This window comes from Microbulbifer sp. ABM4_008, from assembly GCF_056311705.1.
This window is the reverse complement of the sequence record NZ_CM149970.1, coordinates 1,195,001-1,252,671: the sequence shown is the minus strand read 5'-3', so window position 1 is coordinate 1,252,671 and position 57,671 is coordinate 1,195,001. Positions and strand designations below refer to the sequence as shown.

The window sequence follows — 57,671 nt, the reverse complement described above, 5'->3', positions numbered from 1 at the left end:
CAACCTGACACAACCCAATTCACGCCAGGGCTGCTCCGGCTGGTGAAAATCGCTGCCAAGAGAGCAATATGGCATCGACTTGCCCGCTGCTTCCGCAGCCGAGAGTAACAATTTCTTTAACTCTCGGGTCTGTGTCGGGTTTTGCCGACCGCACAGCAGCTCTACCGCATCCCCATTTTCTTCAAGAAAAGCTCCCAGCAGTCGCAATAACTGGGTGCGCGTCAATCCGTACTTAAGCGGGTGGGCTAATACCGCATAACCACCAGCACTGTGAATAGTGGCGATGGTCTCACTCAACTGGGGCCACTCAACTCTCACATCTCCTACTTTGCCAGCCCCCAGGTAACGCTTAAACGCCTTACCGGTATCGTCTATATGCCCAGCTTCCACCAGCCATCGTGCGAAATGGGGCCTACCCAGTACCGAGTCGCCCGCCAGGGCACGCCCACCCTCCAAGGCACCGCTAAAACCACGCTTTTCCAGCTTCTCCGCGATACGCTCTGCCCGTTCCTCGCGCAACTGCTCACGCAGCTGAATGGCTTCTTGCAGAGGCCCCGATTCGGGATTGATGTTCAGGCCTACAATATGTACGGGTCTGCGCCCCCAAAGACTGGAGAACTCAATCCCCGCAACTACATCTACGCCCAAACAGTCACCTTCCTGTTGAGCCTCAGGCACACCATCCACCGTATCGTGGTCGGTCAGGGCGAGCATCGTCACACCTTGGGATTTCGCTCTCGACACCAGCTGCGCAGGACTTAAAATACCGTCAGACGCGGTACTGTGGCAGTGCAGATCTACCAGGTCTGTATTCAAATCGGCTGAAAGGGTCTTCAACAACAGGCTCTCACTCAGTTCGACGATGAAAAAGATCGCCATATCCGTCTTTTCAGGAACAATCGCCCTATTGCGCTGTCTATGCGGCACTCGGCGTTTTCAGGGATAAGGCCCGAACTAGCAGTCACTCACAGGTGACTCGCCAGGGCCGAAGTCTGACAGTAGTTTTGTCAGCGGGGAAATTGAACGGGCTATCAGCCCCATCAGTTTCCAGCGGGCATTATCACCGGAATTGAGTATGACCGAAACGAATTCGACCACGACATCTCCCGAGAAGCCTAAAAAGGAAGGGTTTCTCAGCAATATCGCCTTCAATGTCATTATTCCGACATTGATACTGACCAAACTTTCCGGGGATGACTGGTTGGGCCCAACCTGGGCATTGATAGTGGCCCTGGCCTTCCCACTGGGTTATGGCCTTCGCGACCTGCTGCGCCTAGGCAAGGTCAATTTCTTCTCAGCCCTCGGGTTTATTGGCATCCTGCTCACTGGCGGCATCAGCTTGCTCAAGCTGGACCCGCAGTATATTGCGATTAAGGAAGCTGCAATCCCTGGCCTACTGGGTGTTGCAACGGCACTATCCGTTTATACCCGCTGGCCGCTGGTCAAAACCCTGCTTTACAACGATCAAATCCTGAATACGACAAAGATCGCCGAGTCATTACAGGCCAATGGTAACCAGCCAGCCTTCGACCGCACCTTGCGCCAGACTTCATGGATCGTTGCCGGGTCATTCTTTTTCTCCTCGGCACTGAATTACATTCTCGCCAAAATGATCGTCACCAGCCCGCCGGGCACCGAGGCCTATAACACCGAACTTGGCGAAATGACCGCCTATGGATATCTGGTTATTGCGATCCCATCAACCCTGATTCTGATGGGTGCACTCTTTTTCCTGTTCTCCCGTATCGGCAAGCTGACCGGGTTGAAACTGGAAGAAGTGATGGTTGCGCAATAACACCTTAAAAAAACTAACAAGAGCATTAAAAACAATGTGGTACGCAATCATCAGTGAAGATGTTAGCGATAGTCTCCCTTTACGCAAAAAAGCCCGCGCCGGTCATTTGGCCCGACTCAACCTTCTAAAAGATGAAGGCCGTCTCCTGGCCGCCGGCCCAAATCCCAGCATCGACAGTGAAGAGCCCGGTGAAGCCGGCTTTACCGGTAGCCTGGTAATTGCTGAGTTCCCCTCTTTGGAAGAGGCCAAAGCCTGGGCTGACAGTGACCCCTATATCGAAGCAGGCGTCTATGCATCGGTTACAGTCAAGCCCTACAAGCTTGTACTGCCCTGATAAAAACTCTAACTAACAAGCTGCATCACAATGAAGAAATTACTGTCCGGTGTGCTCGCTGTAGCGCTGTTGAACTCAGCACCAGCGGCACTTGCAGCGGAGACCCGCTATATTACCGACCAACTTCACGTGCCCATGCGCTCCGGCAAAGGCAATGAATTCCGGATTCTGCACCGCGGCCTGGCCAGCGGTACCGAACTGGCCCTGCTCGAAGATGCCGCCTCGGACGGCTGGGCAAAAGTGCGCACCCCCAACGGCACTGAGGGCTGGATCAGACGCCAATACCTTGTCAGTGAGCCCGTGGCAAAACTAAAGCTGGCAACCGCAGAAGCCAACTTGGCCCGCTTTGAAAAAATGGAAGGCAACCTGGGGGGAGAAGTTCGCCGGTTGGAGACAGAAAACGGCGAATTGAATAGCGCCCTGACTTCTGCCCAGCAGCAGAGCCAGGAATTGGCCGCCGAACTCAAGAGCCTGAAGTCCCTTTCTGCCGACGCAATTTCGCTCAACGATCGCCACCAAAAGCTCCTGCATCAGTACGAGTTGCTGAAACAGGAAAAAAGCATGGCGGAGGCGGAAATTCAGCGCCTGTCCGGTAGCGATGCCCGCAAGTGGCAAGTGTACGGTGCCCTATCCGTTGTATTAGGCGCTATTCTGGCGATGATTGCCCCCCATGTGCGCCCGCGCAAACGCAATTCCGAATGGGCCAACTGATCTCCCTCGCTACAACCAAAATCGCTTACTATACGCCTGTGGGAATGCTGAAAAGCATCCCTCAGGCAGCGATATTCAAATACTTTCTCTCTACCTATAACCATTCGCTGGCACAGTAGTAAACCGATTACCCCCGGACACTCAAAGGACACGGATGATGCGTAAATTAGTTATTTTTCTTTTCTGTACTCTATTCAGCCTTCCGCTATTTGCCCAAAACCCTCAGGTGAAACTAGAAACTGATCTTGGGGTTATTCGTATCGAGCTATATGCCAAGCAAGCACCAGTCACCGTAGAGAACTTCCTCGCTTATACCGATAGCGGCTTCTACGATGGAATTATCTTTCACCGTGTTGTGCCTGGATTTGTCGTCCAAGCCGGTGGTTTCACTTTTGATTTCCAAAGAAAAGAAACTCGCGAGGCTATCGCCAACGAGTCAGCTAACGGACTCCAAAACCTGCGTGGCACTCTCTCCATGGCACGCACAAATGATCCCGATAGTGCCACGTCCCAGTTTTTTATTAACTTGGTCGATAACACCCGCCTGGATGCCAGCGAGGATAAGCCTGGCTACGCAGTTTTTGGCAAGGTTATCGAGGGAATGGATATCATAGAAAAAATTGAGCGGGAACCCCGAGGCCTTTATCGCAGGCACCCAGAGGCTCCCAATACTCCGATTCGGATTCTTTCCGCAAAACGAATTACAGCCAGCGACAACACAGTCGCTGAACACAGCAAGGGAGAATAAGCATTGATCGCTCTCAGCGTAAACCTCAATAAAATTGCCTTAATCCGCAACTCCCGCGAGGGCAACTTTCCCGACGTAATCGCCCACGGGCGCACTTGCCTCGACGCCGGGGCCCAAGGTTTGACCGTACACCCCCGTCCAGACCAACGACATATTCGCCCCGGCGACGTGCGCGACCTGGCAGAACTCTGCGCCAGCCGCAAAAACATAGAGTTCAACGTTGAAGGCAACCCCTTCGCCGCTCCCCTGGGGGACTACCCCGGCCTAATACCACTGGTTTTGGAAACCAAACCAGACCAATGCACTTTGGTTCCCGACACCAGTGATCAGCTCACGTCTGATCACGGCTTTGACCTCAAACAAGATGGAGATCGATTAGTTCCGATAATTGATCAACTTAAAAATGCCGGAATACGTGTCAGCCTGTTTATGGATCCAGACCTGGACCAAATCAGCCTGGCCAAACAGGTCGGGGCTGACCGTATTGAGCTCTACACCGGCCCCTATGCCGAAGCCGTAACCAAACAGAGCCCAGAGCTGGAAACAATTTTCTCTGCCCACTGTGCCGCCGCTGAGCACGCACATCAGCTGGGACTGGGGATTAATGCCGGCCATGACCTCAACCTGGTTAACCTACCGCGCTATCGCACATTACCGGGCTTGCAGGAAGTCTCCATAGGCCACGCCTTTACTGTCGATGCTATCAGCATGGGCCTGGAGAATGCCGTTAACGCCTACGTCGACTGCCTCGCTGGTAGCTGATGCAAAGCCTCAATATTATTGGCGCGGGCCGCCTTGGAAAAACCCTGGGGCGGCTGTGGCAGGAGAGCGGTGTATTTGGGATACAGTCAATTTATAACCGCAGCCTCGAAAGTGGACAAAGTGCCTGTCGATTTATCGGTGCAGGCAATGCTGTCGATTCCCTCTCGGCAATGCCTTCAGCAGACCTATGGCTGATTGGCTGTATCGATAGTGAAATCGCTATATTTGCGCAGAAACTTGCCGATAGCGGGCTGGTCGACGAGCGCACTATTATATTCCACTGCAGTGGCGCTCTCAGCTCTAAAGAACTAGCCCCCTTGAGACCCGCCCTGATTGCCAGCGCTCACCCGGTTCACAGTTTTGCCGAACCGGAAACCTCGCTGCAAACATTTGCCAAAACCAGTGTCGCTGTCGAAGGGGATAGCCATGCAGTAGAGGTTATTTCTGTGGCTTTTGCAGCCATTGGCTGTGAAACACTGGCTATTGATCCCCTTAACAAGTCTCTGTACCACGCTGGGTCAGTGATCGCCTCCAACTACCTCACCACCCTAATGGACCTGAGTTTACAAAGCTTTTCAGCCGCCGGCATAGAGCGGGACAGTGCCCTTCGCCTGTTGGCGCCGATTGTTTCACAGACTCTGCAAAACAATTTGGAGCTGGGACCAGAGAGGTCGCTGACAGGTCCCATTGCCAGGGGGGATGTGGAAACCGTTGGCGCCCAGGTGGAAAGCCTAGCTTCAGTAGATAGCCAACTGGCACTTTGCTATCGCCATCTGGGCCTCGCCTGTGTAGAGTTGGCGCGGCGCGGCTCGCTCTCACCTGAGAGCGCAGCCAGATTGATCGAACTGCTGAGTGAGCCAACGCGGTGAAAGACTCCTCCGAATACCTGGAAAAAAAAGCCTTCTTCGATAGCCTCCTTACAATTTATGGGCGCAAGCCTGTACTCGAGGCTCTCGAGGATTTATCTGTACCCGTCCATAAATTACATCTGGCCAGCAGCAACCGGCGCGACCAGCTAATCCAGCGAATGGAAACCCTGGCCGAAGAGCGTCAGATTGAAATTGCTTACTGGGATCGCAAGGGCCTGTCCCGGATTTCGAAGAATTCCCGTCAGGACCAAGGTGTAGCCCTCGACCTGGCCCTGCCGCACTACGGCAGAGCGGAGGACTTTTTACAGAAGGTTGCAGCCCCAGAGCACAAAAACACCTATGAACTTCTGGCCCTGGATGGCATAACCAACCCTCAAAACCTGGGCATGATTATTCGCTCAGCCTGTGCCGGCGGCATTGATGGAATCATCCTGCCAAAGAAAGGCTGTGCACAGATAGACCCCCTCGTTATCAAAGCCAGCACAGGCACCCTGTTTAAAACCCGGGTTTTGCGCTGTGACAAATTGGCAGCCACCCTGGGGGAGTTCCGCGAAGCGGGGGCTCAGGTTTGCGGGCTGTCATCCCACGCCCGGACGACCCTGAAAGAGGTCTCCAGTAACGTCTCCACAATTTTTGTGCTGGGCAATGAAACCCACGGTGTTAGCGATGCCGTCGCAGCTCAGTGCAATGAACTGGTGCGTATCCCCATGCAAAACGATGTGGAAAGCTTGAATGTGGCGGTCACGGCCGCACTAATTAGCTTCCGTCGAGAAATCTAACTCTGCCCCTCTGGGAGGTGCCCGCCTCCCACTCCCTCAACTTATCCCACGAGTTCAACCCCAATCTAACCAGGATTATCCACTACCCACAGATTCTGTGGATATCTCTGTGACTAACTTAGAGTAGTATGCCGCAAAGGCCCGCCATTTGGTCTTTGTGACAATATGAAGAAAAAATAAACAACCCGGGAAACGCTCAAAAAATCAACGAGTTAGCGAAGTCTTAGCCAAGCGTTTAGCGACAATCCGTACCAATTAAAGATCGAATAGAGAGAAGGGGCCGCTGTGGAAAATGAGACGCGAAGCCCAAAACAAAAAAAGAAAGGGGTGCTAAGCACCCCCTCTCGATTCGGCAGTTACTCCCACTCAATTGTCGCGGGAGGCTTGCTGGAAACGTCGTAGACCACACGAGAGATGTGCTCTATCTCATTGATAATGCGGTTGGAAACCTTCTCAATCAGCTCATAGGGGAGATGCGCCCAGCGCGCTGTCATAAAGTCCACAGTCTCTACCGCGCGAAGAGCAACCACGTATTCATATCGACGGCCATCACCAACAACACCCACAGATTTTACCGGAAGGAATACGGCAAAGGCCTGGCTGGTCTTGTGATACCAATCGGCGTTGTGCAGCTCCTCGATAAAGATCGCATCTGCCTCTCGCAGAATATCGGCATACTCCCGCTTTACCTCACCGAGAATCCGCACGCCCAGACCCGGTCCCGGGAAGGGGTGGCGGTAAACCATGTCGTAAGGCAGGCCCAGCTCCAGGCCGATCTTACGAACCTCGTCTTTGAACAGTTCACGCAGGGGCTCTACCAGCTCAAACTGCATATCCTCCGGTAAGCCGCCCACATTGTGATGAGACTTAATCACATGTGCCTTGCCGGTTTTTGCGGCGGCGGACTCAATAACGTCTGGGTAGATAGTGCCCTGGGCCAGGAATTTCACGTCCTGTAACTTGGAAGCTTCGCGATCAAAAATCTCAATAAAGGTATTACCAATGATTTTGCGCTTGGCCTCAGGGTCTTTTTCACCTTGGAGGCGCCCAAGGAAATCCTCTTCCGCATCAGAACGGATAACGCGGACGCCCATATTGTCGGCGAACATCTGCATTACCTGGTCGCCTTCGTTTTTACGCAGAAGGCCATTATCTACAAATACGCAGGTCAGCTGATCGCCAATAGCCTTGTGCAGCAAAGCGGCGACCACAGAGCTGTCGACACCACCGGATAAACCGAGCAGCACCTTGCCCTCGCCCACTTGATCGCGGACTTTAGCAATAGAGTCTTCAATAATGTTCGCGGGAGTCCAGAGTTTCTCACACCCGCAAATATCAATCACAAAGTGCTCATAAATACGCATGCCTTGCAGGGTATGAGTCACTTCCGGGTGGAACTGTACACCGAAGAAATTCTTCTCGGCGTGGTACATACCGGCAATTGGGCAGGAATCAGTGGAAGCCAACAGCTCAAAGCCCTCTGGCATCGCCACTACCTTGTCGCCGTGACTCATCCAAACATCCAGTAGGGAACTGCCATCATCAGCGATATGATCTTTGATATCGCTCAACAAGTTGGATTGGCCTTCAACTTTTACCTGGGCATAGCCAAATTCGCGAATATCGCTGCCCTGTACGGTGCCTCCAAGCTGATGAGCCATGGTCTGCATGCCATAGCAAATGCCCAGTACCGGCACGCCCAGGTTATAAACCGCTTCCGGCGCGCGCGGGGAGCCCTCTTCCGGTACCGACTCGGGGCCACCGGCGAGAATAATGCCCTTGGGCTGATACTCACGAATTTCCTCTTCGGTCATATCGAAAGCGCGAATTTCAGAAAATACGCCCAGCTCGCGGACACGGCGGGCAATCAATTGTGTGTACTGGGACCCGAAGTCGAGAATGAGTATTCGGCTGGAATGGATATCTTGGCTCATGACTTACTCGATAACTGGATTAAATAACGGCAAACGGACCTTGAAGGTCCGTTTGCTGCTTGTTCCGTCTAAATTTTTTCACCTGGAGAAGGTCGAAGGCTTAGCGTCGGCCCACCGGGTAGTTGGGGGCTTCTTTAGTAATTTGAACGTCGTGGACATGGGACTCACCCATACCGGCTGCCGTGACCCGCACAAACTCAGGACGAGTGCGCATGGTCTCGACATCGACACTGCCGGTGTAACCCATAGCTGAACGCAAACCACCCATCATCTGATGAACAATGGCTGACAGCGGGCCTTTATAAGGCACTCGACCTTCGATACCTTCCGGTACCAGTTTTTCAGCGCCCTTGCTCGCATCCTGGAAATAGCGATCGGAAGAACCCTGGGTGCGGGACATAGCACCGAGAGAACCCATCCCACGATAGGACTTGTAAGTACGGCCCTGATAGAGCTCAACTTCGCCCGGCGCCTCTTCGGTACCGGCGAACATGGAACCCATCATGACTGATGAGGCGCCGGCAACAATTGCCTTGGAGATATCTCCGGAGTAACGGATACCACCGTCGGCGATCATGGGCACACCAAATTCTTTAAGGGCTGTGGCAACCTCTGCAATTGCCGTCACCTGGGGTACGCCGATACCTGTTACGATGCGGGTGGTACAGATAGAACCGGGGCCGATACCCACTTTAACCGCATCCGCACCGGCCTCAACCAGTGCACGCGCTGCGTCAGCCGTAGCGATGTTGCCACCGATCACATCCACCTGGGGGTGCATTTCCTTAATGCGGCGCACTCGCTCAATCACGTTGCGGGAGTGGCCGTGAGCGGTATCCACAACCAGTACATCAACGCCGGCTTCTACCAATGCGGCTACACGATCATCGGTGTCCGGGCTGGTGCCCACCGACGCGCCCACACGCAGGCGACCGTCGGAATCCTTACAGGAGTTCGGGTACTGCTCTGCTTTGTTAAAGTCTTTAACAGTGATCAGGCCGCGCAACTCAAAGTTGTCGTTAACCACCAGTACCTTTTCGATACGGTGTTTATGCAGCAGTTCGCGTACTTCGTCGGGGCTCGCATCTTCGTGGGCCGTCACCAGACGCTCTTTCGGCGTCATGATGCTGGCGACACTGACGTCGAGATCAGTTAAGAAGCGAACGTCGCGGCTGGTAACGATACCTACCAAATCGCCACGATCCATTACCGGCACACCGGAAATATTGTGGTGACTGGTCAGCGCGATCAACTCGCGCACAGTGGCATCGGACTCAATAGTAATAGGATCTTTTACAACACCGGCTTCAAACTTCTTCACCGCGCGAACGGCAAGAGCTTGCTCTTCTATCGACATACTCTTGTGAATAATGCCGATACCCCCTTCCTGGGCCAACGCAATGGCCAGGCGAGCTTCCGTCACCGTATCCATAGCAGCGGACACAATGGGGATGTTCAGGGTAATGTTGCGGGAGAGTTGGGTTTTTAAACTCACATCCTTGGCCGTGACCTCGGAATATCCGGGCACAAGTAGGACGTCGTCAAAAGTGAGGGCTTCGCGCGCGATGCGCAGATTGGATTCAGACATTGTTGACACTCAAACCTCGAATAGGCGGGATTGGGTATCGGCGCGATTATACCTCTACGCGCCCAAAGCGCAAACATCAATTTGCAGAAAAACGGATTTGTACAGTAAAGCTCTTTACCTATAAGGGCGATACTGCAATATTGCTCCGCCCAATACGCCCGACGAGATTCACCGATGCAGACAATTCCCCCTAGTCAAAATGCCAAGCGCAGCGTGCTGTCGGTCAGTGACCTGAATCGGGAAGTTAAACATCTTCTGGAAAGCAGTGTACCCCTTCTATGGATCAGTGGAGAGATTTCCAATTTTTCCATACCCAGCTCCGGGCACTGGTATTTTAGCCTTAAAGATGCGCGGGCCCAGGTGCGCTGCGCCATGTTTCGCGGTCGCAATCGCAGTGTCACCTTTCGGCCGCAAAATGGTCGCGAGGTTTTAATCCGGGCCAGGGTGAGCCTGTACGAAGGGCGCGGAGAATTTCAGCTAATCGTTGAGCATATGGAGGAGGCCGGCTTTGGCGCCCTGATGCGCCAGCTGGAACAGCTCAAAGCAAAACTGAATGCTGAGGGCCTGTTCGAAACAAGCAGAAAACGCTCTCTTCCGTTTTTGCCAACCAATATCGGCATTGTCACTTCGCCGACAGGCGCGGCAATACGGGATATGATTCACGTATTGGGCAGGAGACACCCTTCTGCACAAATTGAAATCTGGCCCGTAGCCGTTCAAGGTCAGGGTGCCGCTCAGCAAATCGCGGCAGCGATTGAAAAAGCGGGCCGCAGTGGTCGCCACGATTTATTAATTGTCGGTCGCGGCGGAGGCTCCCTGGAAGACCTGTGGTCTTTTAATGAAGAAATTGTCGCCCGCGCACTGGCCGCAAGCCCTATTCCCACTATTTCTGCAGTCGGCCACGAAACCGATACGACTATTGCAGATTTAGCCGCAGACCTGCGCGCACCCACCCCTTCTGCCGCGGCGGAAATAGCCAGCGCCAATGCTGCAGAAATTTTACAGCGGCTTGACCAGGTCCAGCGCAGATTGCACCGCGCCATGGACAACCAGCTAAAGCATTTATCTCAACAGGTTCAATTGCGACGCAACCGTTTGCGCCATCCCAAGGAGCAGCTCCTCAACCAAGCCCAGCGCCTGGATCATTTGGAGATGCGCCTGGTGGCAGCTTGCCAACAACAAATCCAAAGTCGCAAATCCCAATTGGATTCCGCCTCCAGAGCTTTTGCCCACAACCTGCCGACACGCCGACTCGACAACAGTCGAAAGCAGTTAATCCAACTCAAGGGAAACCTGGAGCGTGCGATGCAACTGATATTACAGCGCGGCAGTGACAAACTCTCCCACGGGGCCCAATTACTACAAAACATCAGTCCCCTGGCAGTATTGCAGCGAGGCTACGCCATTGTTCTGGATTCAGAAAATCGCGCAATTCGCGATAGTGCAGAATTGGAAACCGACCAGCAAGTCCATATTAAGCTGGCCAAAGGGAACTTCACTGCAAAAGTTAATACCATCGAAAACTGATTTCTTTAACAATTAAAGAGCGCAAATCAAGCGACACTATAATGGTTGAGGTAGAGTGCCTTCGGAGCAATATATGGATAGTGAATCTACTGCTATCCACCTCAACCAGTGGACCTTGATACTACTTTCAGTACTACTGCTTGCCCTTGCAGCCTGCACGGAACCAGATCGTGAATCTGGAGTAGCCGAATCAGTCACCATGTCAGCTGCCGAAGCGCAGGATGCCGACAAGCGATCAGGGCAACTGCCTGAAGTAACCCCCGCTAAAGAACAGCAAGTCAACTACATCGAAACCGGTGACCTTAGGGACATAAGAAAACACGGCACAATTCGGTTCGTTAATTTAACCGGTGCTTCCGAGGACCTGTTACCTCGTGACGATGTGGTGAGTCTCCGTCACTTCGAACTTGCCAACAAACTGGCCAAACAGTTAAAGCTGGAACCCAAGTGGATAAAAGCTGAAACACCCGATGACGCGGTGCAAATGCTGATCGATGGCCAGGCAGATGTAATCGCCTATAACCTGACTGTCACTAACGCCCGTGAAGAAATTATTGACTTTACGGTTCCTCTTCGCCATTCGCGGTTAGTACTCGTCACTGGCCCTGAAGGTCCAGATATTTCAGATGCGAGCAAATTAAAGGACCTGGAATTTATTATCCCCGCCGGCTCCTCTATTAAAGAAACTGCAGAGCAACTTGTTGCCGAAAATCCAAACTCAAACCTAACTATTCGAGAAATTGATATTAATGGTAACCGAGATACGCTGTTGGATATCATTAATGGCCAAAAGAACCGTGTTGCTATTTTGGAAGATTTTTCAGCCCAAGATTTGCGCAATTACCGCGATGACATGCGGATTGGTGCAGACGTATCTGAAGTGCAAAATATTGCCTGGGGCGTACGCAAAGACTCCAAACGCCTACATACCACTCTCGATAATTTTTTGACCCGCAACCTGGTTAAATCCCAGGAAGAACGCATTACCGATTGGAAGGGTATTAAAAAATCGGGAGTAATCAGGCTACTCACTTACAATGGGCCGACAACCTATTTCTTATGGAAAGGGGTATTAATGGGGTTTGACTACGACCTGGCCCAGGCTTTTGCCAATAAGCACAAACTCCAACTCCAGGTTATTGTTGTCCCCTACGAAGAAGACCTTGCCGACTGGCTGAGGGCGGGTCGCGGTGACTTTGCCGGGGCCGAACTCAATATTACCAGTGCCCGTGAAGACCAGGGCATGGTATTCACCAAGCCCTATGTCGAATCCACAGACCAGATCGTCAGTGGTAAAGACAGCCCCCCTATTACCCAGATTCAGGATCTTAATGGCCGTAAATTAACTCTACGCGCCTATTCATCATTTATTGAAACCGCTGAAACACTGAAAGAAGCAGGTATTGATGTCGATATCCGTGTGGCGCCGCCAGATATTTCCCAGTCACAAATCTTCTCATTAATCGCCGACGGGCTGGTAGATGCGACTATATCCCACTCCGGTCGAGCCAAGATTGAGGCATCCGTTCAGCCACAACTGGTACTCGGAACTCTTATCGGTGACCCGCGTCCACAGGGCTGGATGGTATTAAGACAAAATTGGCACCTGTTACAGAACTTGAATAAGTTTTTGAAAAATTACAGAAAAACGAGCCAATACCAGAAGCAATACCAGGCTTATTTTGAGCCGAACAAACGATTTACCCAGCGAGTAAGTTCCCGGGTAATACCGGGAGAAAACCTCTCTCCTTACGATGAGTTGGTGAAGGAATCCGCCTTTAAATACGATTTTGATTGGCGCATGATCGTCGCGCAAATGTGGCAGGAGAGCAATTTCAACCCTAAAGCCGTATCTCCAGTTGGAGCGCAGGGATTGATGCAGGTGATGCCTGCCACAGCCGAGGAAATGGGATTTCCTCCGCCGCTGTTCGAACCTGAAAGAGGTATTAAAGCGGGGGTAAAATATATGGATTGGGTGCGCGATCGCTTTAATCCCGCTTTGCCAACCGTAAATAAACTCTGGTTTACTCTCGCTTCCTACAATGCAGGATACGGCCACTTACTCGATGCCCAGCGGCTGGCTAAAGAACTGGGACTGGATCCCAATGTGTGGTTCGACAATGTGGAAGTCGCCATGCTGAAACTGGCCCAGCCCCAGTACTTTAAACGGGCTAGATACGGCTATGTGAGAGGCTCCGAGCCCGTGCAGTATGTACGCAATATCAGCAATCTATACAAAGCCTATGTGGAAATGATGAGCGATGATGTGACAGTCCGCCCACCTTTACAGCGCCTGCCCGGCAAAATCTATTGTGAACCCGGGGATGTGCCTGAGGGCGTCATTCAGCGGATGCCCACTTACTCCTCGCCCTAGGCAACCACAAGCCCTCACAAGGTTAAAACGATTTTTCCGGTGATAGCGCCGGACTCCAGTAATTTATGGGCCTCAACCGCCTGGTGCAGAGGAAACTCAGCGGCTATTTGCGGCTGAACTTTACCCGCTTCAATCAGCGGCCAAACCTTTTCTTCCAGCGATTTCGCAATACTGGCTTTCACTTCTGGCGAGCGAGCCCTCAAGGTTGAGCCGGTCAATGTAAGTCGTTTCAACATCACCGGCATCATATTTACTTCTACTTTAGCGCCAGCCAGGTAGGCAATATTCACGATTCTGCCGTCGTTAGCGGACACACGAATATTGCTATTAATATAGCTACCGCCCACCATATCCAAGACAACATCAGCTCCGTGATCATCTGTCATCTCGCGCACAACGGAGACAAAATCTTCATCCCGATAGTTAATCGCCTTCTCCGCTCCCAAAGCCACACAGGCTGCGCATTTATCTTCTGTTCCCGCAGTAGTGAAAACCCGGGCTCCCAATTGATGGGCCAGCTGGATCGCCGTGGTACCAATGCCAGAGGAACCACCATGGATTAAAATCACCTCGCCCGGTTTTAAACCGGCGCGGTCAAATACATTAGTCCATACGGTGAAAAAAGTTTCCGGCAATGCAGCTGCCTCAACAAGACTAAGGCCTGCGGGGACAGGGAGGCATTGTCCCTCTGGAGCTACTGCAAACTCTGCGTAACCTCCACCATTGGTCAGGGCACAAACTTTATCTCCCACTTGCCAGCGCACAACTTTTTCCCCGACTTCAACAACCTCACCAGCCACCTCCAATCCCAATACCGGCGATGCCCCTGGAGGTGCCGGATAATGCCCTTGGCGTTGCACAATATCAGGGCGATTAACCCCAGCTGCGACTACACGGATAAGGACTTCGTCTGCACCTGGAGCAGGCTTATCCATCTCTTTCAATTGCATGACTTCAGGCCCACCAAATGTAGGCAGATCAATAAACCGCATATTTTTCCCCTTTATAGGTTCACTTTTATTGCCACGCTATCGACACAAGAGTACCAAAAATCATCAAGCAATTTTTACTCAACACGCAACCCAATAAAAAACGGCCAGCCCCATCACAACATTTAATTGCGAAAAGGAACTGGCCGTTTCGAAGTCTGCTGACTTAAAAAATATTTTCTCTAAGCAGCAAGTTCTCAGTCGAGATTAGAGTTCGTAAATAAACTCAACCCCCATAACACGACCTTTATTCAGCGGGGTAAAGCTGGCACCGATACCACCAAGGGTAACTGGTAGCTGTGTATCATTACCCTCAGTAACTTCATCAAGCATATTTTTGCCGAATACAGAAACTGTATATTGGCCGCTATCCGCAGTATAACCAATACTAAAGTCCACCATCTCCACTTCAGACAGCATGCCTCTGTTGTCATCCGTATACGGTGCTTCATCGCGATGATTGTAGTTAATGCGGGAGGTGATTGTTCCGTAGGAACCCAGAGACAAATCGTGCACTAACCCTATACCATAAGTCCATGGCGCCAGGCGTGGGATCTCGAGACCCAGATCTTCATCATCCACAAGGCCGTCACCATTCAGGTCACCGAGTACCTTATCGTAATCGCCATCTACATAGCCCACGTTGAAGGTAAGCAGCAGGTTTTCACTGAGCGCAGCCATGGTCTCCATTTCAGCACCACGAATTGTTGCATCAGCGGTGTTTCGAATGATTTGCGCCACACCGGTCACTGCGTCAGCGAGATTCTCCTCCCGCTGCATATCATCAATAGTGTTGTGGAATACCGCCATATTGGTACGAACACGGCCATCGAGCCAGTCTACCTTAGCCCCAATTTCGAAGCTGCTTTGCTCTTCCTGGTCCGTTGCCTGCGGGGTATAAGGCATTGCTGTGGTAGGATCTATACCTGCGTTGCGGAAGTTGTACCCTCCACTGCGGAAACCCTTGGTCCAGAATGTATAGAGCTGCGTCTCGTCTGAAACAGTCCACTGCAAGCCAACTTTGGGAGTGAAGGCATTCCAGCTTTCGCTATCTTCAAAGTCGTAGGCAGCACAGCCGTCCAGTGTGCAGAGGTTCAGGGGAATAGAGGCAATCTTCGCGTCTTTCTCCTCACTCGAGTAGCGTCCACCCAGGGTCAACACCCAGGCCTCATTTAGATCGATATCAGCCTGGGTAAAGAATCCATAAGTGCTGTGATCCTGCACACCACCACCGGTCCAATCGATAATGCCGCCCTCACCGTCGGCCAGCAAACGATTTTCCAGGTAGGTTACATCCTGAGAGAACCAATAGGCACCGGCAGTGATGGCCGTGCGACCGAAACGGCCGGCATAGCGCAACTCGTTACTCAACTGGCTCTGATCCACGCTTGAGTCCGCATGGAAACCAACAAAAGGCAGGGAATCAATATCCCCTAAGCCCCGCGCCTCATATTCACGCCAAGCCAGGATATTTGTGATGGTGCCATCACCGAACTCAACATCTTTATTGAACTCAGTAATGATCTGGGACCACTCGTCTTTTTGATAACCCTCTTCGTCCTGGGCTACCTCAAAAGAATCTTCACTGTTGTCCCAATCAGGAATACCGAAAGCCTCAGCAATCTGGGTCGCACTGGGGTAGGCAACAAAACCGTCATCAGTGCCAACTATGTAAGGTTCATTACCACGGTTTTGCGCAACAACTCCATCGGAGTCCATGCGGCCGTGCTCCATCCGCACAAGCAGCTCTGCCGTTTCATTGAGTTGAACACTAAAGCTTGGGCGAATAAACCAGCTGTCAGAGGCACCGGCATTATCATTGCCGGTGGCAACATTTTCGAACCAGCCACGGTCATCGTTGTAGTAAACGGTCAGACGGCCGTTAACATCGTCAGAGATGGCACCATTAATTGAACCCGCAGTCACCACATCCAGATTATCCGTTGTGGACACCTTGACGCGAGCAGAGAATTCATCAGTTGGGCGCGCTGTTTTAACTACGACAGCACCACCGGTAACATTACGACCAAATAGCAGGCCCTGCGGACCACGGAGAACTTCGATACCCTCCAGGTCAAACACATCGGTAACAACACCCGCATTCACACCGAGGTACATACCATCGACAAAGACCCCTACTGTGGGATCAATTGATGGAATAGAGCTATTCACTCCAAGACCGCGCACAGTGAAGTTTGCCGTATTTTTTACGGTACCCACATCCTCCAGCTGGACGTTGGGCATTTTGAAAGAAAGGCTTTGTAAATCCCTGGTTTGCAGAGCCTCCAGTTGGTCACCGGAATAGGCGGTAGCCGCTACCGGAACATCCTGAAGTAGTTCTGCGTCTGCACGCTTACGGGCTGTTACCTGCACTTCTTCCATAAGGGTGCCGACTGCTCCCTCTGCGGCATAACTGGGGCTAATACCACTGGCTAACCAAAGAGTTGCTACGGAACAGGCGGAAAGCAGAGCAGAGTGCTGCTTGGGTTTTGACGGACTTCCCATGTTTTCTCTCCATTGTTTTATTTTTTTTATGTACAACAACGGACTTATCGCAATCGGTACTGCCTGGCTCCACTGCTCTACCTCTATAAAGAGGCTCCGACTAAGTGAAGCTCCGATTCAAGACCGCGCTGATAAAGAGGCACAGATTTCGTAGTGAATCTGTGACATGGACAGGTTACAGGCTCACAACCGTGTGTGGAAGTCTATTTAACGTAAATGTCTGTAAAAATAACTCAATTAGTCTGGAAAGTTCTTTCAACTTGAAGAAAAAAATTAACAGGAATGGAAAAAATAAAATTATGCACTGTTTAAGGGCGACACCCTAAGTTGCCCATTTACATAGGAAATTGATTATTTTCAAAAAAGCCAATGACAATATGTATCTAAACCACCCAAAAAACACAAAACTTTTTGTCTATTTTAAATTGATGCGCTGTCAGCTCTTTTAGAGCAGCCTGGAAGTGCCCTTCGATATTTCAGGTTATCGGCAATTCAAAACTAATAAACTCAATTAACCTGGCACTCTTAAATACATTAAATTTGACCAATGGGTCCGTCTGAAAAATAAATTTCCATTAAAGCCAGGAGCTATTTCGGCGCAATAGATGTGTCATCACCGCCCGCAGCCACATGGGAAAGTATTTCATTTATTTCCGCTGCATCGAGGGTTTCTTTTTCCAAAAGAGCCCCAGCCAATGCATCCAATTTCTTGCGATTTTTTGTCAGCAGCTGATCGACTTTCATCTCAATACCGCTGATCAAAGCAATAATTTCGTCATCAATAATCTCTGAGGTGTGTTCGCTGAAGTCCTTCTGCTGGGCCATCTCGCGCCCCAGGAATATATGCTCCTCTCCCCGGCGGAAAGCAACGGGGCCTAATTTTTCACTCATCCCCCAGTGCGTCACCATGTGACGGGCCAGTCGCGTCGCCTGCTTTAAATCTGCCTCGGCACCTGTACTCACCTCCTTGAACACCACCCGCTCAGCGACCCTCCCCCCAAGCATTACGCCGATACGATCGCGGAGATAACTGACCTGCATACTGTGATGTTCTTCGGTGGGAATCTGCTCGGTAGCGCCGAGACTGTGCCCCCTGGGGATAATAGTCGCCTTCTCCAAGGGGTCTGCATTGGGCAATAGCGTTGCTACCAGCGCATGTCCCGCTTCGTGATAGGCGATAATCCGCTTGTCCTCCTCACTGATAACCATTTCGCGCTCGCCACCGAGAACCACTTTATCCCTCGCCCTCAATAAACAATCCATATCCACCGCAGACTTATCTTCTCGCCCCGCCAACAGTGCGGCCTCATTAATCAGGTTTTCCAGATCCGCGCCGGCAAAACCTGCAGTAAGAGCCGCGAGCCGCTCCAGATCGACCTTGCCGTGCAATGGGACATCGCGGGAATGAATCTCAAGAATTTCCTTGCGTGCGGCCTTATCTGGAAGGTCCAGAGTAATTTTTCGGTCAAAGCGCCCCGGTCTTAGCAGTGCCGCATCGAGAACGTCGGGCCTGTTGGTTGCCGCAACCACCACCACCGCCTCCTGGGGATCAAAGCCATCCATCTCACCAAGGATCTGATTGAGCGTCTGCTCCCGCTCATCGTGTCCGCCACCAACACCCGTTCCCCGCGCCCGGCCGACGGAGTCAATCTCATCGATAAAGATAATTGAAGGAGCATCTTTCTTGGCTTCGGCAAACATATCCCGCACACGGGAAGCACCCACTCCTACAAACATCTCAATAAACTCAGAGCCACTAATACTGAAAAATGGCGCTTCACTCTCACCGGCCAGCGCTTTCGCCATCAGGGTTTTGCCAGTGCCGGGAGGGCCCATCAATAAAATGCCCCGGGGGATCTTCGCTCCGAGCTTGCGATAGTGCTCCGGGTTCTTAAGGTACCCCGCCACTTCTTGCAGGTCCTTCTTCGCATTTGCCAACCCGGCAACATCATCGAAAGTCACTTGAGACTCACTGCGCTCAAACCGCTTTGCTGGTGATCGAGCAAAACCGAAGGGACTGCCGGGAGCTCCACTGGCCATCTTTTCCTGCATTCGCCGCCCCATCCAAACCAGGAGCCCAATAATCAGTATCCAGGGTAGAAGCAGAATCAACATCCGCTGCATAAAGCCCCCTCCCGGGGACTCTGCCAGGATTTCCACTTTCTCCTTTTCCAGCAGGGGCAGCAGTTCGGGGTCTTGAACGGAAGGTAAAATGGTTGTGAAGTGCTCCGGCGGTGGAGCCTTTTTTTCTTTCTCGTCAGTGTTTGGCGCCGGCACTTTGCTCGCCTCTGGCTTAAAAGTGCCGCTGACTCTATCCCCCTCGATAACCACGCTGGCAACTTTGCCTTCGGCGACCTCTTTCTTAAAGTCACTGTAAGCTAGCTCAGTCCGCTTGCCAGAAAGCTGTCCGTTAGTGCAGTACTGTACAGTCAGTATTAAAAGGAAAATCCACAGGAAGTACTGGAGCCAATTCAGCGGCCCTTGCGGAACCGGCTTTCCCGATGGCGGTGAAGGAGACTCCCCCTGCGGCAGCTTTCGCTCTTGGTCCTGCTCGTCCGCCATATTTTCTCACTATATCTCTGGAGAAGCCTGCCGCCGGACGATAGACCGGACTTGGCAGTGGGCAATGGAAAAGGTGCGAATCATCGAAATCCCGGTAGAGTAATGAGTATAGTTCGCCGCCAATCACACCGAGGAATTTAATGCCTCGCCCCTGGATAGCTGGCGCAATCGGTACCCAAGGCATATTTTTCAAAGTAAGGCTTGCAAATTGATGAAAGGCACGGCAGAATTCGCGCCCTGTCGAGACTGGTCGACCGCTCCCAGAGGGGCCCAGAAACTCGATAAGTTGCGGATTTTTAAGGATTTTTTCCAAAAAGAGGTTGACAGCAACGAATCAACTCTCTATAGTTCGCACCCATAACGACGCGCTCGTAGCTCAGCTGGATAGAGTACCTGGCTACGAACCAGGCGGTCGGAGGTTCGAATCCTCCCGAGCGCGCCATACAAAGAAAAGGGCTTACGTCTCACGACGTAAGCCCTTTTTTGTTGCAGAGCAGCTAATGCCAAACTGCTCTTTGCACAATTTATTCTTCGCGGCCTCACCCCACCCCAGCAACCCCCATTCACTTTAAGCAATCACAAACAACTTGAATGACCCAGCAGAGTTAGAAACAATCTCTTTCATTCGTTCCATACAGCGGATAGATATACGCACATCAGTCAGCGGGAGCAATTGCACCAACTGTGCAACCTCCAGATACGTCAATCCATTTTCATTTCGCTAGGGTCCTGTGCTCGACTAGAGATTTCGACACACAAAAGAAAGTTAGGAGTTAATGCTCTTCACTTAGGCCCGATCGCATTTGGAAGAGGGTTGAAGCCCCCCTCCACTTTTGCAGCTGCGCCTACACCGAGATAACAATCGATAGACTGCAATTCACTGATGCCTCAAAGTAGAAAACTCCCACCCACGCAGAGCAACAGCAAGGCAAACAAGCGCTTAAGCAATCGCGGAGATAACTTGTGAGCCAGGCGCGCTCCAAAACGGGCGAAGAACATGCTGGTGATGGCGATACCAACCATGGCTGGCAGGTAGATAAAACCAAAACTCCACTGGGGCAGTTCAGGTTGCTGCCAACCAATAACCATAAAACTAAGAGCGCCAACGGCAGCAATCGGCAAACCACAAGCTGAGGAAGTTGCCACTGCCTGCTGCATCGGCATGCTGCGCCAGGTTAGAAAGGGTACCGTCAGCGTGCCGCCACCGATGCCAAAGATGGCTGAGGCCCAGCCTGTCACCCCGCCGGCTGCTGTCAGTCCCAACTTGCCGGGAACAACGCGACTGGCCTTGGGCTTAAGTTCCAGTGCCATTTGAATGGCAATGGTGATAGCAAATACACCAATAATCTTTTGCAGTACCGGCCCCTGGATAGCTGCCGCTGTGAACGAGCCGAGACTTGCACCGAGAAGAATACCCAGACTCATCCAGGCAAAAGTTGGCCATAGCACCGCGCCTTTGCGCTGATGTTCCAGAACCGAGTTAATCGAAGTAAAGACAATAGTCGCTAGCGAAGTGCCCACAGCCAGGTGGGTCAGCACATGCGGATCGATACCCTGGGCAGTAAAACTAAATACCAGCACGGGTACGATGATGATGCCACCACCAACGCCAAACAAGCCGGCCAGCACCCCAGCCACAGCTCCTAGCAGCAGGTAGAGTAGAAATTCCATAAATTCCTCGAATTAATTAATGCGGGTTTCTTCTGGAGGCAGGCGATGGGGCCGCATGCCCGCAACCCGTTGCTCACATGTATTACCCGGCTGGGGGCACCGCAGTAAGGTTGCGATATTGACCTTTGAAATACAGAAGTGGCTGCCTTGCAGCAGCTTTTTGTAGGTTTAACGCCTTCACCTCACCAATCACAATCAGGTGATCTCCCGCAGCGTGTTCAGCATGAATTTCACAGTCAAGCCAGTGTAGGCTGCCGGCGATAATGGGATTCCCCAGCGGCGATTCCTGCCATTCAACTTCGCTCCATTTGTCCGCGCCTTGACGAGCAAACTGGTTGGAAATCTTGACCTGATCATCCGACAGGATATTGACTGAAAATCGGCCTGCCTGGCGAATTTTGGGGTAGCTGTACGAACTCGACATAACGCTGAATGACACTAATGGCGGGTTCATCGATACGCTATAAAACGACTGGCAGGTGAAGCCTATCGGCTCACCCTCACAGTGCGATGCGATCACGGTAATACCGGAGGCGTAATGCCCCAGTGCTTCGCGAAAGCGCAACGGTTCTATGGCTGTACTGGAAAGTGACATGGGAGCACCTGAATATTGGGGACAGCTAAACCGAGAGCTCTCTTCGAACAATTTCTGCACCTGCACTTAACGCATTGAGCTTACCGTTCGCAACTTGACGGGATAGAGGCGCCATACCACAGTTCGTACAGGGATAGAGATCCTTAGCATCCACATACTTGAGTGCATTGCGCAAGGTATCGGCGACTTCCTCCGGTGTTTCAATCGTGTTGCTTGCCACATCAATAGCGCCCACCATCACTTTTTTACCATGAATAAGCTCAAGGAGATCCATTGGAACATGGGAGTTGTGGCATTCGAGCGAAATTAGATCAATATTGGATTTTTGCAGCTTTGGAAACGCTTCTTCATATTGTCTCCACTCTGAACCCAGAGTTTTCTTCCAGTCTGTATTGGCTTTGATACCGTAGCCATAGCAAATATGTACGGCAGTTTGGCATTTCAGCCCCTCGATGGCTTTTTCTAAAGTGGCAATCCCCCAGTCATTCACCTCATCAAAAAACACATTAAATGCGGGCTCATCAAATTGAATAATATCAACACCCGCAGCCTCTAGCTCACGCGCTTCCTGATTGAGAAGTTTGGCAAATTCCCAAGCGAGCTTTTCGCGGCTTTTGTAGTGGCTATCGTAGAGAGTATCAATCATTGTCATGGGACCAGGTAATGCCCACTTGATAGCTTGACTGGTTTGCTTGCGTAAAAACTTAGCATCTTGAACAAATACTGCTTGTTGCCTAGATACTTCGCCAACAACTGTCGGCACGCTCGCTTCATAGCGATTGCGGATTTTAACAGTTTCCCGCTTCTCGAAGTCAACGCCGTTGAGGTGCTCAATAAATGTAGTCACAAAATGTTGGCGGGTCTGCTCTCCGTCACTAACGATATCGATACCGGCTTGTTGTTGCTCTTGTAATGTCAGGCGCAAGGCATCCTGCTTACCCTCTTGTAATTGATCGCCCTTTAATTTCCAGGGGGACCAAAGTTTTTCGGACTCTGCAAGCCAGGATGGTTTAGGCAAGCTTCCAGCGCTTGAAGTTGGCAATAGGCGATTCATGAAAAATAATCTTATCTATATTTGTTAATTAAAGCGCGTAATTAGCGGCCCACTGATCAAGGATACTTCTGTATGGCTTGATAAATTGTTCTTCAGTAAACTTTCCTTGCTTTATAGCCAGCTGGCTACGCTCTTCCCGGTCATAAACAATTTTAGTCAGTGAATAATCCTGGTGCTTCAAGCTGGGCTGATAGCAGGTCCCCGCTACAGAATTTGCATTATATATTTCAGGTCGGTATATCTTTTGAAAGGTCTCCATCGTGCTGATAGTGCCGATAAGCTCAAGATTCGTATAATCACCAAGCAAATCACCTTGGAAGTAAAAAGCCAAAGGGGCAACACTATCCGGCGGCATAAAATAGCGAACCTGCAATCCCATTTTCTCGAAATACTCATCAGTTAAAGAGTATTCGTCCTGCCGATACTCAACACCCAGCACGGGGTGCTGGTTTTCAGTTCGATGATAAGTCTTACTGCTCGATACACTCAGACAAATAACAGGGGGCTTGCTGAAACTATCCTTGTAGGCATTTGAACTCAGGAACGATTGAAAAATTTTCCCGTGAAGATCACCATAACCTTCAGGAAGGCTAAACTTGTCTTGCTTCTTGTTATGCTCCAACAACAATACGCTGAAATCATAATCCCGCACATATGAAGAAAAGTTGTTTCCTACTATGCCCTCAATCCGTTGATTGTTTTTATGATCAACAATATTCGTCTTCAATACTTCAATGGTAGGAAAGGCTTCTCCGTTGCCTTCAATATCAATATCAACGGAAATAATATCCAGCTCTACAGAGTAACGATCTGCACTAGGGTTGTCCCAATGCGCCAAGGCATTGAAACGACGATCAATCATTCTCAAGGTGTTGAGCAAGTTATCCCGACGGCTCTCCCCTCTCGCCAAGTTCGCAAAATTGGTGGTGATCCGCGTGCTATCCGCTGGACGATAGTTTTCATCAAAGCGTAAGTTCTTGATGCTGAATGCAAACTCTTTATTCATTGCGGCCTGGTATCCTGATTCCTAAGGCAAAAACTGAGTTCTTTGCTTGGTGATTGACATTGCCAGGCAGGATAAGCTTCTTTATAAATGAACAAAAATGGTATATTTTCAACTATCCATTAAATTTATTCATGGATTGCTCGGTTACAGCTATGCTAGAGCGCACGCACTTAACAATAATCCAGGCCGTAGACCATCACGGTTCGCTAACCGCAGCGGCCAAGCACCTTTGCCTAACCCAGTCGGCGCTGAGCCATACTGTGCGCAAGTTGGAACAGAACCTCGGGGCCCCTATCTGGTTGCGTGAGGGCCGCAGCTTGCGCTTGACCCAGACCGGTGAGTATCTGCTTGGATTGGCCAACCGTGTCCTGCCACAACTGGAACATGCTGAGAGCAAGCTAAAGCAAATGGCTCAAGGTGAGCGCGGTACCCTGCGTATCGGTATGGAATGCCACCCCTGCTATCAGTGGTTACTGAAAGTAGTGTCGCCATTTCTGGAAGATTGGCCGGACGTGGATGTGGATGTTAAGCAGAAATTTCAGTTTGGAGGTCTCGGCGCTTTACTGGGTTACGAGATCGACCTGCTAGTTACCCCTGACCCTTTCTATAAAGCCGGACTGCGCTTCGATCCCGTATTTGATTACGAGCAGGTGCTGGTAGTCCCTCGAGATCACCCGATGGCAAAGCGAAAGTACCTGACAGCAGAAGACCTACGGGATCAGGTGTTGTTAACTTACCCCGTGCCGCCGGACCGCCTGGATATCTATACCCAGTTTCTCAACCCTGCGGGCGTGGTGCCACTGCGCCACAAGACCAGTGAAACTACCGATATCATGCTACAGATGGTGGCCAGCGGCCGCGGGGTCGCAGCCCTGCCTCGCTGGCTTGCAGAGGAGTACTCTACCAAGCTGGCACTATCGGTGGTGCGCCTCGGGCGACAAGGTATTGCCAAACAGATTTTCTTAGGAACTCGTGAAGACGATAGCGAAGTTGAATACCTGAGCGCTTTTATCAAACTGGCCAGAGGTTATGAGCACTCAGAAACTGGGCACTAAGACCGATAAGATTTATCGATAATCCCGCAAGAATTCATTAAACAGCAAGTTTCTATTTGCCGACAACGAACTAGATGCAGTAGGTCCGAACCCGCCCCACCACACCAATCAAGAAAGGCCTAAATCACAAGATCCAGGTCCCTTCTTTCTCGATTAATTGTTCCGCAATTTCAGGCTTTCTACTTACAAATATCCTGCTTTTGCACCACATCGTATTTCTGCAATAGGGCTTTGTAGCGGCCACTGCTGCACAGCTCTGCCAGCCCGCGATTAAAGTCATCTCGCACTTTTTCATCGCGGAAACCGACTCGAAAGTCTGTCATCATCGGGAATATCTGGAATAGGTCAACCTGAGCCATGGTATGACCCATTTTATTGCTGTAGTACTTAAATAGCTCCATATCCACCACGGCGACCGCATCTGGCATTTTCCAGAATTGGGCAACCAAGTCACGAGCTGTTGGCGCTTGCATAACATTCTGTTTCTGGGTGCCATTAGGCCCAAACATTTTTTCAAATTCGGGCCCAAGATCCATGGGAGCTCCCTGCCAAGTGATCACTTTCTTACCCGCGAGATCTGCAATACTGCCAATCTTCATTTCTGCGCTGGCTTTAGCAATGGCGTAATTGGCAAAGCTGATCATATTGTTCGAGTAAAATAGGCCATCATTCTTCTTGAGTACATTCACCGCTGCCTGAACCATACCCTGCTCAAGTGCCGGGGCCGTCTCCGCAAACCCCATCTGTACGAACTCCAACTTATAGCCAGGGAGAGCTTGCCGAACGATATCTATTTCCAAACCACTGGTCGCACCGTCAATCACATAGGGTGGTGCATCCCCGGCGATCGCCACTTTTAACGGAGTTTCACCGGACTGGGCCAGCACCTGGGTACAGACTCCAAACATCAAGATAAGAAGGGCCAATAGCGAACGCATAAGCTTCTCCACAGTGACAGGAAAATCACCCAGACGCTCTAAGTGTTGGCAGACATCCCCCATTTATCAAGCTTCGCTGCCGGATAACTCTATCCATCCGAAACCTTGAATTCGGCAGTAAACTCCCCATTCTAAAATCAGGCAAATAGTAATTTGTCGCAACTGGGGCATACCGGGTAAAACAGTGATACATGAGATTACCGATATTCTGATTGAGAATGAAACAAAGCTGCATCAGTTCGAGATACGCAAAGACCCTGAAGTCATTAGCAAGCTGCTAAGCCCTGATTTTATAGAGGTAGGGAAATCCGGGCGGACCTTTGATTTCAAGGCAATAGTGCGATCAATGCAACAGGAGGAAAATACGGGCTGGGAAATTCACAGCCAAAACTATGAATGCATTCCTCTCTCTGACACAGTCATTATGCTGTTGTATAAATCTGCACGGCGAGGCCAGCAAGGGGAGTACAAGGGGTTTTGTAAGCGATCATCTATTTGGGTTAGAAGTAAAGGGCAGTGGCAAATGAAATTTCACCAGGGGACTCCCTGCCAAGAATTTAAGCTGGAAGATAATATCTCACGCAAACAACCGGTGTTTAAGCTGTGAGTGCTTTTATCGCAATTATCCTGCTGGCCCTGGCGATATGGCTGGTTCCCCACTTCTACCGACAGTGGCGCATTTTTTACCTCCGCTCACAACCCTTAACACGGGAACAGCTACAACTCATTAGGGAAAATCTTCCTCTCTATCACTACCTTAACTCCAATCAACAGCAAGAGTTATGCAGTAATATCGCCCTATTTCTCCACGGCAAAGAGTTTGTCGGTTGCGAGGGGCTTCAGGTCAATGAACGCATGAAGGTGGCCATCGCTGCCCATGCCTGCCTACTCCTATTGGGCCGCAAGAATGAATGCTACCCCAACCTTTACAGCCTGTTGCTCTACCCAGACACCTATGTCGCTCACGAAACACGTCGGGAAGGCTATATAGAAACAGCCAGGCACAGTGCCCGTGAAGGGGAGGCACATTATCGTGGACCCGTAGTCCTCTCCTGGGGTGACCTGGAGAAAGATTTACAGTCGCCTGAACGGGGCCACAATGTCGCCCTGCACGAGTTCGCCCACAAAGTCGATGAAGAGGATGGTTACTTTGATGGCCGCCCTCTATTTGAAAGCAGTGATGAAGGGGCCACCTGGGCTGAGGTTATGAGCCGGGAATTCCACCGTTTGAGACAAAGAGCTGAATTCGGTGAGTTTCCTGGTGATACACCCTCTGTGCTCGATTTATACGGCGCCCAGTCTCCCGCTGAGTTCTTTGCTGTAGCAACAGAAAGTTTCTATACGATCCCAACGGCTATGCACGCCTTACACCCGGAACTCTATAAGGAGTTAAGTCATTTCTATCGAATTGATCCCGCCGAATTAATACGCGGAAAAAGTACTGTGGCCTGACAAATACGCTACCAGTCCGGTTTCTGTCTTCCTGCTATGCTTATTTCGTGCACCAGCGGAGTTGGAATAGTGGCCAATACGCATTGTTTAAGATTCGCTCTTGTGGGACTGGTTGTTCTTTTGGTCATGACTCAACCGGCCACAGCAGATATCGCCACAAACCAACAGGATGCAAAAGCTCTGATAGAGCGCCTTGAAAAACTGTATCTCAAGGGCCCTACTCCTGTCTTTGTTCTACAGCTGGAAAAAAATACTCTACCGGACGCTAAGTTACAGGCTTTTGCAATGGAGCAACGCCTTATTAACTTATCGGACTTGAGAAGTAATGCACTATCTCTGCATCGTTTTGGTGGCTTACCGGGACATAGTACTAGAGCATTTTTTACTCGAATTACGACAGCAGAAATTCAAGCTAATACCCTGCTACCCAATCTGATTCAAGCATTGGGCATCTCACCCGAGCAGATCGCCCAGTACCAACCACTCGCAGGTGCCCAAGCCTATCCAGCCTATACTACCTGGCTAGCCAACTACGCTACACCCGCCGAAATTGCCGCTGCCCTGTTAATAAACTTTCAGAGTTTTGGCAAAAATGCTGAGCGCGTTGCAAAAGCTCTCAAACAAAATAAACGCTTTACCAATGAACAGCTCAGTTTCTTAATGACTTTTAGCCAACTTCCAGAAGGATTCAGGGAACAGGCTATCGATATAATTGCAAGAGGACTAGCTTCAGGTGTTCGAGAAAATGATATTGCCATTCGTGTGCGGTTAATCCAAGCCTATGAGCGGGATTTTTGGCGGGCATTTGAGGCAAAAATAAATACCAACTAGATTTCTTTATCTCATCTTACTTCTAAAGCTAACATACATCCCTCTGCACAACAAAGAATGTGAGAATAAATCGTTTACCATTTGTAATGCTCCGAGTATTAGTTCTCCGACACCTAAAGAGCGGTGTATTATTATCAGTAAAGCTCTTATATTGATCTATCAGTTGTTGCTTGCGAAATCTCAATAAAACCAGGTCAAATTTCACTGGAGAAGAATGATAATTAATACTGAAAACCACTTTGAGGTGGGAAATAGGGCAATGTCATCTGTACTGTTGCTTTACTACCACATGATTGATGAAGGTGGGTTCGCCAACGGACAAACTGCTTATATCAACTATGATGATTTTAATGGGTACCAATATATTAAAGTCAAATTAATCGAGGAAAACGGGGAGAGTCTTGGTATTAATGAACACCTATTACAACAGGGCGCCACCATCTGGATTTTATGTATTCTTCATAATCATTTCACTGAAGATGATGCCTACCGTCCTTCACGAGATAATAGATTGGTAAAGCTACTTGAGGAGTACGGCACTCGGCATATACCAGAAATATATGACTATCTTAACTGTATACTGCCACCTACAACTCCGTTTGAGTTCCAAATTTATTCAGATGTCCTAACCACGATTTATGAAAAGTATGTCAAGGGATTCTTTATAGACCATATTTCTCATGCTTAAATCACACTGGCAAGGCAGCCTTCCTTGTAATTTATCTAGACAGATCAATTAATCAAAAAAAATGGAATATCAGCATAGACTAAAGTAGAACGATTGTTCCAAGATTGAAATACAATAATGCCAAGGTGTTACAAACCTCACATTGCAATTGGACACTGATGCTACTTTAGCACGCATAAAATATGGAACTGATTTAAAAAATGCTACTCTATAGTCCGCACCAGATCACATCAGCAAGGATTAGTTTGTGAAGCGTATAATTTCTTTAGCATCAGCCTCGATCATTTGTGCCTCATGCGCCACGGTAAAAACCGTTAACCCAAAAGATAACCAAGTAGATATCGCTCATCGAGGCCAAAAGAGCTACTGTGAAAGCATTCCAAGAGTATATAGCGGTACCTCCTACTCCTTTTGTCTAATGAATAGCGAGCCCAGCCAGACTGTAAACACTGGATCAACACTCAACCATATTCCGCTGGAAGCTATAGATGCGGTCTTTTCTGTGGCAGCAGATACGATTGTTTTACCTTATACGGTAATGACCCAAGCAAAGCATGGCAATATCAAAGTAAACTGATAATACTCAATGCAACCTTAAGGTTTCGGGGTTACTAACTATTACTATTCTAAGAGTAACTCTGGCTAAAAAACAGGAATATCTCTTTTACTTACCGAAAAACCTTTACACTGATAATAGGCCGAGATCATATATTCTAACTCATCATTAAATGTCTGATCCGGCCACTAGCAAGCTAAAAGCTGAAGCAAAAAGATAATAATATCGGCTATCTTATGGCAGAGATAAGTTTGAATAGTTAAAGATTAACCTACTTGCACCATCGTTCTTCCATTACCATGCCAGACGACTAAAAATCAATTGGTTGCCTAAAAAATATATGTACAATATTGAAGGAAGCCAGCTCCCGCTTATCCTTAAATGAAAATGGATAACGATAGAGATAGATTACAAATCCCCTTGATCACCTTTCGGCCGACCAAATTTCAAGGTAGTAAAACCTCATTGAGGATCCAACACTATAAAGTTCACTAACTTTGGAGATAACAAATTGCGATATCCAGCAATAGACATCACTAGAGGTATATTAGTAATTATTATGGCCCTCGATCATACTCGAGATTATTGGACTTCGACCCAGTTTGACCCATTGGACCTATCCCAATCGTCCATCGCTTTGTTTTTAACTCGTTGGATCACGCATATATGTGCCCCTGGATTTATATTTCTTACAGGATTGAGTGCCTACTTTCACGGTAAAAAACTTAACTCCAAGCCGGAGTTGGCAAAATTCTTAATACTTCGAGGGTTAGTACTAGTTATCCTCGAACTAACCTTGGTAAACCTCTCTTGGCAGTTTGCTTATAATTACGCTTTTGTACAGGTAATCTGGGCCCTGGGCGTATCCATGATCATACTGGCGGGCTTAATCTATTTGCCAATGATATGGACCACCATCGTTTGCCTGGCCGTAATATCCTTACATGGATACCTGAATGATGACTTCATGCGCCAGCTATTAGGTGGCTATGAATGGCTTTGGATTCTTGCGCATGTACGCACTAGTTTTAGACTTTTCGAGTTCAACTCCGGGATTTTTGCTGCTTACAATATTATTCCCCTCTTTGCTCTTATGTACCTAGGTTATGTATTTGGGCCTCTTTACGAGATGGCAAACAAGCAACGAGTGCGTCTACTAATAACAACAGCAACTGCGCTATCGATTATATTTATTGCGGTTAGACTAATAGGCTTTGGCGACCCCAATGATTGGATTTCACACCAGGGGCTTCTGGGCTTTATCAACACCGCCAAATACCCAATGTCGTTCAGCTATATCCTTATGACAATGAGTATAGTTTTCCTGATCATGGCTACCGTTGAAAATCGACAAAACCGAATACTGGATGTATTGCTCCTCTTTGGGCAGGCCTCATTGTTCTTCTATTTACTCCATGTCCCAGTGATCAATCTGTCCGCACATCTATGGAGCTACTTAGAGTTTGGAGTAGCAACCAACTTCTTCAACGGCTCCAAAGTATGGCCTGAAGGCTACACACCTAATTTACTGAGAACCTATGCCTACTGGATTGCTCTGATTGCGATACTTTACTATCCCTGTAAGAAATATCTTCAAAAGAAAAAAGAAAGTGGATCGGTGATATACTCCTACGTATAACTCTCAGCACAACTTTATTTCGTATATTGAAAATTCTGTTCTGGGGTGAGCAAAGCCCCAGAGTTGCCTCCCAATCAGGACGATATAGATGTTGCAAAAAATAGACCATTGGATTGATCAAACACTGATAGACTTCAAAGAAGAGAGACAATCTTGCGCAAGGTTCACAGAGAAGTTTTCAGGGTATTATACGGAAGAATTTCTTAGCAAAAGCTACTTTGTAGTGGTTGATAATATTCCAAAACCGAGGTTTCCCGAGCTCTACCAGGCTGGTCTGGGTGACTTTGTCGACATGGAAGTAGCCGGAATCACTTACAAAGATACCTACTTTGTCAAAACACCTTTTGCTGCGGACATTTCCCTCCATTTCCATGAGTTAATCCATGTCCACCAATGGTCTCTCTTGGGAGCAGAGTCATTTATCAAACGTTATATCAGTGAAATTCAGACCTACGGCTACAACGGTGCACCTCTGGAAAAAATGGCCTACAGCCTGCAAGATAGATTTATGGACAATTGCACTCCAACAGATGTTTTAAGTTACGTTCAGAATCATTTGTAAGCACTCAATGATCATTGGACTTCATCTATAAAAAGGTTACCTTCTGGATAAGTGAAAGTGACCTTTGTGCTACCAGCCAAAGTTGATCTTATTGACAGGCTAAACATTTCTACTAAAGCCTGATCATCAAGACACAAACTATAATTTATTGAGTTTTATAGTTTGCAAGCTCTTCACCATGCTACAAGCAACCCGACTCTTCCTGATCTTTGCTGCCCTATCCACCTTAAATCTGGCATCAGCAACAACATGTAAGCCCATATTCAATCATCAAGATGACAAAGTGGCCGAAAACAATCGCTGCACTAAAATCAGCTTTCAACCAAGCAATACGGAAGGATCCGGCGTTATTATTATGGATGACGATACCAAAGGCTCCTGCGCTTATACATCTGCGGTTCAGTGTGGGAATACCGAGATTAGAATGAAAGATATTTCAGCAATTGACTTTAAGATTGACGTGCCCCCAGGTAAGTGTGGTGCTAAAGAGTGGATTGCCGTTTATATGTTTCCCTGGTGTGGACAACCTGGTGGATGTTGGGCCGGAGGGCAGCGGGAAGTCGATTTTGTAGAAACAACAGGCTCTAATGGTCCGGGAAGTTTCGCTTCCAATTGGGGAGGGCTTCCCAGTCAGGCGGCGTGGACAAGCCAAACAGGCCCCCTACAGGTGAAGAGTGGTGCCCAACAGCATATAACTTTTACATCCAGGAAAATCATATCGGGTGAAGCTAGTGGAACCTATCAATGGGATATAAGAGTGTGTGAAGCATCTGCGTCCAAGTGCGATGATTCAAATCAGCTTTGGCACGCCTACCGGGAAAAGGGGCCTGCAATTTTTGATGAATCCATGATGATCGTGATCGACAACTGGGGCGTCAACAATCCACCCCAGCCAGGTTGCACGTTAAAAATAACGGATATGCTAATCACCAAATATTAACGATGCTTCTTACAACGATAGGGGGTTAGTGGCGAAAACCCTAATAATCTTTTTTCCACTGTAACTCTACACTACCGGAACCGCTATCACCGTCATCGGCACTTTTAAACTCCAGGTTGAGGTTATCCCTAAGTTCTATTTGCATCTCCGCCTGCCATGGACTGAGAGGATCGGTACTTCTCTGTAATTCCACATAAATTCGATTGGTAATATATTTGCCCAAGCTCAATGCGTACTCATCACCTTCGTCTCCCTCCTCCTGCTCAATGTTGAGTGTATCCAGGTGCAACAGCTCGCGTGTCTTGGCGATAGGGTCCAATACCGCTCGCCCCGACTGCAAACTGCGTACGACACTAACCAAACGAACAGCTTGTAAAGGTGAAATATCTGATAATGACTTCCCAAAAAGCAACTGCGCCAGAATTTCATCCTGAGAGGCCGAGGGGTCAGAGGTAAATGTAATATCCAAGTCCGCAGCAGTGCCTGATATCTGTGCGGTTATTTCTCCATCGCTATATTCATAGACACCTTCAACCAGGATAGCGACCTCATTATTCTCGAAGCGAATTTCTCCATCTTCCAGATCAAATTTCTTACCGAATAAATCAAAGCTGCCGCGAACAATTGTTAATTCGCCAGAGGCTTTTGGCTTATCTGCGGTGCCTCGAATATCCACCACGCCGCGCAATTGGGAATTTAAGCCAAGTCCGCGCACATAGGATTGCTGGTCCAAAACAATCTCTACATCCAATCCGATTTTGCTAAACAGGGGAGAAGATCGCTGCACCTGTGGACCATCGACCTGAACTTCCACCACCTGGATTTCTGGAACACTGCTGCCGATCCATTGCTCAATCTGTACGGCCAGCGGCTTCAAAGTGAATCGCCCGGTAATTTCTGCATCCTGGGTTGAGCCCGACAAACGGGCATCGCCGGATATTGCACCGCGTACTCCCGGTGAGTTAAGCAAGTGGGCCCGACTGAGGCTTAATACGATGTCAAAACTGGGCGAGCTATCCGGAGGTAAAAAGACCGCCCCTCCCAGGTTTATCCGCCCACCATCACCATCGGTAGCGCTTCCTCGCACAATCTGCCACTCCTCAGGAGACAGCTGCGCGTAGAAATTAATATCCGCAATGCGAGTATGGCTCGGTCGGTGCTCATAGCGACCATTACTCAATTCGATATCGCCGGTTAATAGAGGACGCTGCCAATTTCCGGTACCGTCAACATTGAAACTGAGCAAACCGCGCATACGGTGGACGCGGGGATCAATATATTCCGCAATCACTGACAAATCGGCCGTACCGCGCCCCTGCAATTGAAAGGGCACATTTCGCAGGCTACCAGTTTGATTATTATCAGCAAATAATTGTTCGAAGATCGGCGCAATCAATACACTTACTTGGCTATTTACTGCGTTGCTACCGCCGTGCTGGGCAATCAGGGATGCATCCAGCTCTCCATTCTCTGTCTGCCAATCCAATACTATCGAAAGCGGTTGAACCTGGATTCCGCGCTGCCCTCGCCCCAGGGCTTCTCCAGTAGCGCGCAACTCCCCTTGGAATTCAGGCTGCTTAGGGCTTCCACCAATACTGGCATAAAGGCTGACATCACCATTACCAGCCCTACCGCTGGAAAAACTATTCGCCAAATCCGATAGATCACCCTGGCCGCGCAACTCTAAATCCAGTCGCTCTGCATTCAAGCTACCCAGTATTGATAATTGGTTGCGACCCGCCCAGAGCAGCTCGATACCATCAGTTACCAGACTCCTGTCTGCATAGTCCAAAGTACCCTGTAAATGCCAGGGCTCCAGATGAAATTCTCCCTGGGCGATCAGGTTGGCTTTAATCTGCGGGTTTGAAATAGCCCCATCAACCCTGCCATCCAAGCTCAACTCCCCTTCAAGGGAGTTAGGGAGAGAGAGACCGACGAGATCTACCAGGAACAGCGGTAGATTGCGCGCGCCCATATCAATTTGTAATCGGTCTTGCCTAGGTTCGATAGAGCCATCGGCCTGCAACAATGCCACCCCCACCCGACCCAACTGCTGGGCATCTTCAGCGAGGGCTGTCAGGCGGCTTTGGCTCTGTAGGGGCTCCGGCTCCCCTTTATCAAAACCTGAGGCAATCACGGGGGACTGAGGGCCTCTGCTTGAGGATGAACCAAACTGGTTGCCATTGCCGTTAGTAAATAGCTCCAATCGCAGGTCACTGACCTCTATCAGGTCCATATCGCCACTGGCTTCCCCTTTTAAGTTAAAGGGGTAATCCTGCGCGACGCCATTGGAATCCAGTAAAATACTTACCTGGGGATTACTCCACTCCCCCTGGACCGTTACTTCGGAAGATCCCCCTAGGCTTACCCCCTCTGCATCGGTAACTCCAAGGTCATCGCGCAAGCTAATATTTTTGCCATCGATCTGCCCGTGTAAATCCAACTGCTTCTGTTCAATATCAAGCTGGCCGATTACTTCCAGACTGAGCTTCTCACCGGTAAACACCAATTCGTCAATGGTCAGCGCGTGCAGGTTTCCACTTATCGCCGCCGTCAACTCACCCTGTAAGTCGTGGTAAGCACTCACTGCACTCAGAGACAAATTGAGGTTTGGGTTTTTCCATGAGCCGATGGCCTCAACACGCAACTGGTGCAAGGTGCCGGATAAAGCAGTGGGGATATCTACCCTATCAGCCTGGGGTAGCGAAGCTGCAAGCCGGCGAATTTCTTCAACACCCAACTCATCAATCTCTCCCACCAAATCCAGTGCTTTCAAATTCGTATCTACAGTACCGAGCACCTCGATCCGTGCACCGGCAAAGTGCAAAGATAAGGCTTGCAAGTCAATCACACCTGCCTGGGTATCGACCCGACCTTCCAATTGCAGGGGCTGCTGCCGGTAGCTGCTTTCCACTTGTAAGCTGCCATTAATATTCGGCTGTTGCAGGGAGCCCTGCACCGAAAAATCTGCGCTGAGCCAACCACTGTCCAGGATATCCTGCCAAGGGCGGGAAAGCGTTAGCGGGATTTGATTGAGATTAACTGTCCCATTGACACCGTCCACGCTGATACTGCCTTTAATCGTGCTGCGCCGCTCATCCACTCGCAGCCAAATCCCCGTTGAAGACAAGCGCCAGGGATTAATATCGGCTTCGATACTTCCTGTCAGATCCAGTTGATGTTCTGCTAGAGGAGCTGCGATCGAATTAATATCCAGCAGCAGTTTTTCACCCTGCTTGCGCAGGGATAATTCACCGCGAGCATCCAATACCTGATTTTCCGGCAGATGCAGCTGTCGGCTGACAAACCCCTGGCCCACCTCATTGGTAGAGAAATCGATTACAAAGCGCTCGCGTTGCATCCGGCCATTTACAGTGAGATTAAACTCGGAACCATTCAGCTCACTCACTTCGATAAATAGCTGCGCCGGCTGATCCTGCCATTGATATAGGGCGTTAGCCTGAATAGCAACAGGGGGAATAGCGATCAACCGGCTGTCCACCAATTGTAGGCGAGCTATATCCAGCTGCGCCAAACGAAACCCGGGAACTAATAATTCCCAAGTAGTCGATGGCTGCTCCTCACTGACAACCTCAACCTCCTCTTCGCCAGAATCCGCTAGCGCAGAGAGAAGTTCATTGAGGATATTCAGGTTGAGCAGTAAATCTTTGGCCCCCACTCGCTCAATATCGATGGGATTTCGGGACAAGCTGTTGAGGTTGACTTCCAGGTCCTGGGCTTCGGCAAGCGTATTAGCTCGATAGTCAATTCTCAGTCGCTCGAAAAACCAAAATCCTGATTTTTCACTGCGAATTCCTTCTGCCTCAATTTCGAGATCGTCCACCAATTGCTCGGCAGCGTAAAAAGCCCCGCGAGTAAGGCCGACGCGCCCAGGTTCCGTGCTGAGGAAATAGATAGCGGACATCAGGAGGAACAGACAAATGCCTGTTACCAGGGAACCCCCAACACCAAGGGAGCGCCAGAGCCCACGCAGGAAAGCACCCACCCAGTAGGCAACGCCCAGCGCAAACAGGCCCAACCAGCGCATCAGAATGCCTGCCCCAAGCTCACATACACCTGATAGCGATCATCGATGCCCTCACGGCGATCGAGGGGAAAGGCGATGTCCATGCGGATGGGGGCAAAGGAGGTGATATAGCGCACGCCAAAACCCGTTCCCCAGAACAGGTCAGAAAACTTGGGCGCTGCGTCCTCATAGGCATTGCCGCCATCGAGAAAAATTACACCGCCCCAGGTATCCGTAAAACGAAAACGGCCCTCAAAAGAAATCTCGCTGAGTCCCCGACCACCAATAGCATCGGAGAGGGTTTCCTCACCCTCATCATTAATCTCAATAAGGCGCGGACCCAACTCCTGGTAACCATAACCCCGCACGGAGCCACCACCACCGGCATAAAAGCGCTCATCCGCAGGCAGCTCAAGATTCGACTCCCCTGTAATTGCCCCGGCTTTCAACCTTATTGCCAAGGTGGGCTTATAACGCCAGTCATCGGCTGTTTTATACGCAGTGAGCTGTAGGGTATTTTTAACAAAGGTGGTATTGGTATTTCTAAGATCGATATAGGGTTTTACTTCCAGCGCAGAAGTGGCGCCACGACGGGCATCCAGGGGTTTGTCTGTCGTGTTTAATTTAAAGCCCAGGGGGAAAGCTAACAGTGTGTAGTTTTCATCGGGATCATCTGCTTCAACTGCCCCTTCCACCTTCTCGTCCACTTCACTGAATTTCAGCTCGGCGCCACCACTCAGCGTGCGATGCTTACTGATTTTTCTCGATACCAGTGCACTGAATGTCAGGGACTCTGAACGGTAGGAATCAACATCCTCACCTTCCAAAGCAATACTGGCGGTCAAGCGTTGCTTGTCATGGAAGAAACGTGGAATAGTGAGCTTGCCTTCCAGGGTTTGCTTTACCTCGTTGAGCTTACTTTCGACTTCAATTTTTTCCCCACGATGGAAAACATTGCGATGTTCCCAGGCTGCTGAAATACCGGCTCCCTCATCGGAGGTGTACCCCACCCCCAAGGTTATGGTGCGGTGATTGCGCTCCTGAATAACAAAAGTAACATCCACCAACCCATCGTAAGGTTCAGAAACTTCAGTATTTACATTGGCAATTAAGTTGGTGCGCAGCAGACGCAACTGCGCAGCATCCAGTTTACTGCGGCTGAAGCAATCCCCGGATTTAATCTTGACCTTATCCAACAGGTAGTCCTCTTCGATAGAGGTGACTCCTTCAATGCGGACTTGGCCAACATGGACTTCGGGGCTGGGGGCCACCCGATATTCCAGTCTCGCAGCAGCTTCCCGGTGAATCACCGTTGCCTGGTAGCTGACATCCACATTCAGCAGACAGGCATTTTCATTGAGGTACTTGGTAATTTTTTCTACGCCCTCAAGTACCTTGCTGGCAATCAGGGGATCTCCAACATGGATAGGTAAGCCGCTAAAGCCTGCCCGCAAACCGGCCGGCATATCAATATCCAGGCTCTTGATATGGTATTGGGGGCCGGGAGTGACACTATAGAAAATTTGGTTACCAGAAACAGACTCATACACAGTGGCATCATAATATCCCTGCGCACGCAGTAATTTTTCCAGGTTACCCCGCTCATAGTGCGCAATATCTGCCGGATCTTCGTAGTTTTCCAGCGCACTACTGTTCTTGCGCAACTCGTTGAGCTCGGAGGTCAATTTTTCCTGCAGCTGGGGATCGCCCTGCACCAGCAGGGTAAAACCCGGCAAACGATCAAAAAATGGGATTGCTGCTACCAGCTGCATTGGCAGCGCTAGAAGGGCAACAAGTAGGGAGACAAAGAGAATTCGCAAGATCTTTATCCAATGTCAGTAGCGGCTACTCCGCAAAAAATCCGGGTATCCGTTCCCTCCGTAGGCTGGAATATCCAGCTGATGACAACAGCTTGGATAATTAAATCGACTTATTGAGCAGCCAATAAGCCGATTCGGCGTTTGGGACTTCTATGGCTGAGTGCCTTGGCTGGGCATTAAGGGATTACAATCCTGGATAATCACCCGTCCTTCCAGAATATTTCCTTTGGAATACTCAGTGAAAATACACTGGTTAGTCTTGGGGTTATAATTCTCGATCCACAAATTATCTTCTTTCCAGGTGGCGCCGATATGGCGGTACCCATCGGGCACAGAGATACGCATGACCCCGCCAAAACGCTTCACGAAAACCTGCTCATAGTGAAAGTAGTAGGCAAGCCAGCCGCCAACAAAGAAAACCGCAGCCACGATTGCGCCGATTTTAAGGCTGCCCAGGCGACTGCCGATAAAAAGAGAAGCAATAACCAGGGCAATCACCGCTGCCCAGTACAAATAAGTAACCATGACCGTTTTTCTACCGTGAATTATTGGTGTTTATAAAGTGAAGGGTAGCGCAGAACCGCAGCAAACTAAATGGCGCAGGGTTACGCTCCCTTACTCCTAACGAAACTTTACTCCTCTGCCAACTCCGGCAGCTTTTCAAATAGCGACAAGGCTTCAGGGTTGGCCAGAGCCTCTTTATTTTTAACCGGTTTACCCTCCACCACATTGCGCACAGCCAGTTCCACAATCTTACCGCTGATAGTTCTCGGAATATCGGCCACCTGGATCACCTTGGCCGGCACATGGCGAGGCGTGGTATTGGCGCGAATCGTGGAGCGGATTTTCTGGGTCAGATCCTCGTCCAGTACAACACCCTCTCGCAAAACCACAAACAGCACTACCCGTACATCGTCGTGCCAGGGCTGGCCGATACAGATACTATCGAGCACCTCCTCGACTTTCTCCACCTGGCGGTAAATCTCTGCGGTTCCAATGCGCACACCACCGGGATTGAGTACTGCATCGGAGCGGCCATAGATTACAACACCACCGTGTGCCGTAATCTCGGCATAGTCCCCATGCGCCCATACACCAGGCCAATTTTCAAAGTAAGCACTGCGGTACTTGGCTCCATCTGGATCATTCCAGAAGCCAATCGGCATACAGGGGAAGGATTTGGAGCAAACCAGCTCCCCTTTCTCTTCAACCACTGGACTGCCCGTATCATTCCAGACTTCCACCGCCATACCCAAGCCGCGACACTGCAATTCACCGGCATAGACCGGTAGAGTTGGGTTGCCAAGGGCAAAGCAAGACACAATATCGGTGCCACCGGAAATAGAGGATAAGCAGAGATCTGCTTTTATATCTCTGTAGACATAGCGGAAGCCTTCGTGGGCCAGCGGAGAGCCTGTGGAGAGCACCGCACGCAATTTCTCCAGTTTGTGGGTCTCCCGGGGTTTGCAGCCACTCTTCTCCAGCGCAGCAATATATTTGGCACTGGTACCAAACACACTGATTCCCTCTTCATCGGTCATATCCCATAGACTTTGGGATGAAGGGTAGAAAGGTGAGCCATCAAACAACACCAGAGTCGCCCCACAAGCCAAGCCACTCACCAGCCAGTTCCACATCATCCAGCCACAGGTGGTGAAGTAGAAAAGTGTATCCTCACGGCGCAGATCGCCATGCAAGCGATGCTCCTTCAGGTGCTGGAGCAAAGTGCCCCCCACTCCGTGGACGATGCACTTGGGTACACCAGTAGTACCTGAGGAGTACATGATGTACAGGGGGTGATTAAATTCTGTTTGTACAAAGGAGAGTTCGCGAGCCGGCGCCGCAGCCTCAAAAGCTTGCTGCAGTACCGCCTTACCCAGCGGCTCTGCCGCTAGTACCTGAGCAGTTTCCTCTTCTGAGCGCGCAACCGGTACCACTACCAAAGTTTCTATGGATTCGATTCGCTGCATGATCTCGCGCAGACGCGGCAATGAATCAATAACCTTGCCGTTATAGAAGTATCCTTCACAGGCAAATAGTACTTTCGGCTGCACCTGGCCAAAGCGGTCAAATACTCCATTGATACCAAAGTCTGGTGAGCAGGAGGTCCAGATAGCACCGAGGCTGGTGGTGGCCAACATGGCCACTACGGTATCGATCACATTGGGCATAAAGCCCGCTACCCGATCTCCCTCAACAACGCCCTGGGCAACGAGGGCCGCTGACAGGCGCTCCACCCGATCGTACAGTTCCTTGTAGCTCAGCTCACGGCGGCTACCGTTCTCCAGGCGCTCGACCAGGGCAGCCTTGTCATCGCGATAACGCAGCAGGTTCTCAGCAAAGTTCAGGCGTGCCTGTGGAAACCACTGCGCTCCGGGCATGGAATCGTTACTGAGTGTCTCATCACCCTTATCTGCAGCAATAACTCCGGTGTAATCCCACAACTCCCGCCAGAAAGCTTCGCGATTATCTACTGACCACTGGTACAAGGCCGCGTAATCATTGAGATCCAGCTGATATTGCTGGTTGACCCTGAGACGAAATTCATCCATCTGAGTGGCGGCAATAGCCTCTGCGCTGGGTTGCCAGAGCGGTTGGGAGTTGTCCTTCATTTCAACAGACCTTGTGGCTCATTATTGTGTTTTCAAATCGCCCTCTCGGGCACAAGGGGAGCAATCATGCCCTGCCCCACCACTTAAAACTATTTTAATCTTTTTTAGATTTGTTAAATAAAAGTTAACATAGCCAAATCCATCAATTCCCCAGGAGCCTGCCGCTGTGAGTGCCACGATCAAACAACTACGCGCCTTTGTCACAGTGGCCCGCAGCCACAGCCTGGCCCAGGCCAGCGCTCAGTTGCACACTTCCCAGCCAGCCCTGTCCATTGCCATCCGCAACCTGGAAGATGCGACTGGCGGCCCGCTTTTCAGTCGAGAAGCCCGCCAACTCACTCTGACCCCGGAGGGCGAAGAATTTCTCTCCCGCGCCGAACAACTACTGCACAACTGGGATCAATCCCTGGATGCGGTACAGCAGGCCTTTCGCCTGGAGCGTGGGCAATTGCGCCTGGCAGTAATTCCCGCCTATACGCTCAACCAACTCCCCCAATTATTAGCCAATTTTCACCGCCAACACCCACAAATCAATATCCTATTGGAAGATGTGGTGATGGAGCGAGTAACCCAAGCGGTGCAGGATGGCCGGGCAGAGCTGGGCATCAGTTTTCGCCCCGAGGATTTAGGCGGGCTTGAGTTTGTGCCCCTACACAGGGATCGTTTTATCGCGGTCATGCCACCCCAGCACCCCCTCAGCGAAAAAGGAAAAGTGCGCTGGAGTGACCTGGCCAGTTTTCCTTTTATAGCTATGAACCGCGGCTCAGCGGTGAGGCGCTGGACCGATGAGGCCTTCGGGCAAAGTGGCAAAGGCGTTCACTATATCTGCGAAGCTAATCAATTAAGCACAATCGGCCAGTTAGTACGTGCGGAAATGGGGATTAGTGCAGTGCCGAGCTTGTGCGAAACACAGGTTCGGGAATATGGGCTGGAATGCCTGCCGCTATCGGCACCAGTAGTGAGTCAGGAGGTGGGGATATTATTAAAGAGCCGAGGCACCTTGTCGGCACCAGCAACCGCGTTTTTATCCGCGATTACTGGTTGAGGTCTATAAAAGTGCCTCTACTTATTTGAGCGACTAGTGACTGCTGGTTGCGCGCAGCATCCAAGCCGTTTTCTCGTGAACTCTCATACGATCAGATACCAGGGCAACTGTGGATTCATCTTCTCCCGCCTGGGCATCTTTTAAAACTTCACGACAGGTTTTGATCACCTGTTCATGCCCTTTAGTGAGAATTTTTACCATTTCTTCCGCCGGTGGTACCTCAACCACTTCTTTGATGGAGCTGAGCTGGGCAAACGCTTGGTAAGTACCGGGAGCGGAAACCCCGAGGGTACGAATTCGCTCGGCAATATCATCCACCGCAGTGGCCAGCTCGGTGTAATGCTCTTCAAACATCAGATGTAATTCGCGGAACAGAGGCCCAGTAACATTCCAGTGGAAGTTGTGGGTTTGCAGGTAAAGGGTGTAGCTATCTGCCAACAAATGTTTCAAACCGGCAGCAATCTTTTCCCGATCCTTTTCACTGATACCAATATCGATTTTTTTCATAATACAAATCCCTCTTCCAAAAACTGTTGTCACCGAAATGGTTATAAGGCCATTTTGGTACCTTTATCCACTTCTCACAAGCTATCGAGCCAATAGCTTATTTATATAGACAAGTAAGATTTATAAAGTACAAAAATGGCGTGAATTTTAACCCGACTATTGGAAGAAAATTTTGCGACAAGACATTGCCAATAAGGGACTCTCCAAATAAAACTATTTATCGAGCCCCCTGCTGGCAACACAAGAAATCAGGCACTACAAACCGGGCAAGTACTATGGCTCGGCAGCTGCAAAGTTTGCAGAGCTAAAGTTTCCGTCTCGATTAAGTGCAATTTATTCAAGCTCGATACCGGCAAATCCATCAGGTATTTCATGGCCTCCAGAGCCTGCATGCTACCAACCACACCCAGCGCAGGACCGATCACACCTGCTGTAGAGCAGTTCTGGACTTCAGCCTGCTCCTGGGGCGGAAACAGGCAGGCATAACAGGGACCTTTTCTTTCAGAGAAATCCAAACTAATCAGCTGGCCGGAAAACCCCTGTACCGATGCCATTACCACCGGACACCCTGCCTGATAACAAACCCGGTTGATCGTATGGCGGATTTCCAGGTTATCGGTGCAGTCCAACACCAGATCTACCTGTTTTACCTGCTCACGCAGCCAGGATTCATTCGCCATTTGGCTGTGGGGGTGAATGCGAATAGTTGGATTGGCTGCAGCCAATTGTTGTGCAGCCACCATGGCTTTGGATTTTCCCTGGTGATTGGTTTTGTACAAAACCTGGCGCTGCAAATTGGAGAGATCGATATGATCACCATCTACAAGGTGCAGCTCTCCAATACCGGCTGCGGCCAGATACATCGCTGCCGGGCTGCCGAGCCCACCTAAGCCGACAATCAGAATTCGCGCAGAAGACAGCTTTTTCTGTCCCTCTTCACCCACCTGAGGCAACATTATCTGGCGACTGTAACGCTGTAATTCCTTACTACTTAACATGGCTCTACTTCCGCACGCTTACCTTTCAACAGGACATTAAAATCGGCAACCACCTGCTTGTAATCTTTTGCTTTAGTAATAGCGCTGACCACGGCGATACTGCCAACACCACTAGCGATAACCTCACCGGCCCGTTGCATATTAATACCACCAATTGCCACAAGTGGATAATCGGGCAATAGCGCGGCCATTCGCGCAAGTTTCTGCACGCCCTGCAACTGATCCGACATATCCTTGGTGTTGGTCGCATAAATTGCACCAATGGCCAAGTAGCTGGGGCGATAACGGTAGGCCAACAGTAATTCATAGAAGCCGTGGGTACTGATACCCAGCTTCAATCCTGCCGCTTGAATTGCCCTCAGATCAGCAGATTGCAAATCCTCCTGGCCCAAATGCACACCGTAGGCGCCGCACTCAATCGCCAACTGCCAGTAATCATTGATAAACAGGCGCAGGTTATACGTCCTGCCAATAGCCACTGCCCGCTCAATCTGTTCGCGCAGGTCCCTACCCGGATTCTTTATTCGCAACTGTAAAGTACGCACCCCCAGCTCAGCCAGGCGCTGCAACCACTCCACTGTATCCACAACCGGATATAAACCCAATGCTTGAGAGTCTGTTTTGGCAAACCCATGAACAAGAGGCTGGGCCACACCAAAGCCATAATCCAGCGCACGCTCTTCTCCCGACACTAAAATCTCCGGGAAGTCGATTAAATCCAGGGGCCAGCCACAGTGGCCTACAGGTCCAGCACCAGCGCCGATATGTGCATTATTTCCCCGGCGCAAGCCCCGCTGTACATAGGCTTTACCCACAACGCAGGCATCTCGCAACGGGTAGCCCAAAGCTCGGCAAGCGGCAATAGCGGAGGACAGGGTGCAGCCAGTGCCATGTGTGCCCGTATTGGACACTTCCCGGCCAATAAACCAATCGGCTTTTTCACCATCCCACAGTAAGTCGGTAACTTCTCCCGCACGCAATTGCGTATGGCCGCCGGTAACTAAAATTGCAGTACCGCCGTGGGCGTGCAACTGACGCGCAGCTTGCACAATAGATTCCGCACCAGTGACACTGGCTCCGGTAAGCCATTCCAATTCATGTAAATTGGGAGTGACCAGATCACACTGTGGCATCAACTGAGCCAACACCGTTGCGGTAATATTCCCTTCGGTGAGCCCGGCTCCGTTGGTAGCAACAGCAACCGGGTCGTAAATAACCGGAACCGGCTGCACCGCTTTCAGCTGGCGCAGAAAATCTGCCACCGCAACAACTTGTTCAGCATTCGCTAGCAGACCGATTTTAATTGCGGCAGGAAATAGATCCCGCTGTAAGGCCCGCAATTGTGAAGCCAAGACCTCTAGGGAAACTGCATTAATTGCAGTGACTTCCACCGTATTCTGTGCGGTATTGGCCGTGATAGCACTGCAACCATGGCAGCCGAGATCGGCAAAAGTCAGCAGGTCCGCCTGAATGCCGGCGCCACCGCCGGAGTCACTGCCGGCAATGGTCCAGACAATTGGCTTTTTCAATTGGAGTTGATCGCGCATAAAAATACTAATCCTGCAATATGCTCTCTGCCTGCTGCCAGAAAGGCATATCCAGGGTGGGGGTACTGGGGCTGGCAGTTTGACGCCTGAGCATCAAGCCGGCATTAAAGGCGGCGCGCCCGGATTCCACAGCCAGTTTAAAAGCATTAGCCATCAGTACCGGATCCTGGGCTTTTGCAATCGCGGTATTCAATAACACCGCATCAAAGCCCATCTCCAGTGCTTCTGCCGCCTGTGATGGCGCACCGATTCCGGCGTCAATAATAAGCGGTACATCACTCAGGCGCTCGCGGAGTGTTTGCAGGTTATATTTATTGAGCAGTCCCTGCCCGGTACCGATGGGAGCCCCCCAGGGCATTAATACCTCGCAACCCACATCCAAAAGTTTTCGACACAGAACCAGGTCATCTGTGCAATAAGGCAAAACCTTGAAGCCTAACTGAATTAATTCCCGCGCAGCTTCTACCAGACCAAAGGGGTCTGGCTGCAAATTGTAATCATCACCAATCACTTCCAGCTTGAGCCAATCGGTCTGGAAAATTTCCTGGGACATTTTTGCCAGCTCCACCGCTTCTCGCGGCGATTTACAACCGGCGGTATTGGGCAACAGCTGACAGCCGGACTCGCGAATATAATCCCAAAATCGATTGTCCTGTTGCTGTGCCGGATTTTGCCGGCGCAGAGACAAAGTAATAATTTCCGAAGCTGAGGCTTGCACGGATTCGCGCATAATCGCTGGGGAGGGATACAGGGCGGTGCCCACCAAAAGCCGGCTGTTAAATGTTTTTCCGTAAAGTGTTAATAGATCGCTCACCTTTACCCCCCCACTACCGGAGCAACAATATCCAGGCTATCGTCGTTATTTATCTCAGTATTGCTATATTCCGTACGGGGAATAAATCCACCGTTCACCGCAACGGCAAACGTTTCTCCGCGATAGCCGAGCTTCTGTAAAAGCGCAGAGAGTTTTAGCGGGGATTCAAGGCTCTGTGTTTCCCCATTAATTAGTACCTGCATCAAACCACCTGTAACAGTTGTTGTGCCACTTGATTCTCCACTTGCTCCACTACTGCCGGCGCTAAAAGATAACCGTGACGGTAAAGGCCATTCACCCTAATCAGCCCGTCCTCGCTGTGGATATAAGGCATATTATCCATAGTGGCGGGGCGACAATTTACGCGGGTCTCAACAATACGAGCCTCGGCAAAAGCCGGGTTGAGGGAGTAAAGCGCGGAAGACAACTCCATGCTGGAGCGCACGGAAATGGGCGACAGGTCTTCGCTCTCAATTTCCGTAGCGCCAATTACTGTGCGTCCATCGCTGCGTGGTACAGCGTAGAGCTTATAGCGCGGGTGGAGCAGCCGCACTGGACGCTGCAAAACCACTTCCCGAGATTCCACCACCATCACCTCACCACGAACACCGCGTAAGCCTTCAATCTGCCCCTTGGCACCGAGACCACGGCAGTCGATCACGCAATCAAATTGTTCACGCTCCGAGTTCACAGAGATATGCCCAGCTTCGCAATTTACCTTGCTGTGCTCTCGCAGAGTGACTGCACCTCCGCGCAATACGCTGAGTAACGCAGGCAATAAGCGGTGATTATTGATATCCGCCTCACCCCGCAGGTAAAGCCCCTGTTCAAAGCCGTGTAAGGCGGGCTCTAATTTCGCTAAAGTATTGCAATCGAGGGGCTGCACCTGTTCCCTGGCAGACTCGCCCAACTTGCCCTGCAGCTCCCGCAGGAATTGCAGCAGCTCACTTTTATCCTTGCCGTGAGCAACCAAGACTGAGCCCGCTCGGCGGTATTCCACGTCCCGCCCGCTCTGCTCCTCCAGCTGCCGGGCCCACTCAGACCAAAGCTCAAGGCTTTTCAGCCCCAGGTTGTAAACCTGTTTATCGCTGTGCACCAATTCCGATAGTGGTGAGATCATTCCCGCTGCCGTCCAGCAGGCTCCCCCGACTGGCGCCGACAAATCACCCGCTTCAAACAGGGTGATATCCAGTTCCCGTTGACAGAGCCGCCAGGCGAGCAAGCGACCTAACAGGCCGCCACCGGCAATAGCTACTTTGGCTTTGGTTTCGCTTGTCACAGACCACCTATCTTCGCAAATCCAAATCGACACCCAGCGATATGCGCTATGCACTCGCCATACTTTTGCTATCCGATTCTTGGGGGAGAGGACTCTCCCCCAAAATACTCATTAGCCCTTGTGATAAATCTCGCTACCCATGTCCTTAAATTTAATCGACATTTCCTCCATGCCCTGTGCCGCTTCCTGCTTGGCCGCATAATCGCGCACATCCTGGGTAATTTTCATGGAGCAGAATTTCGGGCCGCACATGGAGCAGAAGTGAGCTACCTTGCCGGATTCCTTTGGCAAGGTTTCATCGTGATAGGTGCGTGCCCGCTCCGGGTCCAAACCGAGATTGAACTGGTCTTCCCAACGGAATTCAAAGCGGGCTTTTGACAGGGCGTCATCGCGCTTCTGTGCCCGCGGATGCCCTTTGGCCAGGTCTGCGGCATGAGCCGCAATCTTATAGGCCATAAGGCCCTCTTTAACATCCTCTTTATTGGGTAGGCCCAGGTGCTCTTTGGGGGTCACATAGCAGAGCATGGCGCAACCGTAAGTGCCGATAAGTGCAGCGCCGATGCCGGAAGTAATGTGGTCGTAGCCTGGAGCAATATCCGTGGTCAATGGACCTAGAGTGTAGAAAGGTGCGCCGTGGCAGCGCTTCAGCTGCTCATCCATATTTTCTTTGATCTTATGGATAGCCACATGACCGGGGCCTTCGATCATCGTCTGAACATCGTGCTTCCAGGCAATTTCAGTCAGCTCGCCAAGCGTGTGCAGCTCGCCAAACTGGGCTTCATCGTTAGCATCCGCAATGGAGCCCGGGCGCAGGCCATCACCGAGACTAAAGCTCACATCGTAAGCCTTCATAATCTCACAGATTTCCTCGAAGTGGGTGTAGAGGAAATTCTCTTGGTGATGGGCGAGACACCATTTGGCCATAATGGAACCACCGCGAGAGACAATCCCGGTCATACGTTTGGCAGTGAGCGGCACATAGCGCAAAAGCACGCCAGCATGAATAGTGAAGTAATCCACCCCCTGCTCCGCCTGCTCAATCAAGGTGTCGCGGAACACATCCCAGTTAAGATCTTCAGCAATTCCGTTTACTTTCTCCAGCGCCTGGTAAATTGGCACAGTACCGATGGGCACTGGCGAGTTTCGCAGAATCCACTCGCGGGTTTCGTGGATATTGGCACCGGTAGACAGATCCATCACCGTGTCCGCGCCCCACTTGGTAGACCAAACCAGTTTCTCCACTTCCTCTTCAATGGAAGAAGTCACAGCAGAATTACCAATATTTGCATTCACCTTGCACAGGAAGTTGCGCCCGATAATCATCGGCTCCACTTCCGGGTGATTAATATTCGCCGGGATAATTGCCCGCCCTTCTGCAACTTCCCGGCGCACAAATTCCGGCGTGATTTGCTCGGGGATGTAAATACCATCACGTGCCTTCTGGTATTCACTTTCACTCATTTCCGCTGCCAACTTGGCTCGCCCCATATTTTCGCGCACTGCGATAAATTCCATCTCTGGGGTAATAATGCCGCGGCGGGCATAGTGCATCTGAGATACATTCTGTCCCGGTTTGGCCCGGCGAGGACTGGGAAGGTTTTCAAAGCGGATATGATCCAACCCCTGGTCCGCCATACGCTTCTGGCTGTAGGCCGCCTGGCGAGAATCCAGCAGTTCGGTATCTCTACGGGCCTCTATCCAGCCCTGGCGCAATTTGGGCAGCCCTTCCCGTACATCCACTTTAAAATTGGGCTCGGAATAGGGGCCCGAAGTATCGTAAATGGTGAGGGGCTCATTGGGTTCAAACACCGGATTCTCTGCATCCCCACCTACCAAACTATCTCCCAAACAGATCTGACGAGCACCAACCTGGATGTCGGCAGTTTCACCGGGCAAATACACCTTGCTCGAGTTAGGGAAAGACTGAACCGTGAGATTCTCAAGAAATTCTTTAGCGGAATCGCGACTGGCAGCGCGGGAGGACTTTCCGGCTTTACCGGATTGTTCAATGATCTCAGACATGCGTAACCTTAAAACTTGGGAATTTAAAGGTCGCAGCATCCAGGGCACATACAAAGAGAAAAGACGCCAAACTGTAACAAAACAGGCGACTTCAGATCTTGTTCCCTACGCGGGGGTTACCCCGATCAGGTTCAACGGATCTCGCAACAGCGATCTCAGCCCACAGGCACTCCGACAAGTAGAGCGCAGTATAGTGGAAGCACCAGAGGAAGAACAGATGGCATAAAACTGTGCCAGAAAAACTAAAGCTTTGAACCGCAATAAAGTAATCAATGCTCTTGGCGACAAAACTCCAACAGACTTCAATTTATTGATAACTGACCAAAGGGTCTCAAACATTCACCACTCACAACACCTGAGTGCGTCCTACACTCCTTCTCGTTTACCGGAGCAGTGAAAAAAACGATAACAACTTACGGCGAAAGTCGGTGTGGGAGAAAATACAATGTTGAATAAATATGGAGTTCTAGTAACGCTCTGTTTGAGCATCTTGTCGATACAGCCAGCAATGGCAGCCCCCTCCAAGTCTGTTGCTGCGGGTGACAGTATTACCATGGCATTCGGTGCAGACTGTACCCGCAATAAGTATTTCTGGGACCTGTTTTGTCTTCTCGGCGGAGACCAACCCGAGCATTCCTGGTTTGACGGCGACGACAATTCAGTGGAGAGTGTTCACGATAAATATAAAGTTAACTACCCCAATATGGCTGCCAATAAAAGCGCAGCGGAATCCGGTGCTGAGATGCGTAGTGGAGGCGACAACTTCTCCACTCAAGCCGATCGGATTCTATCCCAAAGTAATTTACCTGATCATGTCGAGGTAGTATTGGGTGGTAATGACATCTGTAACCGGGAATGCGTCGATCCAGCCAACTGTAACGATCCACTCTACACCGATAGCGAGTGGCGCTCGGCAGTTCAAGCTGGACTGGACAAATTAGTCGATGGTCTCCCTAACGGTTCAACGATAGTACTCGGCTCAGTACCACGAGTACACGATCTCCGGGCAGCTGGTCTGGATAAGCAAAGCGGTAATTCCCGCGTAGATTGCGAGAGTGTCTGGTCGACTTTCGGAATTTGCCGAATTGCAACAAATGGCGGCTCGATGAATGGAGAGAGCTTTGCTACTCGTTATAACGGAATAGCCGCAGCCCAACAACGTTATAATGAAATCCTTGTTGAGGAAGCAGAAAGTTACAACGGTATGAATGGGGTAGAAGTTGTTGCTGAATATACCGGTGAGGATGAGTTAAATGCCGGGACTTTTCAGTTTAATAAAGATGATATTGATGGTGGGGACTGTTTCCACCCAAGCATTCAAGGACAAAATATTGTTGCTGATCTACTGTGGCAAGGAAATCCGGATAAATAAGTAACTTTTACTGCTCGGTAAATTCAGGGCCCGCAATAATATACTGCGGGCCCTAATCAATTCACTTACCTAAATCCTCATCAAAGTAACCATTCTCTTCAACCACATACTGCAATCTATGCGGCAAACCTTTTCTCATAAAGGCGACATCAATTACTTTTCCACTGGTAAGAGCATTCCACAGCTCATTCTGACCACTGTGGACCCAACTGTCATTGACTCTCAACAGCACATCGTTTTCCTCGAACCCAAGTGCAGTAAAGAACTCATTGTTAGCCACACCCTCCAAGCGCATCAAATGGTGGCCCTCAACTTCCAGCTCCGCCTCAATAAATTTAGCCTCCAAGAATTCTCGTTGTTCGAGTTGCTTCGCCAACCACTCTTGCCCAAGAGTCAAGACACCAGCCGGCTCGATTAGTTTTTTACCGTTTTCTCCCTGAGGCTGTTCAATACGTTTGCGCAGCTCCTCATCGTGCTGATGGGACAAAGTTAAAGGGATAATATTACCTTCTTCACCTTGCAATAGCAGACGCTCCAGGGAGCCCTGATTATCAATAACGGCATAGTGCCCTTTCAAACGCTTCAGAAAGACATCTTTAAGAACAGACTGCCCCAGTGAAAAATTCTGTGCCTTCTGCCCATTTACTTCTATTAAAGCTTTGGACTTATTCTCTATACTCGATTCACTAACTCCTACCAGGGCAAGAGGTAGATCCGTAACAGGTAATTGATTTTCAGTATCTTTTTGTTGTTTCCATGTATATTTTTGCTGAGGATCTATATCAAGCCTGATTAGTTCCTTTTCTATCCAGTAAGAATATTGCTCAAATGATCGTGCGCCCTTTAGATACAAACCGTTTATAAAAACAACCGGCACATTTGTAAGGCCAAGCCCTAAAGCAATTTCCTGATCCCCAAGAACAACTTCTTTATAATTCATATCTCCAATACAGGTTTTAAATTGCTTGTCATCGATCAGTAAACTGCTTGCGGTCTGGGAGTAAGATTTCTCACCAAGGTTTGGAGTTTTTGCGTATAAGGCGTCGTGATATTCCCAAAAAATATTGTGCTCACCAGCGCACTTAGCCGAAATAGCAGCTTTGATACCCTCCCGATGGAACTTAAGGGGAAAATCAAAATTTACCTGGCGAACCCAACCAGAATAGTCACTCAACAAACGCCTCAAGGTTGGCTGAAAGGATTTACAGTGGGGAGATTGAAAGGAGCAGAACACAGCAATTGTTATAGGCGCTTCGGGATTTCCTCGAGCGGCGCGCCCGCCATAATCAAGATCTATCCGTGGTGGCTCTGGAACGGGAAGCATAACTTCTATTTCTTGACCATCTTTTGCTGTTTTGGCAATCATTTCATGCAGCTTGTTGAGACGTAATTTATGCTCCATTTCAGCAATATCATACAACACAAGCTGGAGCTCCTTATCCAAGGCCTCCACGCTGACCTCCTGGCCATCAATCCGTGCAGCTATATGTTGTTGATCAAGTACTTTAGTTCCTACTGTTATTTCCGCATCCTTTGAACACCCCCCCATTAGGCTCAAAATACCCAACGCCATTAACTTTGCTATAACATTCCTTAGTCGATTCACTGGTAATTCTCCTTTTACCGGTTTTGACCAATCTTACTCACCAATTCTCATTTCAGCCGCTTACAGCAAGCTTTATTCAGAACGTGTTCAAAAAATGAGAACCAGGCAAGCTTTTTGGCATCTAAGCTAACGTCTCTCCAGTAGAGGGAATATCCAACAAACTAACCCTGAGTAATTTCGCGAGCCTATTCGATCCTTAGATCACTGCCCCCCATATGAAATCGCTTTTAAAACTACATGGGAAAATCTTGAAACCAAAACAAGCAATAGATCATATCGAAGTATCCAATAAGAGCTATAGCCAAAAGTATCGATTGCAGGAAACTCCAAATCGTCTATTAGAAGACGCTTTAGCGGAAGAATAAATTCAAGTCTCCTACAGTGATGCCAGATCCGTTTATGACAGGGACAGTAAAAATAGAGAATCTACAGTCAATTTACGGCCAAATACTCAGATGTACTACAATTACTCAACGGTACTCTACTGAAAATTCATAGCTCGAGTTATTGGTACAACTTTCGCAATGGATAACATCACCATGATACGACTACCACTTATTACCATCGTTTGACTTCACAGCGAGCCTATAGACCTTGTTAAATAGATGGATAGCTTAGTTGTGTTAATCATAAGCACCCTCAAGATACACCCGACACCAGACCAAATTTTTATATTCCACAGTAAAAAAGTAAAAGTAACTCTCAAGGAGAATAATTCTTTTGGGCTAAAGAAACACACATCTAATTCACCACTATGACTGGTTCGTATGGATCAATGAAAGAAAGCCAGCATACCTTTGAAAAATTATCAGAAATACAAGACCTGAAAAGAATACAACTGGTTGTTGGTGGTCTTGGCTTTATAGGCCAGTACTTAACATGGGGACTATTACGAAAAGGTTTTAATGTAGTTTTAATTGCGCGAAATGATATTCATGATCGATTCGAGCAGATAAAACAAAGAAATAGTTTTGTCAATCCTATTTACAAACTTTCGAAAAATGATTTCGACCGACTTATAATCATTTCAGGAGATTTGAACAGGCCAAAGCTCAGCTTAAGTTCTATGTCTTACAGACAACTACACTCGCTACACATTGGTTCAATTTGGAATTGTGCAGCTGACATGCGCTATAGCTATAGCAACCTGCAGCAAAGCATTAATACAAATATTAACGGTGTGGAACGATTAATAGAGGTTGCTGTAGCAGCAAAATGTCGGTTCAACCAAATATCAACCAGTTTTATTGCCGGTAAAGATCATGCCAGCGGAGTAACTATAAAGGAAAAACTCTATCAACCTAAAGAATTTTTTAATGCTTATGATTACACCAAAAATGCAGCAGAGAACTTAATTGCAAAGTCCAAAAACCTGGAATACACCATCTATAGGCCAACTATTGTCCTAGGAGACTCGGTGACTGGCTACACAAACTCTCAGTCCGGTTACTATGAATATGTAAAACTGCTAAATAGACTAAAAGAACAGAATGTACAGACCCCCATTCACCTAAAATATCTTCCAAACTGCCTTATCAATGTCATTCCGGTTGACACTTGCTGTGATGCAATATTAAAGATTTCAAACAACCATGAACTCACAAAAAACCAATACTTTAATATTGCCGACTCTAACCCAATGACAATCGACGAATTCGTTAAGTTTAATCGCGATTACTTTGAGCTAGATTTAAGGCAAATTCAAGACAGCCACGTATTGTTAAGTAGCCTACCAGAAAAAGAAAGGCGGATACTTAAGATTATTAATAGAATGCAAAATGGACCATTTTTAAACAGTGACTTCAGGTTTTGCAGCGCAAATAGCCAAAGAGTCTTAGGTCACCCTGTTCAGAATCAATGGCGTAATAGCAAGAGTTATCTAACCAAAGTGGTGGACTATTTTTTAAATCAAACGTAACTAAATTCAGCCCGATCAGGTATGCCATGAACAAACCTAGTGACATATCACTTTCCCATTATGCAAACAGAATCAGTTACTCAGGGCCAAATGAAGATTCAAGATCAGAGCTTAAAGCTCTAAACATCAATGAAAATGATAATATTTTATGTGTTACTGGCGGTGGAGATCGCGCATTAAGCCTTCTACTGGGTAATCCCAAAAAAATAACCGCCATTGACTTGAATCCCAGCCAAAACTATCTCTTGGAACTAAAAAAAATTGGCATCCAGAAATTAAATTATGAGGAATTTTTAAGGTTCTCAGGAATACTCCCATGCAAAAAGAGATTAAACACCTATGACAACATAAAATCCTTTTTATCAAAAAAGGCGGAGTTATTTTGGTCAAGCAACATAAATATCATTGAAAAAGGGCTTATTTATGAAGGCGCTTTCGAAAAGCACTTCAAGTTAATCAGTATGATAATTAAAGTTATTCGACCCAGCAAAATAAAAACTCTAACCCACCTAAAAAGCATTGAAGAACAGCGTGAGTTTGTTAAAAACAAATGGAACACCCCAACCTGGAAAACATTTTTGCATTTCCTTACCAACAAATATTTCTTCAGAACTTTCCTTAAAGATCCTGGGTTCTATGAACACATCCCACAAGAAGTGTCAATTTCTGAGTATTTATTAAGCAGAATGGACCACTCTCTAATGAACCACCTGGTTCTTGACAATTTCTTTATGACATTCCTGCTAACTGGAAAATACAACCCCGAATATGGAATGCCTTTATATTTGGAAAAAAACAACTACCCAGTAATTAAGGGAGCACTAGATAAAACAGCCATAGAAATAGTAACCTCACCGATAGAACAATATTTATACAACTGTAAAAATAAAATTGACAAATTCTCCATTTCTGACGTCTCAGCTTATCTTGATGAAGAGAGCTTTGTTTCCCTACTAAACGCAATATACTCAGCAGCTAGCGAAAACAGCATCCTCTGCATGCGCCATTTTATTACCAAAAGAATAATTCCTGACTCTATAAAAAATAAATTTTCTTTTAACCCAGTTCTTGAGGAAGAGCTCAATAATAGCGATATATCGTTTGTTTATAGCTTTAATGTTGGAGTGAAAAGAGGACACTAAATTACCTCACCAATGTATAGCTGTTACAGTAATTTAAATGACAGCTACCTTTAGGAATTCCTAATAGAAGACTTACAACGCTGCTCGCCAGCTAAGCTAGAGTACAGCGCAGGCACTAAAAAGGGCCGCCCTATTAGACTACCCTTTTTCTAATTAGAAGCCTGATAAACCACTATACCGGTTTAGACCACCACAGGCGCAGTTCACCTCCAATCCAGCAGGTAGGGCTGTCCCACACTGCCCTATGGGCGCCTCCGGTGTTCCAAGCTGGCACGGCTCCGGGATCGCGCACGACTCACATGGCAGCGCAGGTGCTGCCCGGTAGTAAAAGTATTTCACCCTATCCAAACAACAGGGAAACTTGCAGGGGTTTTGTTTTACGCGGATTTCCACAGTCTGGGGTTACTAACAGAAAGTCTGGATAGAGTTGTGTGTAACTTTAATAAACGGGCTAGAGGCCCCGTGGTTACAGGGGATTACTGCAGAGACTAAAAAATCACCGATATTTTTACCGGCTAAATATAATTTTTGGCGGGAGTGGTATGGGTACTTTTCTGGCTTTTACACGAGTTATTTTTGTTGGATTATTTTTTGAGTGAGTGTAAAGGCGTTTGGAGAGAAGATCGGTAAAGACCTATTTTATAGGCTTTTTAGGAGAGTGTCTGTTTAAGGTGCTCAAGTAATTTTAGGTTTTTATTTTTTGTTTACTGACTGATTTTTTAAATAGAAAGTTAAGCATTAAATTTTTTCAGAGTTACTTTTATTTTTTCTATTTAATTTTTGCTAAATATTTTCTGCTTTCTCTTTCTTATTTTTGTCTTTTGTTTTTTTGTTTTTTTTGTTTTTTAAAATATTTTTTCAGCCATAAAAAAAGGGCCACCCTATTGGGTGGCCCTTTTCGGATTAGAAGCCTGACGATGACCTACTCTCACATGGGGAAGCCCCACACTACCATCGGCGATGTTGCGTTTCACTTCTGAGTTCGGCAAGGGATCAGGTGGTTCCACAACTCTATTGTCGTCAGGCAAACTGGCTTGGGTTGGCGTTGGTCTTATAAGCAAAGTGCTTGGCCTGCCGTGTTATCGCTGTTTGCCTCGGTCATGTTGGTGACCGGCGATAACCCCAAATAAGTCGGTAAAACAATCTGTAGTAATACACCGCAAGCGATCGTATGTCTCTAACTCACAATCCGCTAGCTTAGCTAGTCGTTAGTAACCATCTCTGTTGTATGGTCAAGCCGCACGGGCAATTAGTACTGGTTAGCTCAACGCCTCACAACGCTTCCACACCCAGCCTATCAACGTGGTAGTCTTCCACGGCCCTTCAGGAGGCTCAAGGCCTCAGGGAGATCTTATCTTGAAGGAGGCTTCCCGCTTAGATGCTTTCAGCGGTTATCCCGTCCGAACATAGCTACCCGGCAATGCCACTGGCGTGACAACCGGAACACCAGAGGTTCGTTCACTCCGGTCCTCTCGTACTAGGAGCAACTCTTCTCAAATCTCCAACGCCCACGGCAGATAGGGACCGAACTGTCTCACGACGTTCTAAACCCAGCTCGCGTACCACTTTAAATGGCGAACAGCCATACCCTTGGGACCGGCTTCAGCCCCAGGATGTGATGAGCCGACATCGAGGTGCCAAACACCGCCGTCGATGTGAACTCTTGGGCGGTATCAGCCTGTTATCCCCGGAGTACCTTTTATCCGTTGAGCGATGGCCCTTCCATACAGAACCACCGGATCACTATGACCTACTTTCGTACCTGCTCGACATGTCTGTCTCGCAGTCAAGCGCACTTATACCATTATGCTCATTGCATGATTTCCGACCATGCTGAGTGCACCTTCGTACTCCTCCGTTACTCTTTGGGAGGAGACCGCCCCAGTCAAACTACCCACCATACACTGTCCTCGATCCGGATAACGGACCAGAGTTAGAACCTCAAACATACCAGGGTGGTATTTCAAGGACGGCTCCACAACAACTAGCGTCGCTGCTTCAAAGCCTCCCACCTATCCTACACAAATAGGCTCAAAGTTCAGTGCAAAGCTGTAGTAAAGGTTCACGGGGTCTTTCCGTCTAGCCGCGGGTACACTGCATCTTAACAGCGATTTCAATTTCACTGAGTCTCTGGTGGAGACAGCGTGGCCATCGTTACGCCATTCGTGCAGGTCGGAACTTACCCGACAAGGAATTTCGCTACCTTAGGACCGTTATAGTTACGGCCGCCGTTTACCGGGGCTTCGATCAAGAGCTTCGCCGAAGCTAACCCCATCAATTAACCTTCCGGCACCGGGCAGGCGTCACACCCTATACGTCCTCTTACGAGTTTGCAGAGTGCTATGTTTTTAATAAACAGTCGCAGCCACCTGGTCACTTCGACCGGCCTCAGCTTAGGGAGCAAGTCCCATCACCAAAACCGGCGTACCTTCTCCCGAAGTTACGGTACCATTTTGCCTAGTTCCTTCACCAGAGTTCTCTCAAGCGCCTTGGTATTC

At 49.3% G+C, this 57,671-nt stretch carries 45 protein-coding genes, 1 tRNA gene, 2 rRNA genes and 1 riboswitch (2 of these 49 running past the window's edge); of the genes, 23 read left to right on the top strand and 25 right to left on the bottom strand.

Annotated elements, in window-relative coordinates:
• On the bottom strand, positions 1–879 hold the 5' portion of the coding sequence (locus tag ACYX4J_RS05460) for a PHP domain-containing protein (RefSeq protein WP_445355947.1). Its footprint begins 78 nt before the window's first position; the window shows 879 of its 957 coding nt (coding positions 1–879); the start codon lies at positions 877–879; its stop codon lies off the left edge, out of view.
• A gap of 196 nt (positions 880–1,075) precedes the next feature.
• Between ACYX4J_RS05460 and ACYX4J_RS05455 the strand changes: the two genes are divergently transcribed.
• The 7 genes from ACYX4J_RS05455 (at position 1,076) to rlmB (ending at position 5,998) form a co-directional block, all read left to right on the top strand.
• Positions 1,076–1,795 carry a VC0807 family protein gene (locus tag ACYX4J_RS05455; protein WP_282933704.1) on the top strand — a complete coding sequence of 240 codons (720 nt, stop codon included), beginning with the start codon at positions 1,076–1,078 and terminating at the stop codon, positions 1,793–1,795.
• A 34-nt stretch (positions 1,796–1,829) separates the two neighbouring features.
• Entirely contained in the window at positions 1,830–2,129 is a 300-nt protein-coding gene (locus ACYX4J_RS05450; protein ID WP_108734042.1) for a YciI family protein, read from the top strand.
• A gap of 30 nt (positions 2,130–2,159) precedes the next feature.
• Complete coding sequence (locus ACYX4J_RS05445) at positions 2,160–2,840, top strand: TIGR04211 family SH3 domain-containing protein (RefSeq protein WP_282933705.1); 681 nt, start codon at positions 2,160–2,162, stop codon at positions 2,838–2,840.
• A gap of 154 nt (positions 2,841–2,994) precedes the next feature.
• Positions 2,995–3,588, top strand: coding sequence for a peptidylprolyl isomerase (locus ACYX4J_RS05440; RefSeq protein WP_444907626.1), 594 nt, complete (start codon positions 2,995–2,997; stop codon positions 3,586–3,588).
• Positions 3,589–3,591: 3 nt separating this feature from the next.
• Positions 3,592–4,350 carry a pyridoxine 5'-phosphate synthase gene (locus tag ACYX4J_RS05435; RefSeq protein ID WP_444907625.1) on the top strand — a complete coding sequence of 253 codons (759 nt, stop codon included), beginning with the start codon at positions 3,592–3,594 and terminating at the stop codon, positions 4,348–4,350.
• The gene (locus ACYX4J_RS05430) at positions 4,350–5,219 is read left to right on the top strand and encodes a Rossmann-like and DUF2520 domain-containing protein (protein WP_444907624.1); all 870 of its coding nucleotides are present in this window, start codon (positions 4,350–4,352) and stop codon (positions 5,217–5,219) included. Before ACYX4J_RS05435 ends, ACYX4J_RS05430 begins: the two co-directional genes overlap by 1 nt.
• Positions 5,216–5,998, top strand: a complete 783-nt coding sequence (rlmB, locus tag ACYX4J_RS05425; RefSeq protein WP_444907623.1) for a 23S rRNA (guanosine(2251)-2'-O)-methyltransferase RlmB — start codon at positions 5,216–5,218, stop codon at positions 5,996–5,998. The genes ACYX4J_RS05430 and rlmB overlap by 4 nt, the downstream gene beginning before the upstream one ends.
• Positions 5,999–6,354: 356 nt before the next feature.
• On the opposite strand, the gene guaA is transcribed toward rlmB, so the two are convergent.
• Positions 6,355–7,932, bottom strand: coding sequence for a glutamine-hydrolyzing GMP synthase (gene guaA, locus ACYX4J_RS05420; protein ID WP_444893162.1), 1,578 nt, complete (start codon positions 7,930–7,932; stop codon positions 6,355–6,357).
• A gap of 100 nt (positions 7,933–8,032) precedes the next feature.
• Complete coding sequence (gene guaB / locus ACYX4J_RS05415; RefSeq protein ID WP_476178048.1) at positions 8,033–9,520, bottom strand: IMP dehydrogenase; 1,488 nt, start codon at positions 9,518–9,520, stop codon at positions 8,033–8,035.
• A 174-nt stretch (positions 9,521–9,694) separates the two neighbouring features.
• On the opposite strand from guaB, the gene xseA reads away from it, so the two are divergent.
• Positions 9,695–11,047: an exodeoxyribonuclease VII large subunit gene (gene xseA, locus ACYX4J_RS05410; protein WP_476178047.1), complete on the top strand. Its 1,353-nt coding sequence runs from the start codon at positions 9,695–9,697 to the stop codon at positions 11,045–11,047.
• A 73-nt stretch (positions 11,048–11,120) separates the two neighbouring features.
• The gene (locus ACYX4J_RS05405; protein ID WP_476178046.1) at positions 11,121–13,421 is read left to right on the top strand and encodes a transporter substrate-binding domain-containing protein; all 2,301 of its coding nucleotides are present in this window, start codon (positions 11,121–11,123) and stop codon (positions 13,419–13,421) included.
• Between the two features lie 14 nt (positions 13,422–13,435).
• On the opposite strand, the gene ACYX4J_RS05400 is transcribed toward ACYX4J_RS05405, so the two are convergent.
• The 3 genes from ACYX4J_RS05400 to ftsH all read right to left on the bottom strand — a co-directional run bounded on the left by ACYX4J_RS05400 (position 13,436) and on the right by ftsH (position 19,477).
• On the bottom strand, positions 13,436–14,413 hold the full coding sequence (locus tag ACYX4J_RS05400) for an NAD(P)H-quinone oxidoreductase (RefSeq protein ID WP_476178045.1): 978 nt from the start codon (positions 14,411–14,413) through the stop codon (positions 13,436–13,438).
• Between the two features lie 204 nt (positions 14,414–14,617).
• Positions 14,618–16,915, bottom strand: coding sequence for a TonB-dependent receptor (locus ACYX4J_RS05395; RefSeq protein WP_476178044.1), 2,298 nt, complete (start codon positions 16,913–16,915; stop codon positions 14,618–14,620).
• Positions 16,916–17,503: 588 nt separating this feature from the next.
• Complete coding sequence (ftsH, locus tag ACYX4J_RS05390; RefSeq protein WP_476178043.1) at positions 17,504–19,477, bottom strand: ATP-dependent zinc metalloprotease FtsH; 1,974 nt, start codon at positions 19,475–19,477, stop codon at positions 17,504–17,506.
• Positions 19,478–19,842: 365 nt separating this feature from the next.
• Between ftsH and ACYX4J_RS05385 the strand changes: the two genes are divergently transcribed.
• Positions 19,843–19,919 (top strand) — tRNA-Arg (locus ACYX4J_RS05385).
• 446 nt (positions 19,920–20,365) lie between these two features.
• Here the strand turns inward: ACYX4J_RS05385 and ACYX4J_RS05380 are convergent.
• The 4 genes from ACYX4J_RS05380 to ACYX4J_RS05365 all read right to left on the bottom strand — a co-directional run bounded on the left by ACYX4J_RS05380 (position 20,366) and on the right by ACYX4J_RS05365 (position 23,803).
• A complete protein-coding gene (locus ACYX4J_RS05380; protein ID WP_476178042.1) occupies positions 20,366–21,148 on the bottom strand; it encodes a sulfite exporter TauE/SafE family protein in 783 nt (260 codons plus the stop codon).
• 82 nt (positions 21,149–21,230) lie between these two features.
• Positions 21,231–21,743 carry a flavin reductase family protein gene (locus tag ACYX4J_RS05375; protein WP_444914400.1) on the bottom strand — a complete coding sequence of 171 codons (513 nt, stop codon included), beginning with the start codon at positions 21,741–21,743 and terminating at the stop codon, positions 21,231–21,233.
• A gap of 25 nt (positions 21,744–21,768) precedes the next feature.
• The gene (locus tag ACYX4J_RS05370; RefSeq protein WP_444914401.1) at positions 21,769–22,797 is read right to left on the bottom strand and encodes a methionine synthase; all 1,029 of its coding nucleotides are present in this window, start codon (positions 22,795–22,797) and stop codon (positions 21,769–21,771) included.
• 28 nt (positions 22,798–22,825) lie between these two features.
• A complete protein-coding gene (locus tag ACYX4J_RS05365; RefSeq protein WP_476178041.1) occupies positions 22,826–23,803 on the bottom strand; it encodes a DUF1852 domain-containing protein in 978 nt (325 codons plus the stop codon).
• 152 nt (positions 23,804–23,955) lie between these two features.
• Between ACYX4J_RS05365 and ACYX4J_RS05360 the strand changes: the two genes are divergently transcribed.
• Positions 23,956–24,858 carry a LysR family transcriptional regulator gene (locus tag ACYX4J_RS05360; RefSeq protein ID WP_476178040.1) on the top strand — a complete coding sequence of 301 codons (903 nt, stop codon included), beginning with the start codon at positions 23,956–23,958 and terminating at the stop codon, positions 24,856–24,858.
• Positions 24,859–25,037: 179 nt separating this feature from the next.
• Here the strand turns inward: ACYX4J_RS05360 and ACYX4J_RS05355 are convergent, their stop codons facing one another.
• Entirely contained in the window at positions 25,038–25,796 is a 759-nt protein-coding gene (locus ACYX4J_RS05355) for a substrate-binding periplasmic protein (protein WP_444896505.1), read from the bottom strand.
• Positions 25,797–25,980: 184 nt separating this feature from the next.
• Between ACYX4J_RS05355 and ACYX4J_RS05350 the strand changes: the two genes are divergently transcribed.
• From ACYX4J_RS05350 to ACYX4J_RS05315, 8 genes are all read left to right on the top strand, one after another.
• Positions 25,981–26,403 (top strand): nuclear transport factor 2 family protein, encoded by a 423-nt coding sequence (locus ACYX4J_RS05350; protein WP_444914403.1) that lies wholly within the window; start codon positions 25,981–25,983, stop codon positions 26,401–26,403.
• Positions 26,400–27,248 (top strand): M90 family metallopeptidase, encoded by an 849-nt coding sequence (locus ACYX4J_RS05345; protein WP_413662861.1) that lies wholly within the window; start codon positions 26,400–26,402, stop codon positions 27,246–27,248. The genes ACYX4J_RS05350 and ACYX4J_RS05345 overlap by 4 nt, the downstream gene beginning before the upstream one ends.
• A gap of 102 nt (positions 27,249–27,350) precedes the next feature.
• Positions 27,351–28,079: a thiaminase II/PqqC family protein gene (locus ACYX4J_RS05340; protein WP_476178039.1), complete on the top strand. Its 729-nt coding sequence runs from the start codon at positions 27,351–27,353 to the stop codon at positions 28,077–28,079.
• A gap of 259 nt (positions 28,080–28,338) precedes the next feature.
• The gene (locus tag ACYX4J_RS05335) at positions 28,339–28,767 is read left to right on the top strand and encodes a hypothetical protein (protein WP_476178038.1); all 429 of its coding nucleotides are present in this window, start codon (positions 28,339–28,341) and stop codon (positions 28,765–28,767) included.
• Positions 28,768–29,014: 247 nt separating this feature from the next.
• Positions 29,015–29,344, top strand: coding sequence for a YceK/YidQ family lipoprotein (locus tag ACYX4J_RS05330; RefSeq protein ID WP_445362176.1), 330 nt, complete (start codon positions 29,015–29,017; stop codon positions 29,342–29,344).
• Between the two features lie 490 nt (positions 29,345–29,834).
• On the top strand, positions 29,835–30,962 hold the full coding sequence (locus tag ACYX4J_RS05325; RefSeq protein ID WP_476178037.1) for an acetyltransferase domain-containing protein: 1,128 nt from the start codon (positions 29,835–29,837) through the stop codon (positions 30,960–30,962).
• An 88-nt stretch (positions 30,963–31,050) separates the two neighbouring features.
• On the top strand, positions 31,051–31,524 hold the full coding sequence (locus tag ACYX4J_RS05320) for a hypothetical protein (protein ID WP_444911288.1): 474 nt from the start codon (positions 31,051–31,053) through the stop codon (positions 31,522–31,524).
• Positions 31,525–31,702: 178 nt separating this feature from the next.
• Entirely contained in the window at positions 31,703–32,464 is a 762-nt protein-coding gene (locus ACYX4J_RS05315) for a hypothetical protein (RefSeq protein WP_476178036.1), read from the top strand.
• A gap of 40 nt (positions 32,465–32,504) precedes the next feature.
• On the opposite strand, the gene ACYX4J_RS05310 is transcribed toward ACYX4J_RS05315, so the two are convergent.
• The 4 genes from ACYX4J_RS05310 to ACYX4J_RS05295 form a co-directional block, all read right to left on the bottom strand.
• Positions 32,505–36,512, bottom strand: a complete 4,008-nt coding sequence (locus ACYX4J_RS05310) for a translocation/assembly module TamB domain-containing protein (protein ID WP_476178035.1) — start codon at positions 36,510–36,512, stop codon at positions 32,505–32,507.
• Entirely contained in the window at positions 36,512–38,311 is a 1,800-nt protein-coding gene (locus tag ACYX4J_RS05305; RefSeq protein ID WP_445361331.1) for an autotransporter assembly complex protein TamA, read from the bottom strand. Before ACYX4J_RS05305 ends, ACYX4J_RS05310 begins: the two co-directional genes overlap by 1 nt.
• Before the next feature lie 150 nt (positions 38,312–38,461).
• Positions 38,462–38,836 (bottom strand): hypothetical protein, encoded by a 375-nt coding sequence (locus tag ACYX4J_RS05300; protein WP_108734070.1) that lies wholly within the window; start codon positions 38,834–38,836, stop codon positions 38,462–38,464.
• 107 nt (positions 38,837–38,943) lie between these two features.
• Positions 38,944–40,923, bottom strand: coding sequence for an acetoacetate--CoA ligase (locus ACYX4J_RS05295; RefSeq protein WP_476178034.1), 1,980 nt, complete (start codon positions 40,921–40,923; stop codon positions 38,944–38,946).
• Between the two features lie 166 nt (positions 40,924–41,089).
• On the opposite strand from ACYX4J_RS05295, the gene ACYX4J_RS05290 reads away from it, so the two are divergent.
• The gene (locus tag ACYX4J_RS05290) at positions 41,090–41,968 is read left to right on the top strand and encodes a LysR substrate-binding domain-containing protein (protein WP_476178033.1); all 879 of its coding nucleotides are present in this window, start codon (positions 41,090–41,092) and stop codon (positions 41,966–41,968) included.
• A 33-nt stretch (positions 41,969–42,001) separates the two neighbouring features.
• On the opposite strand, the gene ACYX4J_RS05285 is transcribed toward ACYX4J_RS05290, so the two are convergent.
• The 7 genes from ACYX4J_RS05285 to thiC all read right to left on the bottom strand — a co-directional run bounded on the left by ACYX4J_RS05285 (position 42,002) and on the right by thiC (position 49,135).
• The gene (locus ACYX4J_RS05285; protein ID WP_108734073.1) at positions 42,002–42,475 is read right to left on the bottom strand and encodes a Dps family protein; all 474 of its coding nucleotides are present in this window, start codon (positions 42,473–42,475) and stop codon (positions 42,002–42,004) included.
• A 248-nt stretch (positions 42,476–42,723) separates the two neighbouring features.
• Complete coding sequence (locus ACYX4J_RS05280) at positions 42,724–43,473, bottom strand: HesA/MoeB/ThiF family protein (RefSeq protein WP_476178032.1); 750 nt, start codon at positions 43,471–43,473, stop codon at positions 42,724–42,726.
• Complete coding sequence (thiE, locus tag ACYX4J_RS05275) at positions 43,467–45,020, bottom strand: thiamine phosphate synthase (RefSeq protein WP_476178031.1); 1,554 nt, start codon at positions 45,018–45,020, stop codon at positions 43,467–43,469. Before thiE ends, ACYX4J_RS05280 begins: the two co-directional genes overlap by 7 nt.
• A gap of 7 nt (positions 45,021–45,027) precedes the next feature.
• Positions 45,028–45,834: a thiazole synthase gene (locus ACYX4J_RS05270; RefSeq protein WP_108734076.1), complete on the bottom strand. Its 807-nt coding sequence runs from the start codon at positions 45,832–45,834 to the stop codon at positions 45,028–45,030.
• A 2-nt stretch (positions 45,835–45,836) separates the two neighbouring features.
• Entirely contained in the window at positions 45,837–46,037 is a 201-nt protein-coding gene (thiS, locus tag ACYX4J_RS05265; protein WP_476178030.1) for a sulfur carrier protein ThiS, read from the bottom strand.
• Entirely contained in the window at positions 46,037–47,113 is a 1,077-nt protein-coding gene (thiO, locus tag ACYX4J_RS05260; protein ID WP_476178029.1) for a glycine oxidase ThiO, read from the bottom strand. Before thiO ends, thiS begins: the two co-directional genes overlap by 1 nt.
• 111 nt (positions 47,114–47,224) lie before the next feature.
• On the bottom strand, positions 47,225–49,135 hold the full coding sequence (gene thiC, locus ACYX4J_RS05255) for a phosphomethylpyrimidine synthase ThiC (protein ID WP_445355914.1): 1,911 nt from the start codon (positions 49,133–49,135) through the stop codon (positions 47,225–47,227).
• Positions 49,136–49,220: 85 nt separating this feature from the next.
• Positions 49,221–49,319, bottom strand: a riboswitch (TPP riboswitch).
• 261 nt (positions 49,320–49,580) lie between these two features.
• Here thiC and ACYX4J_RS05250 point away from each other — a divergent pair.
• Complete coding sequence (locus ACYX4J_RS05250) at positions 49,581–50,507, top strand: SGNH/GDSL hydrolase family protein (protein ID WP_476178028.1); 927 nt, start codon at positions 49,581–49,583, stop codon at positions 50,505–50,507.
• Between the two features lie 61 nt (positions 50,508–50,568).
• Here the strand turns inward: ACYX4J_RS05250 and ACYX4J_RS05245 are convergent, their stop codons facing one another.
• Complete coding sequence (locus ACYX4J_RS05245; protein ID WP_476178027.1) at positions 50,569–52,113, bottom strand: thioredoxin domain-containing protein; 1,545 nt, start codon at positions 52,111–52,113, stop codon at positions 50,569–50,571.
• Between the two features lie 775 nt (positions 52,114–52,888).
• Here ACYX4J_RS05245 and ACYX4J_RS05240 point away from each other — a divergent pair.
• Positions 52,889–54,031 carry an SDR family oxidoreductase gene (locus ACYX4J_RS05240; RefSeq protein WP_476178026.1) on the top strand — a complete coding sequence of 381 codons (1,143 nt, stop codon included), beginning with the start codon at positions 52,889–52,891 and terminating at the stop codon, positions 54,029–54,031.
• 26 nt (positions 54,032–54,057) lie between these two features.
• A complete protein-coding gene (locus ACYX4J_RS05235; protein WP_476178025.1) occupies positions 54,058–55,173 on the top strand; it encodes a DUF3419 family protein in 1,116 nt (371 codons plus the stop codon).
• Between the two features lie 909 nt (positions 55,174–56,082).
• On the opposite strand, the gene rrf is transcribed toward ACYX4J_RS05235, so the two are convergent.
• Both rrf and ACYX4J_RS05225 read right to left on the bottom strand, forming a co-directional pair.
• Positions 56,083–56,198, bottom strand: a 5S ribosomal RNA gene (rrf, locus tag ACYX4J_RS05230).
• Between the two features lie 203 nt (positions 56,199–56,401).
• Positions 56,402–57,671, bottom strand: a 23S ribosomal RNA gene (locus ACYX4J_RS05225); it runs 1,612 nt beyond the window's last position.

Coding starts and splice junctions, on each gene's coding strand:
- ACYX4J_RS05455 (WP_282933704.1), top strand. CDS start 1,076: ATGACCGAAACGAATTCGACCACGACATCTCCCGAGAAGCCTAAAAAG.
- ACYX4J_RS05450 (WP_108734042.1), top strand. CDS start 1,830: ATGTGGTACGCAATCATCAGTGAAGATGTTAGCGATAGTCTCCCTTTA.
- ACYX4J_RS05445 (WP_282933705.1), top strand. CDS start 2,160: ATGAAGAAATTACTGTCCGGTGTGCTCGCTGTAGCGCTGTTGAACTCA.
- ACYX4J_RS05440 (WP_444907626.1), top strand. CDS start 2,995: ATGATGCGTAAATTAGTTATTTTTCTTTTCTGTACTCTATTCAGCCTT.
- ACYX4J_RS05430 (WP_444907624.1), top strand. CDS start 4,350: ATGCAAAGCCTCAATATTATTGGCGCGGGCCGCCTTGGAAAAACCCTG.
- guaA (WP_444893162.1), bottom strand. CDS start 7,932: ATGAGCCAAGATATCCATTCCAGCCGAATACTCATTCTCGACTTCGGG.
- guaB (WP_476178048.1), bottom strand. CDS start 9,520: ATGTCTGAATCCAATCTGCGCATCGCGCGCGAAGCCCTCACTTTTGAC.
- xseA (WP_476178047.1), top strand. CDS start 9,695: ATGCAGACAATTCCCCCTAGTCAAAATGCCAAGCGCAGCGTGCTGTCG.
- ACYX4J_RS05405 (WP_476178046.1), top strand. CDS start 11,121: ATGGATAGTGAATCTACTGCTATCCACCTCAACCAGTGGACCTTGATA.
- ACYX4J_RS05400 (WP_476178045.1), bottom strand. CDS start 14,413: ATGCGGTTTATTGATCTGCCTACATTTGGTGGGCCTGAAGTCATGCAA.
- ACYX4J_RS05395 (WP_476178044.1), bottom strand. CDS start 16,915: ATGGGAAGTCCGTCAAAACCCAAGCAGCACTCTGCTCTGCTTTCCGCC.
- ftsH (WP_476178043.1), bottom strand. CDS start 19,477: ATGGCGGACGAGCAGGACCAAGAGCGAAAGCTGCCGCAGGGGGAGTCT.
- ACYX4J_RS05380 (WP_476178042.1), bottom strand. CDS start 21,148: ATGGAATTTCTACTCTACCTGCTGCTAGGAGCTGTGGCTGGGGTGCTG.
- ACYX4J_RS05375 (WP_444914400.1), bottom strand. CDS start 21,743: ATGTCACTTTCCAGTACAGCCATAGAACCGTTGCGCTTTCGCGAAGCA.
- ACYX4J_RS05370 (WP_444914401.1), bottom strand. CDS start 22,797: ATGAATCGCCTATTGCCAACTTCAAGCGCTGGAAGCTTGCCTAAACCA.
- ACYX4J_RS05365 (WP_476178041.1), bottom strand. CDS start 23,803: ATGAATAAAGAGTTTGCATTCAGCATCAAGAACTTACGCTTTGATGAA.
- ACYX4J_RS05360 (WP_476178040.1), top strand. CDS start 23,956: ATGCTAGAGCGCACGCACTTAACAATAATCCAGGCCGTAGACCATCAC.
- ACYX4J_RS05355 (WP_444896505.1), bottom strand. CDS start 25,796: ATGCGTTCGCTATTGGCCCTTCTTATCTTGATGTTTGGAGTCTGTACC.
- ACYX4J_RS05335 (WP_476178038.1), top strand. CDS start 28,339: ATGTCATCTGTACTGTTGCTTTACTACCACATGATTGATGAAGGTGGG.
- ACYX4J_RS05320 (WP_444911288.1), top strand. CDS start 31,051: ATGTTGCAAAAAATAGACCATTGGATTGATCAAACACTGATAGACTTC.
- ACYX4J_RS05315 (WP_476178036.1), top strand. CDS start 31,703: ATGCTACAAGCAACCCGACTCTTCCTGATCTTTGCTGCCCTATCCACC.
- ACYX4J_RS05310 (WP_476178035.1), bottom strand. CDS start 36,512: ATGCGCTGGTTGGGCCTGTTTGCGCTGGGCGTTGCCTACTGGGTGGGT.
- ACYX4J_RS05300 (WP_108734070.1), bottom strand. CDS start 38,836: ATGGTTACTTATTTGTACTGGGCAGCGGTGATTGCCCTGGTTATTGCT.
- ACYX4J_RS05295 (WP_476178034.1), bottom strand. CDS start 40,923: ATGAAGGACAACTCCCAACCGCTCTGGCAACCCAGCGCAGAGGCTATT.
- ACYX4J_RS05285 (WP_108734073.1), bottom strand. CDS start 42,475: ATGAAAAAAATCGATATTGGTATCAGTGAAAAGGATCGGGAAAAGATT.
- ACYX4J_RS05280 (WP_476178032.1), bottom strand. CDS start 43,473: ATGTTAAGTAGTAAGGAATTACAGCGTTACAGTCGCCAGATAATGTTG.
- thiE (WP_476178031.1), bottom strand. CDS start 45,020: ATGCGCGATCAACTCCAATTGAAAAAGCCAATTGTCTGGACCATTGCC.
- thiS (WP_476178030.1), bottom strand. CDS start 46,037: ATGCAGGTACTAATTAATGGGGAAACACAGAGCCTTGAATCCCCGCTA.
- thiC (WP_445355914.1), bottom strand. CDS start 49,135: ATGTCTGAGATCATTGAACAATCCGGTAAAGCCGGAAAGTCCTCCCGC.
- ACYX4J_RS05250 (WP_476178028.1), top strand. CDS start 49,581: ATGTTGAATAAATATGGAGTTCTAGTAACGCTCTGTTTGAGCATCTTG.
- ACYX4J_RS05240 (WP_476178026.1), top strand. CDS start 52,889: ATGAAAGAAAGCCAGCATACCTTTGAAAAATTATCAGAAATACAAGAC.
- ACYX4J_RS05235 (WP_476178025.1), top strand. CDS start 54,058: ATGAACAAACCTAGTGACATATCACTTTCCCATTATGCAAACAGAATC.